Genomic DNA, 54,893 nt, shown 5'->3' with positions numbered 1-54,893 from the left:
TTCCGGCATGCGCGACGTCGACAAGCGGGTAGGGTTCCCCCGCCTGGACGGCTTCCTGGAGGCGGCCATCCGCGAGGTGAGCAGCCCCGGCCTGGCCGTACCGTGGTATTCCACCGTCGGCAATCACGACCAGCTCTTCGGCGGCGCCTATTCCACGGCCGGTGGCTTCTTCGCCGATCTGGCCACCGGCTCGCGCAAGCTGTTCGCCCTGCCCGCCTCCGAGGCCGGCGCCGTCTACCAGGCACTGCGCCGGGGCGACCCCACGGGCGCCCGCTTCCGCGCCGCGTGGAAGCGCTACAAGGGCAAGGCCCGCACGGTCACCGCCGACGAGCGCCGCGCCCCCCTGAGCCCGCACGCCTACATCGCCGCTCACCTCGACCCGGCCTACACCGGCTCGGGACCCGTCGGCCACGGCTACACCCGGGACAATCTCGACAGCGGCCGGCTGGACTACTCCTTCCGGATCGCCGACGGGGTCGTCGGCATCAGCCTGGACACCACCGATCGCGGCGGCGACTACCGCGGATCGGTCGGCACGCGGCAGCTGGCCTGGCTGGAGCGGACCCTGAAGACCCACGCCGACGACACCGCGCTGATCTTCAGTCATCACCCGAGCTGGGCCATGACCAACCTCGCCCCCCATCCGGCCCGCCCGCACGAGAAGCGCCACGGCGGGCAGGAGTTGCTGGCAGTGCTGAGCAAGCACGGCAACGTGGCCGCGTGGGTCAACGGTCACTCCCATCTCAACAAGATCGTCGCTCACCACGGCTTCTGGGAGGTCTCCACCGCCTCCCACGTCGACTACCCGCAGCTGGCGAGGGTCGTCGAGCTGGCTGACAACCATGATGGGACGCTGTCACTGTTCACCACGCTGGTGGAGTCGGCCGCGCCGCGCCGCACCGACTTCACCGATTTGTCCCAAAGCGGCCTGGCCGCGCTCTACCGGGAGCTCTCGTTCAACTCCCCAGGCATGCGGAGCGGGCTGGCGGGCCTGCCCGGCGACCGTAACACCGAGCTTCTGCTGAAGAGGCGCTGACGGCGCGCATTCCCGATTGCGGCCGCGCTGTGCTGCACGTGCTCGGCGCGGGGGTCGCCGGCCGCGACGGCGACTCGCTGGGCGCGGTGCGGGCGACCAGCCGGACGGCCCGCAGAGCACGTCAAGCGCATGCTGAGCGACCGGCCCGGCCAGGTCCGGGATTCGGGACGAAGGCGCTCACCTCAAGGTGCGGGTGAGGAAGGCGGCCAGCGTGCGGTCGTAGCGTTCGCGGTCGGTGCTCCAGATCTCGGAATGGCCGGCGCCGGGAAACTCCTCGTACTGGATCGGCCAGTCCATCGCGCTCGACGCCTTGGCCAGCTCACGCGCCGTCTCCACCGGGTGCTCCTTGTCGGCGTCGCCCATGAGCAGCAGCGTGGGCGGCTTCACCCGCGGCGGGTGGCCGAGCAGGTCGATCGTGGCGATGTCGAAGCCGCCGCGCCAGTCGATGACCCGCTCCATGATCGGCACCATGAACGACGGCATGTGCATCTGGGCGGCGGCGAACTCGCCGGTACGCCGGCTGCTGATCTCCGGGTTCTCCAGCACGGCGGCCGAGACCACGTCCGCCAGGGGGGAGCGAGTGAGCAGCCGGCCGACGATCGCGCCGCCCATCGAGCTGCCGTAGAGGACGATGTGCCTGGCTCCCATGGACCGTGCCTTACGTATCGCGGCCTCCAGGTCACGCCACTCCGACTCGCCCTGGTGCAGGAATCCGTCCGGGGACGCGGGCGCGCCGAGGTCGTTGCGGTAGGTGATGCCGAGCACCGGCATGCCGACCCGGTGCATGGTGGCGATGGCGTGCAGGCTGGAGTTGCGGTAAGCGTTGCCGCCGTGCACGGTGATCGCCCAGGTGTCGCCGCGTGCGGGCACGTACCATGCGGGCGCGTCGCCCAGCTCGGTCGGCACCATGATCTCCGTGAAGTCGAGGCCGAGCGCCGTCTTCGGGTCGCCGCTGTAGGTCATGTACATCGACGCGCGGACCCCGGTCGGCGGGGTCTGACCGCTGACGCGCACACGCTCCACCCGGCCGGACGACCTCGTGACGATGTCGCCGACCATGGCGGAGCCGCTGCTCCAGTTGAGCGACCACGTGCCGGGACGGATGGTGGCGGCGGACGCGGTGACGGTGATGGTCCTGTCCGTCACGCCCAGGACGACCTCGGGATAGGTGATCGTCTCCGGGTGCTTCGGCACCAGGGTGATGTCGCTGACATACCAGGCACCCGCTCCCATCCCTCCCACCAGCAGGGCCGCCAGCACGGAGGCGGCCACGAGCAGCTTTCGCTTCATGTCCTCAGGCTGGTCGTACGGCACGGGCCGGCGGATCGCCCGTGGGAGTGGGATCGCGCCTCACTCCTGAGAGCGGGGCGTGACCAGCCCCGACTCGTACGCGAGCACCACCGCCTGCACCCGGTCGCGCAGGCCCAACTTGGCCAGCACGCTGCTGACGTGCGTCTTCACCGTGTGCTCCGTGACGAACAGCTCGGCGGCGATCTCCGCGTTGGACAGGCCTCGCGCGACCTGGCGCAGCGTCTCGAGTTCCCTGGGGGTGAGCGCGGCCAGCCTGCGGTCGTCGGCCTGACGCGCGGTGGCAGGGCGTGCGGTGGCGGGGCGTGCGGTGGTGGGGCGTGCGGTGGTGGGGCGTGCGGTGGCGGGGCGTGAGCGGCCCACCATGTCGCAGATCAGCCGCCTGGTCACGGTCGGCGCGAGCAGCGACTCACCCGCTGAGACGACCCTGACCGCCTCCACCAGCTCGGCCCGCCGCATGTCCTTGAGCAGGAAACCGCTCGCGCCCGCGCGCAGCGCGTCGTAGACGTACTCGTCGAGGTCGAAGGTGGTCAGGACCAGCACCTTCGCGGCCGTGTCACGGCAGATCCCGGCGGTCGCCGCGATGCCGTCGACCCTCGGCATCCGTACGTCCATCAGCACCACGTGCGGCCGGAGTTCGCGGGCCGCGCTGATCGCCTCGGCGCCGTCGGCGGCCTCACCCACCACCTCGAGGTCGGGTTGCTCCGCCAGCATCATGGTCAGGCCGTCGCGGACGAGGGTGTGGTCGTCGGCGATGAGCACCCGGATGCTGTTCTGCGTCTGCACGCCTCAGTCTACGGGGCCCGCGAGTCCCTGGGAGTGCCCGTGTCTGTGAGGGCGCCGGCGAGCGGCAGGCTGGCGGTGACGCGGAAGCCCGTCCCGGCTGAGCCGGTGACGAGCCGGCCGCCGGCCACCGCCACCCGCTCGCGCATGCCGATCAGCCCATGCCCGCCCTGCCCGTGCTCTCCGCTCACGCCGCGCCCGTCGTCGTGGATCTCCAGGTCGAGGGCATCGTCCCGCCACGTGATGCGGACCCGCACCCGGGTCGCCTCAGCGTGCTTGATCGTGTTCGACAGTGCCTCCTGCACGATCCTGTACACCGTGACGGCGAGGTCGGAGCGACAGGGGCGGGGCTCGCCGCGCTCCTCGAAGGTGGCGTCGAGCCCGGCCTGCCGCACCCCCTCGACCAGGGAGGGGACGGACTCGAGGCCGGGCTGCGGGTGGCGCTCGGCCTCCTCCGGCCTGAGCGCGAGGAGCACCCTGCGAAGCTGGGACAGGGCGTCCCTGGCGGTCGTCGATATCGTGTCGAAGATCCGCTCGGCCCTGGCCGGGTCGGTACGCAGGGCCACGGGCCCGGCCTCCGCCTGCAGGATCACCAGGCTCATCGCATGGGCGACGATGTCGTGCATCTCCCGTGCGATCCGCTCCCGTTCGCGTACGGCGGAGACCTCCCGCTCCTCGGCGAGCCGCCGCGCGCGCTCTTCGAGGACGGCGATGCGGTCCCTGCGCGCTCGCGCGCCGGCGCCCAGGGCGTAGGCGACGACGAACGCCGCCGCCGTGGGACCGTAGCTGAGCGGCTGGTGATGCTGCAGCACCGCCGCGGAGGCGAACCCCGCGATGGTGCAGAGCACTCCGGCCAGCATCCGCGCGGGAGGGGACAGTGAGGCGAGGCCGTAGGTCGCGATCAGCGACGCGGCGGGGATCCCGCCCATCGAGCCGGTGAGGAAGAGGGCGCCGGTGCCGACCCCCGTCACGGCGCTCACGAGCAGGGGGAACCGCCGCCGCCACAGGAGCGGCAGCGTGTTCACCGCGGCCAGGGCCGCCACCCACCACTCCAGACGATGGTTGAGCACGGCCATGACCATGATGCTCAGGAAGCACCCGATCGCGAGTACCGCGTCGACCACCGTGGGAGGTACACGACGCATCCGGCCAGTGTCCCCGACACCCCGCGGCCGTGGCCTCACTCCTGAGAGTGAGACCGGCCGGCTCCCGTACGGAACGGTCATGACGGCCTCGCGCAGGGCGTACGGCCGGTCGGTCTCCAGGCGGGTCACCTCAGACGACCTCGCCGGTCTCCCTGACCTGCATGAACCGGCGCAGGTCGTCGCGCACCTCGAGCGCCAGGAGATCACTTCGTCCCGGCGATCCTCTGCCGTGTTTGCGCTGCTCACAAGGGGGTATTCGGCTGCGCGACCGGGAGGCGGGCCGCATGGATGATCGCCTGTTTTCGGATCGCCGGGACGCGGGCTCGGTGCTCGCGGGGCTCCTCGGGCACTACCGGGGACTGCCCGGCGTCGTCGTCCTCGGCCTGCCGCCCGGCGGCGTGCCCGTGGCGTACGAGGTGGCGACGAACCTGGGCCACCCGCTCGACGCGCTGCCGGTGCGCAAGCTCGGCACGCCCGGCCGCGAGGAGCTCGCGATGGGGGCGATCTCCGGCGGCGGAGTGATCGTGCTCGACGAGGACGTCGTCCGCGGGCTCGGCATCCAGTCCGACACCATCCGGCAGGTGGTGGAGCGGGAGGCCCGCGAGCTGGCGAGGCGGGAGCGGGCCTACCGGGGCGACGCGCCCGCGCCGGAGCTGTACGGCAAAATCGTGATCATCGTGGACGACGGACTGGCGACCGGCGCGGGCATGCGCGCCGCCGTCCGCGCGGTCCGGCAGCGGGAGCCCGCCAGGATCGTGGTCGCCGTGCCCGCCGCGCCGCGGTCGACCTGTCAGGAGCTGTCGGCTCTGGTGGACGAGATCGTCTGCGCGACCACGCCCACGCCCTTCTTCTCGGCGGGGGAGTCGTACTGGAACTTCAGCCGGATCACGGACGACGAGGTGCGCAAGCTGCTGCACGCCGCGGCCGCCCAGGTCTCGGCGCGGGCTCGGGCGGTGCCCGCCCGGACCGGCCTCGCGATCCTGCGCTCGCAGCTCGTTCCCACACAGGAGGGCGTTCCCCCGGACGAGGTGCTGTTCGGCCTCGTCGGCGACGCGCGGTTCGTGCTGATCGGCGAGGCGTCGCACGGCACCCACGAGTTCTACGCCGCGCGCGCCCGCATGACGCGGCGGCTCATCGAGAAGAAGGGCTTCGTCGCCGTGGCCGTGGAGGCCGACTGGCCCGACGCGTACCGGGTGAACCGGTACGTCCGGGGGCGCGGCGACGACGCGTCCGCCGAGGAGGCGCTGCGCGGCTTCCGGCGTTTCCCCACCTGGATGTGGCGGAACGCGGACGTGCTGGAGTTCTCCGGGTGGCTTCGCGAGCACAACGAGCGGCTGGACGAGCGGGCGCGGGCCGGTTTCTACGGGCTCGACCTCTACAGCCTGCACCACTCGGCCGACGAGGTCATCGCGTACCTGGAGAAGGTGGACCCCGGCGCGGCGGAACAGGCCCGCGACCGATACGCCTGCTTCGACCACAGCGACGGCGACGACGGGCAGGCGTACGGCTTCGCCGCCGCCTTCGGCGCGGGGGAGTCGTGCGAGCGGCGGGTGGTCGACCAGCTCGTCGACCTCCAGCGCAACGCGCTGCGCTACCAGCGGGCGCAGGGGCTGCTCGGCGAGGACGAGTTCTTCCACGCCGAGCGGAACGCCGCGGTGGTGGCGGCCGCCGAGCGGTACTACCGCACGATGTTCGGCGGCCGGGTGTCGTCGTGGAACCTGCGCGACCGGCACATGGCCGACACGCTGTTCGCGCTGGCCGAGCACCTCGGCTGGCAACGCGGCGAGCCGGCGAGGATTGTGGTGTGGGCGCACAACTCCCACCTCGGTGACGCGCGGGCGACGGAGATGGGCGCGCGCGGCGAGCTCAACCTCGGCCGGCTGGTCCGCGAGCACAACCCGGAGGACTGCCGGCTCATCGGCTTCACCACCTACACCGGCACCGTCACGGCGGCCGGCGACTGGGGTCACCCGGCCGAGCGGAAGAACGTGCGCCCGGCGCTGCCCGGCTCGGTCGAGGAGCTGTTCCACGAGGTCGGGCACGAGGAGTTCCTGGTCGATCTCGCCCGTCCGGCCGGCGCGGCGGACGCGCTGCGCGGGGCGCTGCTCGAACGGGCCATCGGGGTCGTCTACCGTCCGGGCACGGAACGGCGGAGCCACTACTTCCAGACCCGCCTGCCCGACCAGTTCGACGCGGTCGTCCACATCGACGAGACCGGCGCGGTGGAGCCCCTGGAGCGTACGGCGCGCTGGGAGCGCGGAGAGGTCCCGGAGACCTACCCGGTGGCGCTCTGAGACCGGACACGCGTCCGGGCCGGCCCGCGCGGGCCGGCCCGGACGGTCATGCCGGGATCAGATCAGGTCGAACCGGTCGAGGTTCATCACCTTGTCCCACGCCTTGACGAAGTCCTGCACGAACTTCTCCTTGGCGTCGTCGCTCGCGTAGACCTCCGCGACCGCGCGCAGCTCGGAGTTGGCCCCGAAGACGAGGTCGGCCCGGGTGCCGGTCCACTTGACCTCGCCCGTGGCGGCGTCGCGCGCCTCGAACGTGGTCTGGTCCTCCGAGGCCGGCTTCCACTCCGTGCCCAGGTCGAGCAGGTTGACGAAGAAGTCGTTGGTCAGGACCTCGGGGGTCTCGGTGAGGACACCGAGCTTCGACTGCTGGTGGTTGGCGCCCAGGACGCGCAGGCCGCCGACGAGGACCGTCATCTCGGGGGCGCTGAGGTTCAGCAGGTTCGCCCGGTCGATGAGCAGGTACTCGGCCGGCAGGCGGCTGCCCTTCCCGTAGTAGTTGCGGAACCCGTCGGCGGCAGGCTCGAGCGCGGCGAACGACTCCACGTCCGTCTGCTCCTGCGACGCGTCCACGCGACCCGGCGTGAAGGGGACCTCGACGTCGAAGCCGGCGTCCTTGGCGGCCTTCTCCACGGCGGCGCACCCGGCGAGCACGATCAGGTCGGCGAGGGAGACCTGCTTGCCGCCGGTCTGGGCGGAGTTGAACGACTGCTGCACGTTCTCCAGGGTGCCCAGCACGGCCGCGAGCTGGTCGGGGTCGTTGACCTCCCACCCGATCTGCGGCTGCAGGCGGACGCGCGCGCCGTTGGCGCCGCCGCGCTTGTCACTGCCGCGGAAGGACGCGGCCGACGCCCACGCGGTGGAGACGAGCTGGGACACCGACAGACCCGAGGCGAGGATCTGCTCCTTGAGTGCGGTGATGTCCGCGGCGTCGACGAGCTCGTACGTCCGCTCGGGCAGCGGGTCCTGCCACAGCAGCACCTCGCTCGGGACCTCCGGGCCGAGGTAGCGGGAGACCGGGCCCATGTCGCGGTGGGTCAGCTTGAACCACGCCCGGGCGAAGGCGTCCGCGAACTCGTCGGGGTTCTCCAGGAAGCGCCGCGAGATCTGCTCGTAGATCGGGTCGAACCGGAGCGAGAGGTCGGTCGTCAGCATCGTCGGGGCGTGACGCTTCGACGGGTCGTGGGCGTCGGGGACGGTGCCCGCCCCGGCGCCGTCCTTCGGCCGCCACTGGTTGGCGCCGGCGGGGCTCTTGAACAGCTCCCACTCGTAGCCGAAGAGGACCTCGAAGAAGGTGTTGTCCCACGTGGTCGGGGTGGGCGTCCAGATGACCTCGAGACCGCTGGTGATCGTGTCGCCGCCCTTGCCGGTGCCGTAGGCGTTCTTCCAGCCCAGGCCCTGCTGCTCGATCGGGGAGGCCTCGGGGTCGGGACCGACGTTGTCGGCCGGGCCCGCGCCGTGGGTCTTGCCGAAGGTGTGACCACCGGCGATGAGGGCGACGGTCTCCTCGTCGTTCATCGCCATGCGGCGGAACGTCTCACGGATGTCGCGGGCCGCGGCAAGCGGGTCCGGGTTGCCGTTCGGGCCCTCCGGGTTGACGTAGATGAGGCCCATCTGGACCGCGGCGAGCGGGTTCTCCAGCTCACGGTCGCCGCTGTAGCGCTCGTCGCCGAGCCAGGTGGTCTCGGGGCCCCAGTAGACGTCGTCGTCGGGCTCCCAGGCGTCCACGCGGCCGCCGGCGAAGCCGAAGGTCTCGAAGCCCATCGACTCCAGGGCGACGTTGCCGGTGAGGACCAGGAGGTCGGCCCACGAGATCTTCTTGCCGTACTTCTTCTTGACCGGCCACAGCAGGCGGCGGGCCTTGTCGAGGTTCCCGTTGTCGGGCCAGCTGTTGAGCGGGGCGAAGCGCTGCTGACCGGACCCGGCGCCGCCGCGGCCGTCGCTGATCCGGTAGGTGCCCGCGCTGTGCCACGCCATCCGGACCATGAGCGGGCCGTAGTGGCCGAAGTCGGCCGGCCACCAGTCCTGCGAGGTCGTCAGCACCTCGGCGATGTCCCGCTTGACCGCCGCGAGGTCGAGGGACTTGAACGCCTCACGGTAGTCGTAGTCCTCGCCGAGGGGGTTGGCCACGGCGGGGTTCTTGGCGAGGATCTTGAGGTTGAGCCGCTCCGGCCACCACTGGTGGTTGGCGTTGCCCTTGGTCGGGTGCGGGGCGCGCGTGTGCGCGACCGGGCAGCCGCCTTCACCCTCCGTCTTCGGGTCGACAACGATTGCGTCGTGGTTCTCGGTCAAGGGAATCCTTCTGGAACTAGTCGATCATGGGGCTCAGGAAGCGCGGGCGTTGGAACAGCCGGGGCACAGGCCCCAGTAGATGACGTCGGCCTCGTCGATCGTGAAGCCGTGGTCGTCGGACGCGGTCAGGCACGGCGCCTCACCGGCCGCGCAGTCGACGTCGGCGACGACACCGCACGACCGGCATACGACGTGGTGGTGGTTGTCGCCGACGCGGCCCTCGAACCGGGCCGGGCTGCCGGCCGGTTCGAGGCGGCGGACGAGTCCCGCTGCGGTCAGGGCATGGAGGGCTTCGTACACGGCTTGCAGAGAGACGTGGCCCACGCGATCGCGGACCCCGGAGGCGATCGCCTCGACGTCGAGGTGGTCACCGCTGCGGACGGTCTCGAGCAGTGCGACGCGGGCGGCCGTCACCCGCAGGCCGGCCCCGCGCAGTTCCTCGGCGGTCGTCGGAGTCCCGGGTGCGATCATGGCGCCTAACCTATCGTCATAAACACGAGGAGTTCAAGAGAAGGAACCACCCAAATTTTTTGTTCTCTCAGGTGTTGCCTGCTGTTAAGGGTTGCCAGGAGGGCTGGGGCTCCCGCCCTGTGCGCAGGCGCAGCCGCACGGGACGTGGGCGGCGGCGAGCACGGCGGGCATCATGCGCGACTGGTCGGTCCCCGGCGAGTACGCGGGCAGGTCGACGGGCACCGGGTAGACGATGGTCGACCGGCCCTCACCGCCCAGCTCCAGCAGCGTCTGCAGGTAACGCAGCTGGATGGCGGCCGGGTCGGCCGACAGGGTCAGCGCGGCGTCGCGCAGATTCTGCGCGGCCTGCATCTCGCCCTCGGCGTTGATCACCTTGGCCCGGCGTTCGCGTTCGGCCTCGGCCTGGCGCGCGATGGCGCGTTGCATGGCCTCGGGAATCTCGACGTCCTTGATCTCGACCAGGTCGACCTTCACGCCCCAGGGCTCGGTCTGCTCGTCGAGGACCTTCTGCAGGCTCTCGCCCAGCCGGTCACGATCGGCGAGCAGGGCGTCGAGGTCGTGGCGGCCGAGCACGGAGCGCAGGCTCGTCTGGGCCAGCTGGGAGGTGGCGACCGCGTGGTTTTCCACCTCGTTCACCGCGCGGACCGGGTCCACGACCTTGAAGTAGGCGACCGCGTTGACGCGGACGGGGACGTTGTCCCTGGTGATCGCCTCCTGCGGCGGGATGGTGAGGGCGATCGTCCGCAGGTCGACGCGGACCATCCGGTCGACCAGCGGAACCAGGAGCACGGGCCCGGGCCCTGCGACCGGCAGCAGCCGGCCGAGCCGGAAGACGACGGCCCGCTCGTATTCGCGTAGCACCCGCAACCCCGCCAGACCGCCCGCGAGGAGAAGGACCGCCGCGGCGACTGCCCAGATCACGATTCCGACCTCCAGACGGTGGTGTAGCGGTCGCCTTTCTTCGCCGCGCTTTCCGGTTCGGGGAAACCGGCGGGGGTGGCGCGGAGATGGCGGGTCAGCAGCCATCCGGTCAGGCCGGTGGCCGCGAGCGTGGCGGCGGCCAGCACGAGGTCGGGCCAGGCGGGGTGGCGTACCGCCTGGATGAGCGTCAGCGATGCGGCCAGGACGACCAGGACGAGGGCGAGGCCGCGGTGGAAGCGCCCCACCTCCGAGTGCGGCCAGGGCAGCAGCGCCCGGACGATCTCCCGGCCGTCGCGGGAGGGGGTGCAGCCGGCCTTGCCCGGGCAGGCATTGCAGACCGAGGGCTTGGCCCGGTAAAGCCGATGGTGCCGGTCCTGCCCGACCGGCCACAGCAGTTGGTCGGCCGGGCATACCCAGGCGTCGTGTTCCGGCCGATAGGTGAACCCTCCGGTGCGGTGGCGCTCGGATCGTACGGCGACGTGGCGGGCGAGGCGGTCCAGCCCGGCGGCGGTGGCGAGCAGCCCGGCCGCGTAGCCGTCCGCCAGGACCGCCTCCATGGTGAAGATCATGCTGTGTCCACCGGTTCCCGGATGTCCGACAGCCGGGGCGCGGGGGTGACCCCGGTGACCGGGTCGGCGGTTGCCTGCCGTCCCCGGTGGCGTACGCCGAGCCAGGCGATCCGGCAGAAGGGCAGGACGCCGCCGACGATGAACAGCGCGTCGCCGGGCAGGCGCAGCCACTCGAGCAGGGTGTTGCTGCGGCCGGTGAGGTAGCCCAGGGAGCGCGCCTCGAAGTAGCCGGAGGCCACGGACTCGTACAGCTGGAGGAGGCCGAGCGGCAGCAGGGTGGCGAAGCACATCCAGGCCAGGCCGATGTTGAGCGACCAGAAGGAGACTCTGGCCCACTTCTCCGGCCACCGGTCGGCGGGGATCAGGTAGCGCAGCACGAACAGGCCCATGGCCACGGCGAGCATGCCGTACACACCCATCATCGAGCCGTGCGCGTGGTTCGCGGTCAGGCCGGTGCCGATCTCGTAGTAGGAGACGATCGGGAGGTTGATCAGGAAGCCGAAGACGCCCGCGCCGAGGAAGTTCCAGAAGCCCACGGCGACCAGGAACATCACGGCCCAACGGTGTGGGAACGGGGTGCGTGACTCCATGTGCTGGCGCGCTCCGAGCTGCACGAACGACCAGGCCTCCACGGTCAGGAAGGTCAGCGGCACGACCTCCATCGCGGAGAAGAACGCGCCCAGCGCCAGGTGCTCCACGGGTTCGCCGCTGAAGTACAGGTGGTGCATGGTGCCGATCACCCCGCCGGCCGAGTACAGGATGATGTCCAGGTAGACCACCACCAGGGCGACCCGTTCCCGCACCACGCCGAGCTGGACGAACATGTAGGCGACCATGGCGGTGGTGAACAGTTCGAGGAAGTCCTCCACCCACAGGTGCACCACCCAGAACCGCCAGAAGTCGGTGACGGTGAAGGTGTCGCCGGGGCGGGCCAGCAGGCCGATCGCGTAGACGCCGGGGATCGCCAGGCCGGACAGGAAGAACATCCAGGGCAGGTTGCCGCGGCTGTCCCTCGTCAGCGTCCCGCGCAGCACCCGCCACATCATCACCGCCCACAGCGCCATGCCGCCTGCCAGCAGGATCTGCCAGACGCGGGGGAGGTCGAGCCATTCGAACTGCTGGCTGCCCCAGAAGTCGCCCGGCTGGATGAACCCGTGGATGCTCAGCCCTTCCGCGATCAGAGAGCCGAACGCCACGACGGCCAGGGCCGCCAGCAGCGTCCAGGCGAGCCTGTCATGCCCGCGCGGCTCTCCTCCGGCCATGAGCGGGGCCAGGAAGATGCCGGCCGCGAGGAAGGCGGCGACCACCCAGAACAGCGACAGCTGCAGATGCCAGGTGCGGGCGAGGTTGAAGGGCAGCAACTCGGCCAGGTTGAGACCGAAGAAGCTCGTGAGGTCGGCCCGGTAGTGCTCCGTCGCGCCGCCCAGCAGCACCTGGGCGAGGAAGAGCAGCGCGACGACGAGGAAGAAGAACGCGGTGACCCGCTGGGCGGGAGTGAGCGCCACGTGATCGGGCGAGTGGAAGTCGAGGGTCTCCGCCTGGCGTCCGCGCCAGCCCAGGTGACCGCCCCACCGGCCGACGGCGCCGAACAGCGCCCCGATGCCGATCAGCAGGGCGACCAGCGACACCACGCTCCACAGCACGGTGTCGGCGGTGGGCGTGTTGCCGACCAGCGGCTCGGCGGGCCAGTTGTTGGTGTAGGAGTAGCCCGCGCCGGGGCGTTCGGCCGAGGCGATCCAGGCCGTCCAGGACAGGAACGCGGTCAGCTGGCGGATCTGCCGCGGGTCGGTGATCGCGTGCGGACGCAGCCCCTTGTCCGTACGAGGGTCGGCGAAGTAGTCGCGATAGTGCCCGGTGAGCGCGGTGAACGCGTCCGCCTGCGCCCGCGTGTAGGTCAGCACCCCCTTACGGGGGTCGTAGCGATTGGTCCGGAACTCCTGTCTGACCCGCTCACGAGCCCGGTCGCCGCCGCCGTGGGCCCGTAGGGCGGCGGTGGCGGCGCGACGCAGGTAGTCGGCCGTGTAGTCCGGCCCGAGATAGCCCCCGTGCCCGAGCACCGACCCGTACTGCATCAGCCCGTTGGCCAGGAAGACCTTCTGCCCGTCGGCGACGTCGCGGCCGGTGTACAACTCCTGCCCGGATTCGCCGACCACCAGCCGCGGCACGGGCGGGCCCGCGGTGTACGTGCGGAACGCGAGCAAGCCCATGACGAAGAACCCGAACACGGCCACCAGCACCGCTGCCTGAATCCAGCGTCTGGAGACCAGAAGCTCTCTGCGCGTCCCCGTCCCCGGAACCATCGCTCACCGTTTCCGACAAAGGAAGGGGAGAGTGTTCCTACTCCTACCGGGCGCCGGTCGGCCCGGTCGAGAGGACACGCCCTCAGCGGGCGGACCCGTGGCACGCGCGAGCCGCCCGGCGAGGGAGAGCACGGGCCGCGACCGGCCCGGCAGGTGACGGGGGACCTGTACGGACAGGCCCAAGGTCCCTGCCCCGCCGGCCCGGCGGCCGGGCATCGTTGGACGAGTCCGGCGGTGATGTCCCGGACCGCGCCCAGAGCACCTGAGGATCGAGATGTGCGAGTACTGCGGCTGCCAGGCCGTGACCGTGATCGGCGAACTGACCCGTGAGCACGATCTGGTGGTCGACCTGATCGGGGACGCGCGCACGGCGCACGCCGCCGGCGACACGGACGCCATGACCGTGATCGCCAGGCGGATCGCCGAGGTGCTCGGCCCGCACACCGAGGTCGAGGAGCACGGCCTGTTCCCCGCGCTGGCGGGCGACTTCCCCGAGCACGTCGCGGTCCTGGAGGCGGAGCATCGGCGCATCGAGGCCGTCCTCGGCGAGGCGGCGGACGGCGCGCCCGGCGATCCCGGCTGGCCGCGCAGGCTGCTCGACGTCCTGAATCTGCTGCGCGCCCACATCCTCAAAGAGCAGGACGGGGTGTTCCCGGCGGCGTTGGCCGGCCTGTCCACCGAGGACTGGGAGGCCGTCGAGGCGGTCCGGGCCCGGGCCGGCACGCTGTTGCGGGCTCCGGGCGGTCAGCGCTGACGGAGCGGGAGGAGTCCCCGGGCCCCACGACCGCGACGGCCGGGTCGCCCAAAGCGACGGCCGGGTGCCCCAAACGGGAGTAGAGCCTCATGTCGGCTTGCGCAAAAGCGGCCGAAAGCGGTGCCTCCGGCGTACGCACGGGGGTACCAATGCGGCAGTCCGCGGTTTCCGGAGAGGGGAATCCCCCCATGACCACATCGACTGAGCATCATCCGCACACGCAACACGAGCACCGGCACGGCGCCGGGTGCGGCCATGTCGCGGTGCCGCACCGCGACCATGTGGACTACGTCCACGACGGCCACCTGCACCGGATGCACGAGAACCATGCCGACGAGTGCGAGGAGAGCACGCACGCCGTCCACGACGTGCACGACCACGAGCACGGGCCGGGGTGCGGGCACGTGGCCGTGCCGCACGGCGACCACGTCGACTACATCCACGATGGCCACCGCCACGTCCGCCACGACGGTCATTGGGACGACCACTGACCCTGCCCTGACACTGCCCCTGTCCCCGCGCCGCTCCGGCCGGGTGGTGGGGGCGGAGGGCGGCCCGTACCCTGGTCGGTCATGACGATCGTGCGAAGGGACGAGTCGCGTGAGCGCTGAGGAGGCGGCGGCCAGAATCCGGGAGATCTGCCTGGCCCTGCCGGAGGCCGTGGAGAAGCCGTTCGGGGGCCACACCGCGCCCACATACCGGGTGAGCGACAAGATGTTCGCGATGACGAGCGAGGACGGGCGGTCGCTGACGTTCAAGGCCGGGCCGGGGGTACAGGACGCCCTCGTGGCCTCGGATCCGGAGCGCTTCTTCGTCCCGCCGTACGTCGGCCGCAACGGCTGGGTGGGCGCACGCCTGGACGCCGACCAGGACTGGGACGAGATCGCCGGGCTGATCGAGGACAGCTACCGGCTGATCGCGCCGAAACGCCTGGTCCGGCTCCTCGGCGAACGGCCGGCGACCCCGTGACCGCGGGCGAACGTGTGACCACCCACGAACGGGAGATCACCGCGCCCGTCGACCTGTGCCTGCCCGGGGGGCGGCTCGACCCCGGCGCCGTCGGCTGGACCCGCCGTCCGCTCCACCGGGCGAACCTGCGTGGCTGGGGACGGCGCAAGCGCTGGGAATACTGGGGCGTCGTGACGCCCCGCCACATCGTCGGCCTGGTGGCGTCGTCGCTCGACTACGCGGGCGTGTACGGCCTCTACGTGCTGGACCGGGACACCGGCGAGGAGATCACCAAGGACGTGACGGTCCCGCTGGCCCGCGGCGCCGTGTTCCCCGAGCGCAGCGGGGCCGGGACGGCCGCGGTCCGCGGCGGCGGCCTGGAGATCCGCGTCGACCAGGACCCGGGCGGCGCCACGATCCGGGCCACAGCCCCCGGAGTCGAGGTGGACCTGCGGGCGGCGTCGCCGCAGGGGCACGAGTCGCTGGGCGTGGTGGTGCCCTGGGGGCCGAACCGATTCCAGTACACGGTGAAGGACGTGGGCCGGCCCGTACGCGGACGCCTCCGGCTGCCGTCGGGCGAGTACGCCGTCGGCGAGGCGGACTCCTTCGCCGTGCTGGACCACGGCCGCGGCAAGTGGCCGTACGCGGTCACCTGGAACTGGGCGGCCGGCAGCGGGCCCGGCAGGGCCATCCAGCTCGGCGGCAGATGGACCGACGGCACCGGCTCAACGGAGAACGCGTTGTTCCTCGACGGCCGCCTGCACAAGATCGGCGACGAGCTGACCTGGTCCTACGACCGGACGGGCTGGGAGCGTCCGTGGCGGATCACCGGCCCGCGCGTCGAGGTGGAGTTCCATCCGTTCCACGTGCGGGAGGCCCGCACCGAGCTCGGCGTCGTGGGCAGCGAGACGCACCAGTGCTTCGGCCACTTCAGCGGACGGGCGCGGGCCGACGACGGCGCCTGGGTGGACCTGGACGGCCTGGTCGGCTGGGCGGAGGAAGCGCGCAACCGCTGGTAGCGGGGCGAACCGGCGCCTCACAGCGGCGGGTAGGCGTTGGCCAGGAGCTGGAGGAACTGCGCGCCGAACCACTGTCCCGCCGGCGGGGCGCCCGGGAGCGCGCCGCTGGGCACGTACGCACCGGTCACGGGGGCGTACGCGGGGTCGCACATCGGGTCGTGCCGGGTGCCGTCGGGAGCGGTGACGTTCACGCTGGAGCCGTCCGAGACACCCGGCTGCTTGATCCAGGCGTACGCGTCGATGCCGGGGGCGGGAATGGCCCGGGGCCGCTCGCCGAGCCCCGCGCCGGCCTGGTTGCACCAGTTGCCGACGCTCTTGCGGCGGTCCACCCGGGATTCGTCGACGAACCGGTTCACGTCGGTGGAGGTGCTCCGGCGGACCGGGCGGTTCGGGCCGCCCCACCCGCTGCGCGAGGTGTCGATCACCATGCCGATGCCGGACGGGAACCCGGCCGCGACGAGCCGCTGCCGGAACGCCTGGGCGAAGGAGAGCTCGTCCACGTAGTCGTTCCACTCGACCCAGCGCGACATCTTCACCGGCTGCCCGTTGATCTTCATCTGGGCGTCGTAGTACGGCTCGGCCAGGGCGTTGTAGCCCCCGACGTTCACCGTGAAGCCGTGCACGGACGACGGCCCCCCGCCGGTCGTGCCCGCGATGCTCGCGAGCAGGCCGGCTGCCCGGCCGAAGTTGTCGGGGTAGCCGACGACGCCGTGGTGGGAGGCGTCGAGGTAGACGTACACGTTGGGGATGGCGTGCAGCCGGGTCACCGCGTACCGCACCGCCTCCGGGTAGGCGCCGCTCGCCTGGACGGCGGCGCAGCGGCCGGTGGGGGCGGGCAGGAGCAGCCCGGGCAGGAAGTCGGGCTCGACGATCGCCACGATGCGCAGCCGCTGATAGGCCGGGTCGGCCAGGATCTCGGCGATCGGGTCGACGTACTCGGTCCGGTAGCGGTTCAGGCCGTCGGCCGCGACGCTGAAGTCACCGTTGGAGACCAGGCGGGTGCAGTTGCGGTCCGGCAGGTCGTTCAGCACGACCTGGATCGTGAGCGGGCTCGACACACCGGCGTCCTGCAGGACCGCCTCGTTCAGATGCGCGCGCAGCCCGGGCGAGGAGGCGGTCCCCTCGACGCGGGCGACGCGGTCGAGCCAGACGGCGGTCGGACTGGCGGCGACCGCCGCGCCGCCGGGCTCCGCCGCGGCCGACGCGTACCACCAGGGGTCGACGTAGCCCTGGGCACCCACGTAGGGGTTGTCGACGCGGGTGTCGGCGGCGGCAGGGGCGCTCGTGAGGACCGCCATGACCGGCAGGAGGGCCAGCGCCGCGACCAACGCCTTGAGACGCGTTCCGAGACGCACCGCCATGCCGTGCCTCCTCGACCGATGGCGTGAGATCTTCCTGTTCAGCACGATCACTCACGCGGCGGGCGCGGACAACACCGGATCGGCACGCCGGCCGTCCGCGAAGCCCCGCCGCCCGGTCTGATCTCGGTGGATGCCCGCTCCCCGCGCTGCCCGCCGCCTGAAAGCTTCAAAGGACGCACGCCCCGGGCGGGGTCAGCGTGCCGGGGCGGCCGGCTCCGTGACGCGCGCGCCGGTCATGACGAGGCCGAGGCAGACCAGGGCCGTGGCGGCCACCGCCGCCAGCATGACGGGGTAGGAGAGCCACGCCGACAACGTGGCGAGCACGGTGGGGAGCAGGAAGCCTGCGTAGGCGAGCGTGTAGTAGACGCCGGTCAGGCCGGCGAGGTCGTCGGCGCCGGCCATGCGCTGTATCTCCAGCAGCCCGGAGACCACCGCGATGCCGTAGCCGGCCCCGAGGGCGGCCGCGGCGACGGCCGCGAGCCACGGCGACAGCAGCACCGCGTTGGCCGCGCACAGCGCCGCGCCGACGAGCGTCACCGTCATCGCCGCCACCGGAGCCCGTCCCGTCCGGGTTCCCCTCTCGCGGTGCAGTCTCCTGGCCACCGGCTGCACGGCCACGCCCGTGCCCAGGGTCAGCACGGTCAGCCCGGTCGCGTACGCGAGTCCCCAGTCGCCCACGCGGAAGCCGACGAGCTGGGGCATGACGGCGTACGCCAGCCCGGCCGTGCCGAACACCCACGGCGCCATCGGCAGGACCACGAGCCGGAACCGCCTGCGGGCCGGCGCGGGGACACGCAGGTCGTTCACCAGCGCGGCGAGGAGCCCTCGGGCCGAGCCCGCCGCGTGGGCCAGCTGCTGCCCACCGCCATGGCGATGCCAACCGCGAAACCGGTGATCAGCCGCCCCGCGTAGATGGGCCACGCGCTCTGCCCGCCTAATACTCCAGCCGTAGATCGTGATCTTGTTGCTGGAGTGCGGTGGAGAGGGGGCAGCGGTCAGTCGTCGACGAGATCGAGCTGGGCAGCACAGGCGTCCGCTACTCGAGTCCTTCGAGACGGCCGGCATCTTTGATCTCGCTGATCCTGGCAGCCGTCATCGGGGTCCACTCCCTCCTCTCTCCCGCGGCACGGAGGGCTTCTCCAACCTCGCTGAGCTTCACGGAGGACAACACGCCCGCCCGCTCGATCAGGTCGTCCCGGGCCACGGTGGTCAGCCATGTGCACGGAGTAAAGCCTTGACGCGGGAACGCGAACCGCAGCACGCCTTCGAAGGGCAGTCCTTCCGGGGCTCCTACGGCCACTTCAACGCCCAGGCCGCTGATGTCGACGCCCGCTGGCGCAACGACCTGCATCGCCTGAAACCTGGATGACTCCTCGTCCGAGAGCAGCACGACCGGGCGTCGCTCATCGAAGTCGACCCACCAGACTTCACCGCGTTGCATGTGTCCTCCTGGCACGAGACGGCGGGCGAACGCTGCGTGCCCCGTGCGGGACACGGAAGGGATGCGGCCCCGTCTTCGCACGTCGTGACCGAGGGGCGGTGAAGACGGGCGCGGCCACCGTTGATCATCGGTGTGTGAAGACTGAAGATCATGCGGTGGCCGCGAGTCACAGGGTAGACCCTGCCCGCTGGCAGGAGGCGTTCGAGGTCCTGATGTCCCGGATAGCGGGCCGGTTCGCGCGGGTTGAACCCCGGCGTCGGGTGCGGGACTTGGTGCTGGGGCTGCTGTCGGACCTGCCGCGCAAGAACTGCTGGAGCATCGCCGAGTGGGCCGGGCAGGCCAGTCCGTATGGAATGCAGCACCTGCTCGGCCGGGCTAAGTGGGATGCCGACACCGTGCGCGATGACGTGCGCGGGTACGTGCTGGAACATCTGCACGACGACGATGCGGTGCTGGTCGTCGATGAGACCGGGGACGTGAAGAAGGGCACGCAACCGTGGGTGTCCAGCGCCAGTACACCGGCACGGCCGGGAGGATCGAAAACGCTCAGGTCGCTGTCTACCTCGTCTATGCAGGCCGCCGCGGACACGCGGCGATCGACCGCGAGCTGTACGTCCCGCGCTCGTGGACGTGCGACCCGGACCGCTGCCGGGCGGCGGGACTGGGCGAGGACACCGTCTTCGCGACCAAGCCGGAGCTGGCCGCCCGCATGATCGGCCGGTTCCTTGACGCCGGGCACCGTGTGGGCTGGGTCGCGGGCGATGAGGTCTACGGCGGCAACCCCAAGCTGCGGGCCGCGCTGGAAGAGCGCCAGGTCGGCTACGTGCTCGCCGTTGCTTGCTACGGCCGAAGTCACCACGGGCGCGGGGAAGTTCCGCGCGGATGCCCTGGCCGTGAAGGTGCCGAAGTGGGCCTGGCTGAAGCTGTCGGCAGGGGCCGGCGGCAAGGGGCACCGCTTCTATGACTGGGCCGTCATCGACCTGGCCGAACCCCGCCTCGGCAGCCACCAACTGCTGATCCGCCGCAATTGCACCACCGGTGAACTGGCTTACTACCGTTGCTGGTCGCCGGCTGCGGTGCCTTTGGCCACGCTGGTGCGGGTCGCCGGGTCGAGATGGCGGGTGGAGGAGACCTTCCAGTCCGGAAAGGGCCTGGCCGGACTGGACGAGCACCAGGTCCGCCGTTTCACCTCGTGGTCTCGCTGGGTCACCCTGGTCAGGCTCGCCCACGCCTTTCTCGCCGTCGTCCGCGCTGACGAACACGCCCGCCATTCCGCCCCGGACGGGCTGATCCCGCTCATCTGCAACGAGATCCAGCGACTATTCACCACGCTCGTCGTTCGGCCCGTGCACCGTGCAGCCCACCGGCTCGGCTGGTCCGACTGGCGACGCCGCCATCAGGCCCGAGCCCAGGCCAGCCATTACCGCCGACAAGCCGCGAATCAGACCTGAAGATCACGATCTACGGCTGGAGTACTAAGCAGAGCACCAGGCTCGCGACGGCCGAGGCGACGGCGCCGGTCACCAGCACCGGGCGCCGCCCGCGCCGGTCCGACACGGGCCTGGCGAGCAGGAGCCCCGGCACGAGCCCGACGACGTACGCGCCGAGGAAGGCGTCGACGCTGAGCGTGGAGTAGCCGCCCAGGCGGCGGTACATGAGCAGCAGCGGGGTGAACTGGTTGCCGCCCCAGCCGCAGGCGAACATCGCCGCGGCGACGGCCCGCCAGGAGTTCGACGTGGGACGGTGGCAGGTGACGGGGCGGCCTGCGGGCTTTCGGGCATGGGAGGGTCAGACCTTCACGGTGTCAGTGCGTGTCTCAGTCGTCGTCGCGGCCGGCGGTGTGCGGCGAGCCGTGCGTCGCGGTGAGGTGACGGAGCAGGGCCGAGGCGAACGCGGCGGCGTCGCCGGCGAGGAGATGCTTCAGGAGGGCCTCGTGCTCGTCGACGAGGAGGGACAGCCGCTCCGGCCGCGGGAGCAGCGCGGAGATGCTCATCCGCCGCTGCCGGTCGCCCAGGGTGGCGTAGAACCGGCCGGCCAGCCGGTTCCCCGACGCTTCGACGACGCACCGGTGGAACGCCTCGTCCGCCTCGGCGAACCGGCCGACGTCCGCGGCCTCGGCGAGGGTCCGCTGACGCCGCAGCAGCTCGCGCATCCTCTCGTGGTGATCGCCGCCCAGGCCGGTCCGCGCGATGCGCTCCGCCGCGGACCGCTCGAGCGCCAGCCGCAGCTCCAGCACGTCCGCCGCCTCTCCCGGCGGCACCGGCACCACCACCGCGCCGCGCTTGGGGTGCAGCGCCAGCAGTTCCTCCGACTCCAGCCGGAGGAACGCCTCCCGGACGGGCGTGCGGCTCACGCGTACCCGTTCGGCGATCTCGCCCTCGCTGATCAGGCTTCCGCCGGGAAGCTCGCCGGAGAGGATCAGCTCCTTGGTCACCGCGTACGCGGTGTGGGCGGCGGAGGGTCGCTTCGCGGGATCGGCCATGCGAGGATCCTAGCAGTCATAAATACAAGCTTGTATCTATGGTTGAGGGTGCCTCGGAGGCGGCGGTCACGATTTCCGCTCGATCAAGTTAGGCTTGCCTAAGAAATCTGACGAAGGGAACCCCCATGGCGACGACCGAACCGGCGCGGCGCACACCCCGGATCACCACGGGCGTGGTGGTGCGCACCGAGCGGCTGACCCCGCACATGATCCGGGTGGTGCTCGGTGGGGAGGGACTCGCCGGGTTCGGCGCCGGTGAGTTCACCGACCACTACGTGAAGCTGCTGTTCCCGCTGCCGGGCGTGGACTACCCGGAGCCGTTCGACCCGGCGGTGATCCGCGCCGAGCTGCCCCGGGACCAGTGGCCGAAGACGCGGACCTACACCGTACGGGCCTGGGACCCGGAGGCGCGGGAGCTCACCATCGACTTCGTCTACCACGGCGACGAGGGACTGGCCGGGCCCTGGGCGCGGCAGGCCCGGCCGGGCGACGTGCTCCGCTTCGTGGGCCCCGGCGGGGCGTACGCGCCGAGTGCGGAGGCCGACTGGCACCTGCTGGCCGGGGACGAGAGCGCGCTCCCGGCGATCGGCGCCGCCCTGGAGCGTCTTCCGGCCGGCGCGCCCGCCCGGGTGTTCGTCGAGGTGGAGGGCCCGGAGGAGGAGCAGAAGCTGCCGACCGGAGGTGACGCGGAAATCGTGTGGCTGCACCGCCGTGGCGGGCAGGTGGGCGAGGCGCTGGTGCGGGCCGTGCGGGAGCTGGAGTTCCCCGAGGGCGTCGTGCACGCGTTCGTCCACGGGGAGGCGGCCTTCGTCAAGGAACTGCGGCGTTACCTGCGGGTGGAGCGCGGCCTGCCGCTGGAGAGGTTGTCGATCTCCGGCTACTGGCGGCGGGGCCGTGACGAGGACGGCTGGCAGTCCTCCAAGCGGGACTGGAACCGCCGGATCGAGGAAGAGGAGTCCGCCGCCCTCGGCGGCTGACCCGGCCGCCCGGGTGTTTTAGGCCCTCGTTATCCGCTCGTGGTTATGGTGACGCCCGACGACGTCTCGGGGAGCGGTCTCGGGAGTGCCCATGTCCCAGCGAAAGGTCAAGCGTGTGCGCGCCGCCATGCGGCGCGAGGAGGCCAGGCGGCGCGAGGAGCGCAGGCGGCTGGTGCGCAGGATCACCTACGCCGCCGCGGCCGTCGTGACGGTGGTGGCCGTGGCGACGGGGGTGCTGGTGTTCACCACCGCCGGCGCGACGAACACGGCCACGCCGGCGGCGGAGGCCTCGCCGGCGGCGGAGGCCTCGCCGCCTCCGTCGACGGCGGGACCCGTGAAACCGCCGGCCTCACCGTCGGATGCCGCCTCGCCCACGGGCGCCGCCTCACCGCCGGGCGCCGCATCGCCCGAGGCGGCGACGTCCGCCAAGTGAGGCACCGCCGTGACCCGGGCCACGGCCCGGGTCGTGGGGTCACGGCGTCCTGCGTCCGCCGGTCCCGCGGCGGCCAGGCCGCCCGGACCGCCGCCCGCCATGAGGACGGGGATGTTCACGGCCGCTGCTCCGGGCCGACGATGGGCGTGCGCAGCACGCCGAGCCTGTCGATCTCCACCTCGACCACGTCCCCCGGCCGCAGGAAGCGCGGCGGGTCGCGCACGTAGCCCACGCCCCCGGGCGTACCGGTGGCGAGCACGTCGCCCGGCTGGAGGGTGAACGCATGGCTGATCAGCGACAGCAGCTCGCCGACACCGAAGATCATGTCGCGCGTGTTCCCGTCCTGGACGGTCTCGCCGTTGACCCGGGTCCGCAGGCGCAGCCCGCCGGCCAGGTCGCCCACCTCGTCGGCGGTGACCAGCGGGCCCATGGGTCCGCTGCGGTCGGCGTTCTTGCCCAGCGTCCACTGCGCGGTGAGCTTCTGCGCGGCGCGGGCGGTGAGGTCGTTGAAGGCGGCGTAGCCGAGCACGGACGCCGCGGCGGTCGCCTCGTCGGCGTCGGTCAGCCGCCGCCCCACGACGGCGGCGACCTCGCCCTCCCAGTCCAGGCCGGGCTCGCCGGCCGGCACCGGGGCGGGGGTCCCGCTCGCCGTGAGGGTCGTGGCCCAGCGGCCGGAGACGGTCGGATACCGCGGCGGGGTGAAGCCGCCCTCGGCCGCGTGCGAGCGGTAGTTGAGCCCGACGCAGACCACCCGGGCCCACGGCGGCACCGGCGGGGCGAGCTCGGCCTCCGCGACCGGGTGCAGCCCGGTGTCCGTACGGCGGGCCTGCGGCAGCCAGCGGCCGAGATCGGCGTAGAAGTCGCCGACCTCGGCGATCGGGGTGACCCGGTCGCCGATCTGGACGGCGACGTCCACCCGCCGCCCGTCGCGAATGCCGACGAGCTTCACGCGATCCCCTCCAACGGACGAGCGCATGCTCCATCCACGCTGTACCCGCCGGCGAGCTCCGGCGGGTCACCGACAACGGGCGTCACGGGCGGTTCCTCCTCCAGGGCCGAACGTGCCTGGTCACCGGCCGGCTCACACGTGCAGCCGTTCCCGGAGGAACAACGGGACGCCCGGCAGGACGCGAGTGCCGTACGCGCCGGGGCGGGCGGGCGGCAACGGCGCCTCGTGGGCGGGCGCGGGGAGCCGAACGCTCACTCCCCGTCCTCCGGCCAGGCAAGGTCGGGCAGGAAGTCCATGTCGTGCGCCCGCGCCGCTGCCGGCATGCGCGGGAAGCCCGGCACGAACGGCGGCCGGTCCACCGTGGGGTGGTCGGCAGGCGTGCTCATCCGCTGGAAGAACGCCTCGAAACCGCCGGTCGCCACACCGAGCACACGGGCCTGCTCCTCGGCCTGACAGGCGTGCGCCGGTCCGGCCGGGACGACGCCGCGCCGGAGGTAGAACGCCTCGGGAGCGCCCGGCGGGATTCCCTTCCACTGCGGGCCGTGCTCGGGGCCGGCCAGATATCCGAAGCTCATCGCGTCTCCAACTCGGCGTGGGCGGACCGGCCGATGACGCGTCAGGTGCGCCTCCGGTCGCCGGGCGCCCTGCCGTTTGGACGGCAGGGCTTCTCACCATGGCGTACCCGCCGCCGGCCGCGTTGGCCCAGACCCGCGCGTCTGCCCTCGGCAGACATGGCGACGGGTCGCGGGCTACGGCGATTACAAAAGCCCCATGCGTGTCTCACCGAGCATGAGTTACCGGGATCGGATGAACGAGAAACTGTTCCAGCAACGGACCCTGATGTTGACCGGAGAGGTCGACGACGAGATGGCCGAGCGGGTGTGCGCCGAGATGGTGTTGCTGGCCTCGGCGGACTCCGAACGTGACATCGTCCTGTACATCAATTCGCCGGGAGGGTCGGTGCTGGCCGGGCTGGCGATCTACGACACGATGAAGCTGGTGCCGAACGACGTCGTCACCGTCGCGCTGGGGCTGGCGGCGAGCATGGGCCAGGTGCTGCTGGCGTCCGGCACGCACGGCAAGCGGATGAGCCTCCCGCACAGCCGCATCATGATGCACCAGCCGTCGGCCGGCATCGGCGGCACGGCGATCGACATCGCGATCCAGTCCGAGAACCTCAAGTACATGAAGCGGCAGTCCGAGGAGATCCTCGCCGCCGAGACGGGACGCACGGTCGGGGAGATCGCCGCCGACAGCGACCGCGACCGATGGTTCACCCCCGAGCAGGCCCGCGACTACGGGATGATCGACGAGATCGTCGGCTCCTTCCACAGCCTCGCGCCGTTCGCCGTTCCCAACCGGATGGGGTTCTCGTCATGAGCCAGTACACGATTCCGTACGTGGTCGAGAAGACCCCGGTGGGGGAGCGGTCGTTCGACATCTTCAGCCGGCTGCTCAACGAGCGGATCATCTTCCTCGGCACCGAGATCGACGACGGCGTCGCGAACGTCGTGATGGCGCAGTTGCTCCACCTGGAGGCGGAGAGCCCGGACCAGGAGATCAACCTGTACATCAACTCCCCGGGCGGCTCGTCGACCGCGATGCTCGCGATCTACGACACCATGCAGTTCATCCGTGCGAAGGTCGCGACGTACTGCATGGGCCAGGCGGCCTCTGCGGCTGCGGTGCTGTTCGCCGCCGGCGCCCCCGGACGGCGGTTCATGCTCGCCCACTCCCGCGTGCTGCTGCACCAGCCGTCCACGCAGGGGCAGGGCACCATCTCCGACCTCACCCTGCAGGCGGCCGAGGTGATGCGCGTACGCGCGCAGACCGAGGAGATCCTGAGCCGTCACACCGGGGTGGACGTCGCGCGGCTACGCGAGGACACCGACCGGGACCGGGTCTTCAACGCCCGGGAGGCCGTCGAGTACGGCCTGGCCGACGAGCTGCTCTTCACCCGCGAGACGTCGTAGCGCTCAGGCCGCCAGCAGCTCCACCCGTGGCGTGCCGGAGGGCCTGTGCGCCGCGAGCCGGCGCGACGCGCTGATCCGCCGGACGGCACGGGTGAGCAGCTGCTCGATCGGCAACCCGAGCGCGTCGCACACCGAATGCAGCATCTCCGACGACGGCTCCTTGCGGCCGCGCTCGACCTCCGACAGATACTGCTTGGACATGCCCACCGCGCGCGCCACGTCGTCGAGCGTGCGGTCCTGGTCGAGCCGCTCGTCGCGGAGGATCTCCCCGTACACCGTGCGCAGCAACGGGTCCGGGCCGTCGGGGATCCCCGGGGCGCGCTCCTTGGCGGCCCGCCGCGTCCGGATGTCGACGACCACTGATCGGTCCGAGGCTGCCATGCCTCGCAGTCTGGCACGTCCGGGTGCGCGGCGGACCGTCTGTTCGCGGACAGGTGAGCGGAAGTCGCCGTGCTCAGGGCCTGACGCCTCTGGTCGCCGGTCCCGATGAGGTGCCCGTCATCACCGACCCCCGCGAGGCGGCCGAAGACCTCGAACTGGCCGTGCTTTCGGCGATTCACCATGCCGCCACGCCGCAGGGTCCTGACGTCCTCAACGCGCTGTTCGCCGCGCTGCACGATCTCGACCTCACCAGGGGGGTATGTACGCTGACATGGTTCGTGCGGCAGTCCCCCGAGAGATCTGGGATCACTTGGAGAGGCACATGAAGGCAGATACCTACGAATACCTCAGCGACTGGGCCCGCGAGAACATCGCCAAGGGCAGAGCGGAGGGACAGGCCGAGGGCAAGGCAGAGGGCAAGGCCGAGGCGATCCTGGCGGTGCTCGCCGCACGTGACATCCAGGTGCCCGACGAGTTCAGAGACAAGATCCGCAAGTGTCATGACCTGGAGCGGCTGGACGGGTGGATCCGGGTCGCCGCCACGGTCGAGTCCGCGGAGGTCCTCATGGACGACGAGCTCTGATGCCCCGCCGGCACCGTACCCCGGCGGCCGGGCCGTTCCCTCGGCGGAGTCAGGCGAGCCGGTGGCCGCCCAGGGAGATCTGCGTCTCGGGCATGGGAGCGAAGAAGTCGAAGTTGGGCGGCGGGCCGACCCTCCGCTCCAGCGTCTTCACCACGTGCCGGGCGTCCTCGTTCGGGCCCGCGAGGTAGAAGGGCTTGCCGTCCTTGCCGAAGGCGATGGCCGACTTGTCCTCCCACGCCCCGAGGTGGCCGGCCGCCCCGGCCAAGTCCGTGGCCGGCTCGAAGCCGAGGTCGCGCGCGTAGTCGACCGCGCCGAAGACGAGGTGCCGGACCAGGTCGAGCGGCGCCTCCCGCCACCCGTGCGCGTAGATTCTGAACCACTTGGGGAGGAAGCGGTGCAGCTCCACCTCGCTCATCACGTCGGGGCCGAGGACGTGCTTGACGCCCAGGCAGTAGACGTCGACGAGGTAGGCGCAGACCGACAGCTTGTCCCACCCGTGCTTGCGGGCCACCACCACGCTGACCGTGCCCGCGGTCTCCTGGCCGTCCGGGACGTCGTCCGCCCAGCCGGTCGTGTCCGGCACGCCGAGTCCCTCGCTCCAGCCGGCGTTGATCCAGCACCCCGCGACTTCGGGCTCGCTGGCCTGCCCGCTCGTCTGCTCGGCCACCGCCCTGACGTACGGCGCGACCGCCGCCGGCGCCATGCCCAGCGCGCGGGCGATCTGCTTGGGGGAGCGGCCCTGTCCGCGGAGCTCGCGGACCTTCTCCAAGATCGAGCTGTCCATAGGGTCCGAAGCCTATCGGCTATCCCTCACGGGCCGGGGTGCGGAAGACCTGGCGGCCGTGCCATTCGATATGGCTCACGTCGACGGGGTCGAGACCGCTCTGGGGGTTCTTGGCGGGCCGGCCGGCGAGAGCGAGGACCATCCGCTCGGCCGCCGGGCTCCGGCCGACGAACTTGCGGGAGACGGTGATCGTCCGGTCCCGGGTCAGGCCCAGGACGCCCTTGTCGAACAGCTTGTGGTGGATCGCGCACAGGCACAGCCCGTTGGCGACGTCGTCCGGGCCCTGGAAGGCCCACCAGCGGACGTGCGCGGCGTCCAGCCCGACCGCGACGCCGTCCAGCCACCCTTCGTAGGCGCAGAAGGCGCAGCAGTACTCGTACGCCATGAGGACGTTCTGCCGGAAGGCCGGGTCGCGGCGGGCCACGAATGGCACGGCCCGCTCGGCGGGGGTGAACCGATCGGCCAGTTCGAGCCCGACGAAGCGGCAGATGTCAGGATGCAGGGACGGTTCGAAGTTGGCGTCCAGTAACTGCCGCGCGAGCCGTACGACCAGCTGGGAGTCGTCGGTCAGGGCGCGCAGGAGGTCGGGATGGAGCCGCCCGGCGGCCTGGGCTTCCCGGAGCCGGCCGAGCTCGGAGCCGGGACTGCCCGGCCCGTGCACGGTGTCGACGAGCCAGACGCCGTCACTGGTGAGGTGATGGAACGGGTATCCCGGACTGGTGTCACGCGGCGGCCCGAACTCCTTGAGCAGGAGCTTGAGGTCCGCCTCGGCGGAGCCGAACGGGATCGGCCGGCCGCCCTCGCGCTGGAAGCGGCCGAGGGCGTAGAGCAGCAGGAGCGGCTTGTGCGGCGCCCGTTCGCCCTGCCGCGTCCAGCGGCGGATCTTCGCGACACGCTCGACCCAGTCCATGACCGACACCATAGGGTGATCACAACGGCGAGGCGGCGGGGACTGGAGGAAGGTGATGGACGAACAGCGGTTCGTGCGGGTCTCGAAGTACCTCGCCAAGCATCTGCGCCACCAGCCCGAGGCCATCGGCGTCGAACTCGACGCGCACGGCTGGGTGGACGTCGGCGCGCTGCTGACGGCCGCGGCCTCGCACGGGTTCCCGATCTCGCGGGCGGAGTTGGAGCAGGTGGTCGCCGGCAACGACAAACGGCGATACGTGATCGACGGCGATCGGATCCGGGCCAGCCAGGGGCACTCGGTGCGCGTCGACCTCGACCTGCCGGTGGTCGAGCCGCCTCCGCTCCTCTACCACGGCACGGTCGCCCGCAATGTGGAGGCGATCCGCGCCGAGGGGCTGCGGCCGATGGCCCGCCACCACGTCCACCTGTCGCCGGACCGGGAGACCGCCACCCGCGTCGGCGCGCGCAGAGGGAAGCCGGTCGTGCTCGTGGTGGACGCGGCGGCGATGCACGCGGCCGGGCACGAGTTCCGGGTGAGCGCCAACGGCGTCTGGCTGGTGGACCATGTCCCGCCGGACTTCATCCAGGGATGAGGACCACGTTCGCCGGATCGGTCATCCGTGTTCGGCGTGCCGGCCGTGGTCGGAGACCTGGGCGTCGAACCAGGCGTGCAGCGCCTTCACCAGGGCGGTCTCGCCGGTGGTGTAGGTGATCCGGGCGCCGGCGGGCATCTGGGTGTAGCGGATGTCGATCCGGGTGTGCCCTTCCTGGAGGTCGTGCAGGCCGGGCATGTGGTCGCCGTGGATGGATGCGGGGTCGCCGAAGTCGCCCTCGCGGAAGGCGGTCACTTCCTCGGTGAGGTGCTGCCGGATGAGGGTGATCTGCCGTACGTCGGAGGGGTCGTCGGAGGGGTCGTCGGCGGTGACGGTCTGCACGCCGCCGGTCGCCGTCTTGGTGAATCGGTGTGTGGTGCGGTCCAGGTCGAAGGGCATCACCGCGCGGCCCTTGGCGGCGACCTCCGCCTGACGGCCGGCCGAGGTCTGGTGCTGCCCGTGGTCCTGGCCGGAGGGTGCGCAGCCGGCCGCGGCCAGCGCCAGAGCGGCCAGGAGCAGCCCAGTGCGCCGGTGCTCACGCTTCATCCATCGCCTCCGTGAGGATGCCGAGGGCGCGCAGCACCGCTGCGCGTTCATGTTCGGGGACGCGGCCGAGGACGGCGGAGAAGCGATCCGCTCTGGCCCGGGCGAGTCGTGCGGCCGCGTTGGCCCCATCGTGGGTGAGCCGGACCAGGACGCCGCGGCCGTCGTCGGGGGTCGGGGTGCGTTCGGCCCAGCCGCGCTTGATGAGCTGGGTGACCAGGCGGCTGGTGGTGCTCTTCTCCAGGCGGAGCCGATGGGCGAGGTCGTTCTGCCGTAGGGCGCCGTCCCTGGCCAGCTCACCCAGGGCATGCGCCTCCGAGACGGGGATGGGCTGCCCGCAGGGGGTCCGATCGGGCTGGTGCAGGCCGAAGGCGCGAACGAATCTCGTCACGGCCTCCTGCAGGCGCATCTCCTCCGACATGGTTCGACCATACAACCAAAGTCGTTGTATCGCACAACCAGATATTCGAGTGGCGAAGGGCCCGGGGACGCCCTATATCGTGCCTGCGTGGAGGATCTGATCATTGCCCGGCGCCTGCGCGTTCCCGTCGACAGCGCGGGGGACGAGACGTCCGATTGGGGCGGGGTAGCCGCCCGGCAGCTCGACGCGGCGCTGCTCAGTGTCGGGTTCACGTGCTCGCCCGCACTGCTCGACCGCCTGGCCCGGCTGCCCGGCGAGCAGGTGATCGACCTCGGCGTGCGCGTTCTGGCCGCGGTCCGCCGTCTGGTCGGCGATCACGTCGAACACAACGCCTACTTCGTCGACTTCCCGAACAACGTCCCGGACACCCTGGAGTTCTGGGCGGGGCTGCTGCGCGAGGCCATGCTCGACCCGGTCGCCGCCGCCCGGCTCCAGCCGGACGTCCTCAACCTGCTGGACCTGCCGCGATACGGGAGCTACCAGCACACGTACGCCGACCTGCTGGCCGCGCACGCCGAGCTGATCCCCCTGGCGAAGGACCGGGTCACCGTGCTGGAGCTGGGCGGGAGCCCGCGCGACGAAGCGCGGGAGCTCTACCTCTCGCTGGCCGGCTCCGAGGTGCCGCTCGCCGCCGAGGACCTGGCGGCTCTGCGCGCGCTGGCCGCCTTCTGTGCCGGCTTCTCTGCCGACTTCGGGGCCGACGACCAGCCCGAGCACATCCCCGTACGCGAGAACCGGGCGGTCGTCAACGAAGCGCGGCTGGCCGCCGGGCGGTCGCTGCTCGTCGACACCGTGACGGACGTTCTCCGGCTGGCCGCGGCCTGTTCCGGCGGCGACGTCACCCTGACCACCCCCACCCGCTTGCGCTCCTTCCGCCGCGCGGAACGCCGCATCCTGCTGGCCGCCCTGGACGCCGTCCCGGTCGCCAAGCACGGGGACGTGCTCCGCCACCGGGAGCAGTGGAAACGGCTCGGCGAGCGGCTGCACCCCCACGAGTATCCGCACTTCCCCCGGGCCGCCCAGGTCTTCGACGTGGCCAGGGGTGTGCGTAAGGCGTCGAGCCTCGGCAGTCGCGTCGAGGCCGCGCTGGCCGCGGGCCGTACGGAGGAAGCCGTCTCGCTGCTGGAGCACACGCCCGGCGTACTGCTGCGCCGCCTCGACCACCTGCTGCGCGCGGGCGGCGGCTCCGCCGTACTGGAGGCGGCGGAGAGGGCCGCCGCCCGCGCCTCCGGCCGCGTGCTGCTCTCCCTGCGGGAGCACCTGCAGAACCGGCTCGCCCCCGCGGACCGGGTCTTCACCAACCGGTACGGCAGAGCGTGGACGACGCCCGACACGCGCCCTCCACTCGACGAGGAGGCACTTCACCGGACGCTCGCCATCCTCGATGAGGAGATCGGCCGCCGCCTGCCCGACCTCGGCGAGCTGATCGTCGACGCCGCCGTACTCGATGTGGCGCTGCCCCTGTCGGGCAAGGCCGTCGCGCCCGGGCTCGGGATGCTGCCCCGTGGCTCGCTGTCGACCGTGGACGGGGAGCTGCTCCGATTCTTCGTCCACTGGCGGCAGCGCGAGCGGCGCACCGACTACGACCTGTCCGCGCTCATGCTCGGCGCCGCCTACGACGACCCGGTGCACATCTCGTGGACGTCCTACGCGAACGGCTTCGCGACCTACTCCGGCGACCTCACCGAGGCACCCGACGGCGCCTCGGAGTTCATCGACGTACGTCTCGCCGGTGCCACCAAGCCGATCATCATCCCGCAGGTCCACATCTATGCCGGGGAGCCGTTCGACGAGGCCGCCGAGGCGTTCTTCGGCTACATGACCAGGGACGCCGAACAGGAGGGCAGGCCGTTCGAGCCGCGTACGGTCCGGATGAAGTCCGACCTGCGCGGGTCCGGCCGCGTCGCGCTCCCGCTCGTCTTCCTGCGCGGGGACGACGGCGCGTGGCGGGTGAAGTGGTTGCACCTCTACCTGTCCGGCAGTCCGGGGTTCAACCAGGTGGAGGGCAACCGGGTGACCACGTCGCTGCTCGTGCGCTCGATCGTGGAGCGGGACTACCTCAGGGTCGGTTACCTGGCCGCCCTGCTCCGGGCCAGGTCCTCCGTGTCCGTCGAGGGCGGGCACGTCACGTACATCGGGCTCGAGGCGCCCGCCGATCTTCCCGAAGGGGCGCGGGTGTACACGCCCGCCACCCTGCACGAGCTGATCCCCGCCTGATATCTTGATGATCGCAAGGCCATGGAAGGGCTTCCTTCTCACCTTTTGGATCCGGTCTGCCCGTACGGGCGCCGGGCTGGTTCTAGCTCTTCCGCCTTCCTTGCGCTCCGGCGGGTGAGGCCATTCGGGGGGCTTCCTTCTCACCTGGTTCGATTCCAGGTGGGCCCGTGGGCCTGCTGATGACATGTTTCTGAGCTCTCCTCACCCGCCCGGTCGCGGCAGTCTTCGACGCGGGTTCCGCGGCGAGACGGAGAGTAACGAAAGAATCACAGAACGTTATAGTGAGCTCATCGTCCGTTTCGGCGTGGATACGGTCACGCAGTGGCACTAGCCGAACACGAAGCCCTCGTTCGCCTGTTCTGCGAACGACCTGACCTCGCCGCCGACCTGCTCACTCGGTCCCTGCGAGTCCAACTGCCCGACTACGACTACGCGGGCCTCGAATCGGCCGATCTCACCCAGGTCACCCCCACCGAACGTCGCGCCGACTCGGTCATCGTCTTCCGTCGTAAACGGCCGGAAGCCGATCCCCAGCCCGTTCTCGCCGTGATCGTGGAAGTTCAGCGTCGCCAGGACCCCGGCAAGATCTGGTCTTGGCCGATGTACCTCGTCAGCCTGCGTACCCGCCTCGAATGCCCGGTCATTCTGCTGGTTGTGTGCCCCGAAGCGTCGGTCGCCCGCTGGTGCGCCCGTCCGATCGAACTGGGCCATCCCGGTCTGGTGTTGAAACCGCTGGTCGCCGGCCCGAACGAGGTGCCCGTCATCACCGACCCCGGCCAGGCGGCCGAGGACATCGAACTCGCGGTGCTCTCGGCGATTCACCACGCCGCCACGCCGGAGGGCCCCGATATCCTCAACGCCCTGTTCGCCGCGCTGCACAATCTCGACCGAGACCTGGGGGGTATGTACGCTGACATGGTTCGTGCGGCGCTGCCTCGAGAGGTCTGGGATCACTTGGAGGAGCACTTGAAGACCGAAACCTACGAGTACCTCAGCGACTGGGCCCGCGAGAACATCGCCAAGGGCAAGGCCGAAGGCAGGGCGGAGGGCAAGGCGGAGGGCAAGGCCGAAGGACAGGCCGAGGCGATCCTGACGGTTCTGTCGGCCCGAGGCCTCGAGGTGCCCGAGGACATTTCCGAGAAGATCCGGAAATGTCATGACTTCGACCGGCTGGCCGCTTGGCTCCGAGCAGCCGCCACGGTCGACTCCTCTGACGCGCTGCTCGACGACATCTCGTGACGCCGTCCGGCGGTGACGTGGGACCCGCCGTGCCGGGCGCCCGGGGACACGGCAGGGCCTTCGATCACGCCGACGGCGATGGCGACACCCCGTGATGACCCGGCTGCGCTGCCGACGTCCGCCGGGCCGGGCAGGGGGCTTTGCGGTGAACGTCGTCCCCGGCGGCAATTCGCGTCAATGGCGGCGTTCACCTGTTAGTCCGCCCGGTAGGGCCTACGCGCGGAGGAAGACTTCGTCGAGATGCCACTCGAGGGCCTCCCGGTCCGGCCGGTCGCGCGGCCGGCCGGGGACGCCGATCTCCTGCGCGGCCCGCCGGCGAGATCCGCCGCATGAAGATCTGCACCGTCCGCCCCGGCCTGCCCTTCCCCACGCCGCCCAGGCGATCCAGGTCAAACACCGCCGCACCGACCACAAGACCGGCAAGACCACCGTCGTGACCATCTACGCCGTCACCAGCCTCCCGCCGGGCCGGATCACCCACGCGCAACTCGCCGCGCTGATCCGCGGCCACTGGAGCGTGGAGGCCCTGCACCATATCCGAGACGTGACCTACGCGAGGACGCCTGCAAGGTCAGGACCGGCGCCGCTCGCCAGAATCCTGGCGAGCATACGCAACCTGGTCATCGGCCTGGCCCGTCTGATCGGCTGGACCAACATCGCCGCCGCCACCGACCACTACTGCAGCCACCCCCGCCGATGCTCTTCAACTACTCGGTGTTACAGCATGAGAACTCCGGCCCTGCCACGCACCCCCAGAAGAAGCTCAACAAGGTCATAACCTGGCGGATAAATGATCGACAGGGGGGATGCTAGCGTCCGGCACATGACCGTTCGCCGTTCCGTACCCGACATCACGACCTCCGACCCGGCCGCGAGCAGCGCCTTCTATCAACTCCTCGGCTTCCGCGAGGAGATGAAGCTCGGCTGGGTCGTCAACCTGGTCTCGCCGTCCAACCCCACCGCCCAGGTCATCCTCATCACCAAGGATGCGGCGGCGTCTGTAAACCCAGACCTCAGCGTCGAGGTCGAGGACGTCGACGCCGTCCACGAGGCTGTACGCGCGACCGGCGCAGAGATCGTGCACCCGATCGCCGACGAGGACTGGGGCGTCCGGCGCTTCTTCGTCCGCGACCCCGACGGCAAGGTGGTCAACGTCGTCAGCCACCGCTGATCAACGTGGCCATCTCTAGTCCGCCTGATCAGCTGGACCAAAATCGCCGCCGCCACGACCACTACCCCAGCCACCCCGCCGACGGACTCCAGCCACTGGGTCTTACGACCTGAGAACGCTTCGGCCCTTACACGTCCCCAGGGCAGTTCCTTCCTCGACCACTGTGACTGGGCGGACCGGGCCTCCCAGCGGGCCGGACGTGGCGGAGTCGTGGATCTCCTACTGGACGGACGACGGGACGACCGGCAGCGTGATGTACGAGTCGGGGAAGACCTTCTGACGCTGGACGACCAGGTCGGCCTCGGTCGCATCCGTACGGCCGGTGCCGGTATTGCGGTCGAAGCGCGGGAAGTTCGAGCTGGAGACCTCCACCCGGATCCGGTGGCCGGCCTTGAAGACCTGGCTGGTGGCGACCAGATCGATGGTGGAGGTCCCGGACGGCTCGGCAACGCGGACGATGCCGTCGATCACGCTCATCGCCCGGCCGTCCGGATACACGTCCACGAGCTTGGCCGTCCAGTCGGTCGAGGCGGCGGAGGTCTCCGCGTGCAGGGTCACCGTCACCGGGCCGGTGACCTCGATGTCGGAGGCGAGCACCCCGGTCGAGTAGCAGAGCACGTCGGGCCGCCGCTCCACGTCGCGCTGGTCCTGGGGGCCGACGTTGGTGGGGTCGGGCAGCAAGGTCGGGCCGCCGACGGTCGGGACCGGGTCGCGCGGGTCGAAGGTGAAGGTCGCCGGCTCGTGCGTGGTGGGCGGCTCGGGGGAGAGCAGGCCGCCGGTGTGCAGAAAGTAAGGGGTGCCGACCGCGCGCTCCAGCGGCCAGGCCTCCTCGTCCCGCCAGACGTCGTCGCCCATCACGAAGATCTTCACCGCGGGGCCGGTGTCCTCGCCCTTCAGGAACGCGAGTTCCCGCTGCTCCAGCTGGATCGCCTGTGCGGAGGCGGCGCCGCCGAAGAACAGCCGCCCGGTGCCCGTGGCGCCGGGCGCGAGGTGGGACCAGGGGCCGATGACCAGAGGGCCGCCCAGACGGCGGTGGTTCTCCAGCGTCCCGCCGAGGAACAGGTCGAACCAGCCGGCCACGTGCATGACCGGCACCTCGACGCGGTCGTGGCGCAGGGTCTCGGCGAGGTCCTCCCAGTAGGCGTCGCGCTCCACGTGCGAGGTCCAGTCGCGCCACCAGGGGATGCCCGGGATGTCGCTCACCGGCAGCGTGCGCGCCACGGCGTCCTGGTCGCCCAGCACGGGAAGAACGGCGGCGAGCCCCGCGCCGGCGTCCTCGCCCGCCTCGGCGGCGTGCAGCAGGCCGAGCATCGTCTGAAAGGCGCCCCAGTTGAGGGCCGAGCCCAGCGCGAAGGCCCCGCCGTGATACTTGAGGCCGTCGTGGAAGTCGTGCGGCGTCATCGAGGCGACCACGGCCTTCAGCCCGAGCGGGCGCGTGGCCGCCGCCTGCAGCGCGCATCCGGCGAGGTAGGACATGCCGCTCATAACGACCTCGCCGTTCGACCAGGGCTGCGCGGTGATCCAGGCGATCGTGTCGTGGCCGTCGGCGCCCTCGTCCACCCACGGCCGGAACTCGCCGTCGCTGCTGCCGCGTCCCCGGCAGTGCTGCAGCACCACGGCGAACCCGGCCCGCAGCGCGGGCGTCACCGGCGCCGTCCGGAACGAGTCCTCGCCGTACGGCGTGCGCACGAGCAGGGCGGGGAACGGACCGCCCTCCGCCGGGCGGTGGACGGTGCCGCGCAGGACGGTGCCGTCCCGCATCGGCATGGGGGTGTCGTGCTCGACGGTGACCGGGAGTGGGGGGCGGTCGAGCTTCGGCATGAGGCTCCTCAGGGCGAGGTCAGGTCAGGGCGTAGGCGTCGTAGCGTACGGCGGCGGCCGCACGGGCCGCCGAGGCCACGGCGAGGGTGCGGTTGAGCCAGACATAGCGATCGTCGCCGGTCTCGAAGCGGCAGAACAGCCGGAAGTAGTACTCCGCCGGGTCCACGTCCTCGCCCCGCGCGAGACGGCCGAGCACCTCGGGGGTGCCGTGCCGGACTCCGCTGGTGGTGATGTAGACGTACGCGCCGTCGTGGGTGCGCAGCGTGTAGCGGGTGTCGATGCTGATCATCCCGTCGGCGTGCACGACCTGCCAGTCGGCCCCGCCGGGCAGCACCTCGCCCGACAGTCGGGGACCATCGAAGGTGCCGCCCACGATGTTGATCACACGGCGGTGCCCCCACTGCGAGTCGCCGAGGTCGAGCACGGGATCGAGTTCCACGTGGAAGGTGGCGAGCGGTTCCAGGTTCACGAGACGGCACTCCGATCGACGCTCCAGGAGGGGCGTTCGCTGAGCGAGGCGGGGTCGAAACCGGCCGTGCGCTTGTAGGACGCGGCGATCTCCGCCCGTTCGGCGTGGGGGATGACCTGCTCGATGTCGTCGAACCCGCCGGGCGCGCGCTCGTGCGCGAGCTTCATGACGACCTCCGGGCCCATCTCCCGGTTCGACAGTTGCAGCGCCGTCGTGGCCGGGCGGCGCGTCTCCTCGTACGCCGCCAGGTCGCCCCGCGCGAGGGCGTACGCCAGCACCCGGGCGTCGATGATCGCCTGCGAGGCGCCGTTGGAGCCGATCGGGTACATCGCGTGCGCGGCGTCGCCGAGCAGCGTGACGCCGTCGAAGGTCCAGCGGGGGAGCGGGTCGCGGTCCACCATCGGGTACTCGTACGCGGCCTCGGCCCCGGCGATGATCCCCGGCACGTCGAGCCAGTCGAAGCGCCAGTCGGCGAAGTGCCCGCCGATCTCGGCCAGGTCTGCGGGGCGGTTCCAGTTCCCCCGGTCCGGGGCCTCGCCGTCCAGCGGGCGTTCGGCGATCCAGTTGATCAGCGTGCGCTCGCCGGTCTCGATCGGGTAGGCGACGAACTTCTGCGTGCCGTCCCCGGCCATGATCATGGATCGGCCGGTCAGGAACGGATCGCCGTAGGTGACGCCCCGCCACAGGACCAGGCCGTTCCACGGCGGCGGGCTCTCGCCGGGGTACAGGTGGGCGCGCACGGCCGAGTGGATCCCGTCCGCGCCGATCAGCAGGTCCTCGTCGCCGGGGCCGGTGATCCGGCTGCCGGTCCGTACGGCGTCCGGGCCCAGCCGCTCGACCACGGCCTCCAGCAGGAGCATCTGCAGCGTCCCGCGGTGGACGGAGTACTGCGGCCAGGCGTAGCCCGCGGCCAGGCCCCGGGGCTCGGACCAGATCGGCGTGCCGTACCGGTTGAAGTAGGCGAGTTCGGCCGTGGCCACGCCGATCTCGGCCAGCCGGTCGGCCAGTCCCAGCTCGGTGAGCTCTCGCACGGCGTGGGGGAGGAGGTTGATCCCGACCCCCAGCGGCCGGATCTCGGGGGCGGCCTCGTGCACGGTCACGTCCTCGAACCCGGCCGCGTGCAGGCTCAGTGCGGCGGTCAGCCCGCCGATGCCCGCTCCGGCGATGACGATGTGCACGGGCGCCTCCGGGAGGACGAGAAGTTGTTACGGCCGTAACAATACTCACGGCCCCCGGTGCGGCTGCGCAAGACTTGACGCGTGAACAGCGAGCCCGACACCCGGCCCGACCTCGCCATGGACGTGCCGCCGGACCTGCGGTACGCCGCGTACGCGCGCGAGCGCCTGGCGGCCATGTCGCCTCCGGCCGACGCCGAGGCGTTCGCACTGGCCTACCACCTGCTCCAGCTCGCCTACCTGCTGGTCACCGACCTGGAGACCCGGATCCATCGCCCGCGCGGCCTGACGCTGCCCGGGTTCCGGCTGATGTTCAAGCTCTGGCTGCTCGGCCCCACCCAGCCCGTACGGCTCGCCGAGATCTCGGCCATGTCGCGGTCCGCGGTGACCAACGCCGTCAACACCCTGGAACGCGGCGGGCTGGTCGAACGCCGGCCGGTGCCGGAGGACGGCCGCGCGGTGGTGGTCGCGCTCACCACGGAGGGCGAGGCGGCCGTGCGTGCGGCCTTCGCCGAGCAGACCCGCAGGGAGCGGGAGTGGTTCACCTGCCTCGGTCCCGCCGAGCGCGAGCAGATGACGGCCCTGCTGTCGCGCATCCTCCGGGCCCGCCCGGCGGATCTCTGACGGTCAGTCGCCGCGCCGCCGGCCTGCGGCGTCGGTGAGCAGCCCGAGCCCGACGCCCAGCATCCACACGTCCTTGCTGACGCCGATGCCCGCCGGGCTCGGCCAGATGCTGCGGGGCTTGCGCAGGGCGGGCGTACGCAGGTAAAGCGCGAGCAGCCCGCCGGAGAACCCGGTGAGCGCGGCCCCGGCGACAGCGGCCGGCACGACCGGCGCCAGGAGCGCCACGCCCGTCGCGATCTCGGCCGCGGACAGCAGCCTGAGGAACCGGCGCGGCGGAACGGACTTCAGGAACGGGAAGGCGGCGGCGGCCATGCCGTGGAGTCCGGCGGCCTGCTCCTCGTCGCCGTTCCACTTCTCCACGCCGGAGTGCAGGACGTACGCGCCCGTGGCGACCCGGCCAGGCACCTCCCGTGCCCTCATGAGCTTCATCGGCGACTCCTGTCCGTTTCGGTCCATACCGTCCGTTCTGCGACGATACCCGCCCGCCTGACGGCGGCAGGCGGGGGGCTGTCAGAAAGGGCGCCGTCACAGGAAGTACAGACGGTTGAGCGAGACGGACCGCGCCGGAGGCGAGCTCAGCGGCTCACCGTCGAGGCTCACCTGCCCGGTGCCCGGGTCGACGCGCACCTCGCCCGTGCGGGCGTTGCGCACCATCGCGGCGGGGCCGATGCCCCGGGTGCCGCGTACGCCGACGCGGGCCCGGCGGGTGGGCAGGCCGTCGCCGGGCCGGTGCGCCGACCCGGTGTGCGCGGGCGTGGCCACGGCCGCCGCCGCGCCGGAGACGAAGGCCACCGACAGGTCGGCGGCGGTCCCGCCGTGGGCCCCGAACTGCGGGCCGAGGACCAGTGGCTCGCTGGAGCCGGTGGCGGCGTTGGGGTCGCCCACCACCCCGTACGCCGGGAACCCGGCCTTGAGCACGAGCTGCGGCTTGGCGCCGAAGAACTCCGGCCGCCACAGCACGATGTCCGCGAGCTTGCCGGGCTCGATCGAGCCGATCTCGTGCGCCAGGCCGTGCGCGATCGCCGGGTTGATCGTGAGCTTGGCGATGTACCGCAGCACCCGGGCGTTGTCGTGCCCGGCCGGGTCGCCGTCCAGCGGGCCGCGCTCGGCCTTCATCTTGGCCGCCATCGCGAACGTGCGCCGCACGGTCTCCCCGGCCCGGCCCATGCCCTGCGCGTCGGACGAGGTGATCCCGATGAGCCCGAGGTCGTGCAGCACGTCTTCGGCGCCCATCGTGCCGGCGCGGATGCGGTCGCGGGCCAGGGCGGCGTCGCCGGGCAGGTCCGTCTTCAGCCCGTGACAGGAGACGATCATGTCGAAGTGCTCGGCGAGCGCGTCCCTGCCGAAGGGCAGGGTGGGGTTCGTGGAGGAGCCGATCACGTTCGGAACGCCCGCCAGCCGCAGCACGTCCGGGACGTGCCCGCCGCCGCAGCCCTCGATGTGGAAGGCGTGGACGGTGCGCCCCTCCAGCACGGCGAGCGTGTCGTCGACCGACAGGCACTCGTTGAGGCCGTCGGTGTGCAGGGCGACCTGCACGTCGTGCTCCTCGGCGACCCGCAGCGCGGTGTCGAGCGCGCGGGCGTGCGCGCCCATGTCCTCGTGGACCTTGAAGCCGCAGGCCCCGCCCTCGGCCAGCGCCTCGGTCAGCGGGCCGTCGCCCGAGGAGGAGCCGCGGGCGAGGAAGCCGATGTTGACGGGCCAGGCGTCGAACGCGTTGAAGGCGTGCCGCAGGGCCCAGGGGGAGTTCACGCCGACGCCCCACACCGGCCCGAACTCCTGGCCGATGATCGTGGTGACGCCGGAGGCGAGCGATGCCTCCATGATCCGCGGCGACAGGAGGTGGACGTGCGTGTCCACGGCCCCGGCGGTCGCGATGAGCCCCTCACCGGAGACGATGGCGGTGCCGGTGCCCACCACGACGTCCACGCCGTCGAGGGTGTCGGGGTTGCCGGCCCGGCCCACCGCCGCGATCCGCCCGGCACGGATGCCGATCGAGACCTTGCGCACGCCCAGCACCGCGTCGATGACGACGACGTTGCTGATCACCACGTCGCAGGTCTCGCGGACCGGCGCGGCCTTCAGGTGCAGGCCGTCGCGGGCCGTCTTGCCGAAGCCCGCGAGGAACTCGTCGCCGGGCCGCTGCGCGTCGCCCTCGACCTCGACCACGAGGCCGGAGTCGCCGAGCCGGACGCGGTCGCCCGCCCGCGGACCGTGCGCGGCGACGTATCCCCGGGCGAATCCGTGGTGGCTCATGGCGTCTCCGTGAGGTAGCCGCACGCCCGGGCCTTCGCGAGGGCGGCCTCCTTGGCGCCGGGCGCGTCCAGCGGGCCGTCGACCAGCCCCGCGAACCCGACCGCCACCCGGGCGCCGCCGATCGGCACCAGCTCGACCTCCCGGGTCGTTCCCGGGTCGAAGCGTACGGACGACCCGGCGGCCACGGCCAGGCGGGTGCCGTACGCCGCGGCCCGGTCGAACGCCAGGCGCGGGTTGACCTCGAAGAAGTGGAAGTGCGAGGTCACCGAGATCGGCACGGGCGCGGTGTTGCGCACGCGCAGCCGTACGGAGGCGGCGGGCGGGTCGTAGCCGTCGCCGGGTCCGAGCACGACCGCTCCGGGAGCGTCGTCGCCGAGGGAGCCGCCGCCGAAGGGGTCGGTGACCACCGCGAGCCGGGTGCCGTCGTCGAAGACGGCCTCCACCTGCACCTCGGTGACCACGTCGGGCACCCCCGGCAGCACGTCGCCGGGGCCGAGCACCTCCCGGGCGGCCCGGATCGCCTCGGCCAGCCGCCTGCCGTCGCGGGCCGCCTCGCAGACCGTGTCGGCGATGATCGCGGTCGCCTCGGGGACGTTCAGCCGCAGGCCGCGGGCGCGGCGGGCACGGGCCAGCTCGGCCGTGGTGAAGATCAGCAGCCGGTCCCGTTCCGAGGGGGTCAGGCGCACCGGGGCCCGCCCGTCGTCGGAGCCTTTCGGTCACCTTTGAGGTGGCTCGTGCTGGAATGTCCCCGCATGGAGGGTCAAGCTACCGCTGGGAAGAGCCGGGTGTCCACGCGTCCCCACCCGTGACCTGGTCGAGCAGCTCCAGCAGGTGGCGGTAGGTCTCGCCGGTGGCGCGGGTCATGCCGATCTCGCACGTGCGGTTGACCGACGCGTGCGCGGCGAAGCCGCCCTTGGCCACGGAGGCGGCCTCGGCGCGGGTGGCGGAGGCGGTCAGCTCCGGGTGCAGCATGCCCCGGTCGCCGGCGAAGGCACAGCACTGCCAGCCCTCGGGGACGACGACCTCCTTCGCCACCGCCCCGGCGACCTCGGCGATGGCGGCGTCGAGGCCGAGCCGGGTGGACGAGCAGGTCGGATGCAGGGCCAGCGAGGCCACCTTGCGGCCCTCCGCCGGCTGCGGCAGCCGCGGCAGGACGTGCTCGGCCACGAAGGTCACCGCGTCGAGCACCCGTACGGCGGGGGAGGCGGCGGCCACGAGTCGCTCGAACCCCTCCGTGCAGGAGGCGGCGTCGCTGACCACCGGAAGCCGGCCGCCGCCGGTCGCGCTCAGCAGCGTCTCCCGCACCCGGCGGCCCATCACCTCGTAGCCCTCGCCGAAACCCTTGGAGGACCACGGCGTGCCGCAGCACAGGCTCTCCACGCCCTCGGGCACGTGCAGCCGCACGCCTGCCCGCCCGGCGAGCCGCCGCACGGCGGCCATGACGCCGGGACCGCCGTCGGCGGGGGCGAACAGGGTGTTCAGGCACGACGGCACGTAGACCGCGTCGGCGTCCCGCGTCGGCGCGGCGCGCCGGGGCGTGCCGCCGCGCGGCAGGTCGCGGCTCCACTGGGGGACGGTGTCGGGGTCGCCCACCGCGCGGGCCGCCCGGCTCGCCCCCTCCACGAGCCCGGCCGGGGCCGCGGCGGCCGCGTCCATGGCGAGGTCCATGGCCCGGGTCACCGCGCCCCAGTGCCTGGCGGCGGTCTTCCAGCCCGCCCGCGCCGCACTCCCGTGACGTTCGCCGCGCAGGCGCTTGGTGAGGTCGCCGGTGTTGATCAGCACGGGACAGGCCGTGGCGCACATGCCGTCCACGGCGCAGGTGTCGACGGCGTCGTAGTCGTACTCCTCCTCCAGCCGCCGCGCGAGCGCGTGGTCGCCCGCGGCCCGGGCCGCGGCGATCTCGCGGCGCAGCACGATGCGCTGGCGCGGGGTCGTGGTGAGGTCCCGGCTCGGGCACACCGGCTCGCAGTAGCCGCACTCCACGCACCGGTCGACCTCGGGCTCGACGCTGAGGACGATCTTGAGGTCGCGCAGGTGCGCCCGCGGGTCGTCGGTGAGCACGACGCCGGGGTTGAGGGTGCCCGCGGGGTCGCACAGCCGCTTGACCTCGCGCATGACGTCGTACAGCTCGTCGCCGTACTGGCGGCGCACGAAGGGCGCCATGACCCGTCCGGTGCCGTGCTCGGCCTTGAGGGTGCCGCCGCGGCCGAGCACGGCGGCGACCATCTCCTCGGTGAACTCCTCGTAGCGGTCGAGGTCGGTGTCGAACCGCTCGTTGAGCATGAAGTGCAGGTTGCCGTCCTTGGCGTGCCCGAAGATCACGCTGCGCTCGTAGCCGTGCGCGGCGAACAGCTCCGCGAGGTCGTCGCAGAGATCGGCCAGGGCGGGCACCGGGACCGCCACGTCCTCCAGCAACGCCGTCGTGCCGCTGGGCCGGGCGCCGGCGACCGCGGCGTACAGGTTCTTGCGGATGCGCCACAGGGCCGCCCGCCCGGCGGTGTCCCCGCTGAGGCGTGCGGGCGCGGCGAGGTCCAGCCGGGCGAAGACCCGCGCGGCCTCCCGCTCGCGTACGGCGAGCGGCTCGGGCTCGGACTCCTGCCACTCCACCAGCAGCGCCGCGTGATCGCGCACCTCCAGCGTGCGCAGGACGTCGTCGGCGTACGGGTCGGTCGCGGCCACCCGCAGCGACTCCGCGTCGAGCAGTTCGACGGCGGCCGGCCCCGCGGCGACGATCTCCGGCACCGCCGCCATCGCCTCCCGCAGGGCCGGGAAGACGACCAGGCCGGTCGCGGCGAGGCGGTGCGCCGGCACGGTCCGCAGGACGGCCTCCGCGACGAACGCGAGCGTGCCCTCGCTGCCCACCACGAGATGGGCGAGGATCTGGGCCGGCGAGTCGTGGTCGAGGAAGCTGTTGAGGCCGTAGCCCATCGTGTTCTTGAGGGAGAACTGCGCCTCGATCCGGCGTACCGAGTCCGGGTTGCCGCGGACGCGGTCGCGCAGCCGCACCAGGCCCTCGGCCAGGGCGGGTTCGAGGGCACGCAGGCGCGCGTCCGCGTCGGGCGCGCCGGTGTCGACGACGGTCCCGCTGGGCAGCACGAGGACCAGCGACTCCAGCGTCCGGTAGGTGTTGGCGTGGGTGCCGCAGGTCATCCCGCTGGAGTTGTTGGCGACGACCCCGCCGATCGTGCACGCCGACTCACTGGCCGGGTCGGGGCCGAGCTTGCGGCCGTACGCGGCGAGCCGGGCGTTGACCTGCCGCAGCACGGCGCCGGGCTGCACCCGGACGCGGGCGCCGCCGTCGAGCACCTCGACGCCCCTGAAGTGCCTGCGGGTGTCGACGAGCAGGTGCTCGCTCACGCCCTGCCCGCTCAGGCTGGTGCCGCCGGACCGGAAGGTCAGCGGCAGGCCGGTCCGCATCAGCGCCGCCACCTGCGTGGCGCTCTCCGGCACGAGAACGGCCTGCGGGGTCAGCAGGTAGTGCGAGGCGTCGTGCGCCATGCCGAGCCGGTCACTGGCCCGGGCCCGGACGATCCCCGGGACGGCGGCCTCCACCGCCGCGAGAACGGCGGGGTCGGACGGCCGCGGCCGTCGCGGCCGGGCCTGGGCCTCGGCATCGGTAAGGCTCATGATCTCAACGCTTCCGTCCAGGAGGCGCCGGTGCGCCTCTATCGCCGGGGGTCGATGTGGATCTTCGGGCCCGGACCCGCGCCGGCCGGGCGGCGCCCCGCCAGTACGCCGGCGACGTCGTCCAGGCCCACGGTGGCGGCCACGAGCGGGCGGGCGTCGACCGATCCGTCCGCGTACGCCTCGATCGTCCCGGCCAGACCGGCCGAGCCGGCGAGCACGCCCACGGCGGTGACGTCCCTGAACACGAGGTCGCGGGTGTCGATGCGGCTGGGGGACCCCGCGAGACCGATACAGACTACCCGGCCCCCCGGCCTGACCAGGTCGAGCGCGAGCGCCGGGAGGTCCGCCGCGTTGGACGCGTCGACCACGGAGTGCCACGGCAGGGACGGGAGCGACGCGCGGGTCCAGGCGCCCGCGAAGCCGAGATCGCGGGCCAGCCGCAGCGTGGCCTCGTCGCGGCCCAGCAGGTGCACCTCGGTGCCCCGCGCCCGCGCGAGCAGCGCGACGAGCAGGCCGATCGTGCCCGTGCCCAGCACCAGCAGCCGGTCGCCGGGTTCGGCGGCGGCGCCGCGCACCGCGCGCAGGGCGTTGCCGCCGGGCTCGACGAGCGCGCCCGTCGTCGCGTCGATCGTCTCCGGCAGCGCGTGCAGGGCCCAGGCCGGTACGGCCAGCCGCTCGGCCAGCGCCCCGGGGAAGCCCTTGCGGATGCCGATCTCGGCCCGGTCGGGGCAGACGTGGTGGAGGCCGTCGCGGCAGAGGCCGCAGTGACGGCAGCCGAGCTGGGTGTCGCCGGTGACGCGGCGGCCCAGCCAGCCGGGGTCGACGCCCTCGCCGAGCGCCGTGACGACGCCGCACCACTCGTGTCCGGGACGCAGCGGATACCGGGCGTGGCCGGTGTGCAGGTAGCTCATCGCGCCGGTGAACAGCTCCACGTCGGTGCCGCAGACGCCGACCCGCTCGACGTCCACGACCACCTGCCCCGGCGCGGCGACCGGCGGCTCGACGTCCCTGACCTCGGCCCTGCCGGGGCCGGTGATGACCAGTGCGCGCACGTGCCGCCCCTACCGCGGGCGCGGGACGACGGGAGCGGCGGGCAGGCGGGCGAGGAGCACGGCGCGGTCTCTCCGGCGGGTGTCGAGGCTCATGATCGGGGCGGCACCCAATAGGGCGTGGCCAGGCCGCGTACGCCCACCCGGGCGGTGAACAGGTGCCCGGACCCCGGGTGTTCGGCCACATCGACGCCACTGGCGGACGTGGTGATGACGAGGACGTCGAGGTCCGGCCCCGCGAAGGCGGGGCAGGTGACGTTGGGCGCGCCGACCTCGACGACGGCGAGCAGGCGCCCGCCGGGATCGCGGCACTCGACCCGGCCGCCGCCGAAGACGGCGATCCACAGGTTGCCCTCGGCGTCGGCGCACATCCCGTCGGGCATGCCGCCGGCGAGTTCGAACAGCTCCCGCCGCGGCCCCGTCCGGCCGGTGACCGGGTCGTAGTCGCGCTCCCACACCACGTGCGGGACGCTGTCGATGCTGTACAGGCGGTCGCCCGAGGGGCTCCAGGCCAGGCCGTTCGACAGGGTCAGGTCCTCGTCGAGACGGACGCAGGTCGTGCCGTCGAGGCGGGCCAGCACGTCCTGGCCCTCCCGGTCGTCCAGCGCCATGCTGCCGATCAGGAAGCGCCCGGCCGGGTCCACGGCTCCGTCGTTGAGCCTGCTCCGTACGCCGGGCGGCAGCACGCGGGCGAGCTCGGTGCGGCGGCTGGCGGTGTCGACCCGGGTGAGGACCTCGCGCTCGGCGACGACGAACTCACCGTCGGCCGAGACCGCGACCGCGCCCACGGTGCCGCCGAAGGTGTGCGCGGTGGTGGCGGTGACGGCGCCGGTCGCGGGGTCGAGCCGTCCCTCGTGCACCGCTCCCGCGTCGATGTCCACCCACAGCAGGCGTTCCCTGGCGGGGTCCCACACGGGTCCCTCGGCGAGGGCGTACACCTCGCCGGACGCCCGGGCGGCGGTGAACTGCCGGGTCATGCGACCTCCCGTCCGGCGGCGATCGCGCGGATGGACGGCGGGCCGCCGGGAACCACCCGCGGCGGAGCGAGCGGAAGCGCGGTCATATCCCGGATACTAGAGCCGATTTCGGGCGGAGGAAAAGGTCCTCACCGGGATCTTCCGTGCACAGTGCAGGGTTACTCGGCCTCACAAGCGCGCCACGGCATCGGTTTCAGGGGTCACGGGCGCGGAGGTACGCGTCCAGGTCGGCGGCGCCCGCGAGCATGGCGCGGCCCCGGGCGGACAGGCGGGCCTGCCAGTCGCGCAGGGTCGACTCCAGCGGGGCGACGCCTCCGGCGGAGCGGACCTGGGCGATCAGCGGGGCGATCTGCTCCAGCAGGTAGCCGCCCCTCCTGAGCTGGTGGGCCAGCCGGACGTCGCGCACGTCGGCCGCGCTGTAGACGCGATAGCCCGTCCGCGGATCGCGGCGCGGCCGGACCAGCCCGGCGTTCTCCCATTTGCGCAGGGTGGCGGGGCGGAGGCCGAGCCGTCTGGCCAGGGGGCCGATGAACGTGTCGCCGCGTTCCTGCGGCACGTGGTCGTCGGCCTTGGGCGCCAGATCGCGGAGCGCGGACTCGACGGCCTGGAGGGTGCGGCGGTCGTCGAGGAGCTGGCCATGACTCTGGTCGATGAGCCGCAGCGCGTCCTCGGTGGCGCCCCGGTTGACCGCCTGCATGATCGCCGTGGCCGTCTGGTGACCGTGCCCGGGCACGAGGCCGATGAACGCGCGCAGGGCTCGCGCGTGCAGCGGCGTGTAGGTGCGGTAGCCGTGGACGGTGCGTTCGGCGGCGGGCAGGATGCCGGCGTCCTCGTAGTTCCTGATCGCCTGGGTGGACAGGCCGTGCTCGCGCGCCAGGTCCACCGGCCTCATGGCTGCATCATCGATTGAAGGTCCATCGCGATCAGATAGGGGCGTTGCGGCCAAAAGTTTACACCGAGTGTTCAACGATACCGTCAAAGGTATGGAAATCAAGGACACGGCCCGGCCGCTCGACGGCGCGGGAGTCTCGGCGTTCCTGCGGTCGCTTCCCGTCAGGCCCCTGCTGCTCGGCCTGGGCGAGGCCAGGCACTTCGTGGGGGAGCTGGGCGAGGTGCGCAACGAGATCTTCCGGCATCTGGTCGAGCATGAGGGCTACCGGTCGTTCGCCATCGAAAGCGACTGCCTCATGGGCCTGGTGGTGGACGACTACATCACGACGGGCGTGGGCACGCTCGACGACGTCATGGAACGCGGCTTCAGCCACGGCTTCGGCGCGTCGCCGGCCAACCGCGAGCTCGTGCGCTGGATGCGGGCGTACAACGAGGAGCATGACGAGAAGCTCCGGTTCTTCGGGTTCGACGGCCCTCTGGAGTACTGGGCGGCGAGCCCGCGCCAGGCGCTCACCGCCCTCCACACCCTCCTCGACGGCCCACTTACCGGCGCCGTGGTGACCGGGGAGACTCTCGACACTCTGCTGGGCCCCGACGACCGGTGGTCGAACGAGGCCACGGCCATGGATCCGTCCCAGTCCATCGGCCGGTCCGCCGACGCCCGGCGGCTGCGGCTGATCGCCGACGACCTGGCGGCCCTGCTCGAGACGCAGGCGCCGCAGCTGAGCGCTGAGGACAGGGAGCGGGCGGAACTGTACGCGCGCACCGCCACCGGCCTGCTCCGCTACCACTACTGGATGGCCGACGCGTCCCCGGCCCGGTGGACCCGGCTGTCGGCCCTGCGGGACGCGATGATGGCCGCCAACCTGCGCGCCGTCGCCGAGCACGGCCCGGCCCTGGTCTTCTCCAGCAACCTCCACCTGCAGCGGAACAAGAGCCTGATGCCGTTCGGCGACCGGCAACTGGAGTGGTGGAGCGCGGGGGCGATCACCGCGACGCACCTGGGCGACCGGTACGCCTTCCTTGCCTCGGCCTTCGGCACGGCCGGCGACGACACCCCGCCCCCGGACACCGTCGAGGGCATCCTGTCCACGCTCCCGTGGGACCGCTGTCTCGTCGACGCCCGCCGCCTGGCCGAGGCCGTCACGAAGCCCGCCCCGCGCGTCTCGCGCGACTTCGCCTATTTCCCGCTGGACCCGGCCCAGCTCGGCATGATCGACGGCGTCGTCTTCCTCAAGCGGGTGGTCACGCCGGCGTGACAGGGCCGCGTGCGTGTCAGGCGTGCCCGGCACGCACGCGCGTCGATCCGGGACCTCTGTGCCGCGGGGACGTCACCTGCCCGCCGTCACGGCCTTCAGCTCGTCGAACGACTCCCGGACGATCTGCGCCAGGTCCGGCTCGCCGGGGCCGCTGATCCAGCGTTCGAATGCGATCTTGAAGGCGGCGACGCCCGCCTCGGCGGCCAGGCTCGCGGCCGGATCCGCGACGCCGCGCCGCCGAAGCGTGTCGGCGAGGGCCGCGGACCACCATGCGAGCTTGATCAGCTCGCGCTCCCGCAGTTCGGCGTTGGCGGCGATGACGGCCTGCCGCCGCAGGGAGCGCTCGCGGCCTTCCTGGAACAGGACGCCGACGTTCTCGAAGGCCGCGGCCACCGCGTCGATCGGCGCCGCGGAGTCCGGGGCGCCGGCGACCGCGTTCACGAGGTGCTCCCGCAGCGCGTCCGAGCCCGAGAACAGAACCTCCCGCTTGTCCGCGAAGTGCCGGAAGAAGGTGCGCTCGGTCAGTCCCGCCCGCTTGGCGATCTCCGCCGTCGTTCCCGAGCTCATCGGCGCGGGGCACGAGGTCGTCGGCCTGGCACGGTCCGACGCCTCGGCCGCCGCCCTCACCAGGGCCGGGGCGCAGGCATGCCGCGGCACCATCGACGACCTCGACACCCTGAGGAGCGCGGCCGCCGCGTCGGACGGTGTGATCCACCTCGCGTTCAAGCACGACATCGCCTTCACCGGCGACTTCCGGGGCGCCGCCGAGGCGGATCGCCGCGCGGTCGAGACGTTCGGCGAGGTGCTGGCGGGCTCCGATCGCCCGTTCGTCCTCGCCTCCGGGCTCCTCGGGCTCACGCCGGGGCGGGTGGCGACCGAACGGGACGGGCGTGATTCCGGCTCCGGCGCGGCGCACGGCGACGGCCCGGCAGCCCGGCAGGCCACCGCGCTGCGGACGCTCGACCTGGCGGCCCACGGCGTACGCTCGTCGGTGCTGCGCCTGCCCCCGACGGTGTACGGCGAGGGAGACCACGGCTTCATGGCGGCCCTGGTCGGCATCGCCCGCGACAGGGGCGTCTCCGGTTACGTCGGCGACGGCTCCAACCGCTGGCCCGGGGTGCACCGGCTCGATGCCGCGCACCTGTTCCGCCTCACGCTGGAGAAGGCCCCGGCGGGATCGGTGCTGCACGCGGTCACCGACGAGGGCGTGCCGATCCGCGCCGTCGCCGAGGTGATCGGCCGCCACCTCGGCCTGCCGGCGGTCTCGATCCCCCGCGAGGAGGCGGGCGAGCACTTCTCCTGGCTGGGCGGCATGATCGGGGCCGACGCCCCGGCGTCGAGCGCGCTGACCAGCGAGCTGCTGGGGTGGCGGCCGGTTCAGCCGGGGCTGCTCGACGATCTCGGCAAGGGGCACTACTTCCGCGCCGGCTGATCGGCGACCGGCGGGCACGCGGGTGCGGGATCGTCAGGGCCGGGGGAGCGCGATCGAGGTCGCGATGTGCCCGTCGCTCACCACCCACCGGCCGGACAGGGCGCGGGTTCCCATGGCCGGGTCGTCGACCAGGAGCCGCGCGCTGAACGAGCCGGAGGCGTCGATGTCCACGACCGCCTCGGAGAAGTCGAGCCATCGACCGGTGAGCGGGAACCAGACCTTGTAGACCGACTCCTTGGCGCTGAACAGGATCCTGTCCCAGCAGATCTTGCCGTCCGCGGCGTCCAGCGCCCGGAGGGCGTCGATCTCCCCGGGAGAGGCGATCGTGGGAAGGACGTCCGCGGGAAGGGGCGCGTGCGTCTCCGCGTCGATGCCGACGGCGCGCGCCACGCCGGTGGAGGCGGCGGCCGCCGCGCGATACCCCGAGCAGTGGGTGATGCTGCCGACCGTCCCCGCCGGCCAGACCGGGGCGCCCCGCTCGCCGCGCGGGATCGGCCCCGGCGTCACGCCGATCTGGGCCAGCGCGAGCCGGGCGCAGTGGCGTCCGGTGACGAACTCACGGCGGCGCCGGTCGACGGCCCGCGCGATGAGCGGTCGCTCCTCCGGGAACAGCGTCTCCTCCGGCGCGTCGCCGAACCTCTCGGCCGACGCCACCCATGAGGGCAGGATCTCGCCGATCATGCGGCCGTCCCGGGCACCGCGAACATCCGCTCCACTGTGTGGAGGGTACAGATCCACACGCCGCGGCGGAAGATCGATTGGCGGGCGGGCGGCGCTACCGCTGCTGCTCTCCGGCGGTCAGATGTGTCCCGTCGCGCGCCTCGCGGCGGTTCCTGTACTGGCTCGCGCCCACGGCGATCGCGAGGCAGGCGCAGATGACCACGAGCGACAGCCAGACGGGGATCTTGTACACGTCGGCCAGGAGCATCTTCGCGCCGACGAACACGAGAATGGCCGCCAGGCCGTACCGCAGATACCCGAACCGGTGCATGGCCCCGGCCAGCAGGAAGTACATCGCCCGCAGTCCCAGGATCGCGAACGCGTTGGAGGTGAAGACGAGGAACGGCTCGGAGGTGACGGCGAAGATCGCCGGGATCGAGTCGACGGCGAAGACGATGTCGCTGGTCTCCACCGCGACCAGGACGGCCAGCAGCGGCGTCGCGGCCCACCGGCCGCGCCCGTCCTGCCGGTCGCCGTCCCGCCGTACGAGGAACCGCTGGCCCTGGTAGGAGTCGGTGACGGGGATGAGCCGGCGCATCAGGCGCAGCACCGGGTTGCGGTCGGGGTGCACCTCGATCGCCGAATGCCTGGCCATCTTCACGCCGGTGTAGAGCAGGAACGCGCCGAAGACGTACAGGATCCAGTGGAAGCGGTCGAGCAGCACGGCGCCCGCGCCGATGAACACCGCGCGGAAGACCAGCGCGCCGAGCACGCCGAGGAACAGCACGCGATGCTGCAGCTCGCGGGGGACCGCGAAGAACGAGAACAGCAGCGCGATCACGAAGACGTTGTCGACGGCCAGGGACTTCTCGATGAGATAGCCGGCCAGGTACTCCCCGCCCGCCTCGGGCCCCCACACCAGCCAGACCACGGCCCCGAAGCCGAGCCCGAGCGCGATCCACAGCCCCGACCAGGTGAGCGCCTCACGGGTGCCCACCACGTGGGCCCGGCGATGGGCGAACAGGTCCACGGCGAGCATGGCGAGGATGACCGCCAGAACCGCGGCCCAGATCCACAGGGGCACCGACATCGTCAACCTCCATCACCGCCGCGTACGGCGGGCTCGGCAGGCCGACGGTCTCCCCGTGCCACCAGCAATGGTGACCCTCGCGCCGGGACGCCCTGCGACGGCGGCCGTGATGACGACGCTGAGGAAGCCGGGTACTCCCCCTCGAACTGTGCTCAAGTATTCACGAAATCAGTTTCGTGCGTCAACCGGCGCCCCGAACAGCTCGAGAAACTCGCCGATGTGCCGGTGCCGCTCGATCGGGTGCCGGAACGGGGCGAGCGGGTTGATCGTGTAGTGGTTGCGCCGGCCCACGCGTTCGCGGCGCAGGTAGCCGGCCGCCTCCAGGTCGGAGACGATCGCCTGGGCCGCCCGTTCGGTGATGCCGACGGACTCAGAGACGTCCCGCAGTCGCGCGTCGGGATCGCGGGACAGCGCCAGCAGGACGTGCGCGTGGTTGGTGAGGAACGTCCAGCCGCCCGCGGGGGAGGAGGTGCTCATACCTCATTATGCGATGAGCGATTCACGAAACCAGGGTCGGGGGCACCCCGCCGGTGCACGGCGACACCGTGATCGTGAACGCGGCGGCAGAATGAGGGCTTCCGCGGATCTTCTGGGAGGCTCACGTGACCATCGACGTCGGACGGGTGCGGGCGGACACGCCGGGGTGTGAGCACGTCGTCCACTTCAACAACGCCGGCTCGTCGCTGCCGCCGCGTCAGGTGACCGACGCCGTGGTGGACCACCTGCGCCTGGAGGAGCGTACCGGCGGCTACGAGGCGGCGGCCGCCGCCCTCGACCGGTCCGAGCGGGCCTATGACGCGCTGGCCGCTCTCGTCGGCGCGGATCGTGACGAGATCGCCCTCGTCGAGAACGCGACCCGCGCCTGGGACATGGCCTTCTACTCCCTGTCCTGGAAGCCGGGCGACCGCATCCTCACGTCGCGCGCCGAGTACGCCAGCAACGCGATCGCCTTCCTGCAGACCGCCCGCAGGCACGGCGTCCACGTGGACGTGGTGCCCGACGACGAGACCGGCGCCCTGTCCGTCGACGCGCTGCGGGACATGATCGACGAGCGGGTCAAGCTGATCGCGGTCACCCACGTGCCGACCCAGGGCGGCCTGGTCAACCCCGCGGCGGGTATCGGCGCCGTGGCGCGGGAGGCCGGGGTGACGTACCTGCTGGACGCCTGCCAGTCGATCGGGCAGATGCGCGTCGACGTCCGCGAGATCGGCTGCGACCTGTTGTCGGCGACCGGGCGCAAGTTCCTGCGCGGGCCGCGCGGCACCGGGTTCCTGTACTGCTCGCGGCGCGTGCTCGACCGCCTGGAGCCGCCGTTCCTCGACCTGCACGCCGCCACCTGGACCTCCGCGGACTCCTACGAGGTGCGCGGCGACGCCCGGCGGTTCGAGAACTGGGAGGGCTACGTGGCCGGCAAGATCGGCCTCGGCGTGGCGGCCGACTACGCGCTGGGCCTCGGGATCGACGCCGTCGAGGAGCGGGTGACCGGCCTCGCGGAGGCGCTGCGCGGGCGGCTGGCCGCCCTCCCCGGAGTGACCGTGCACGACCGCGGCGCACGGCGGTGCGGCATCGTGACGTTCACCGTGGACGGGCACGACAGCCGGGACGTGGCCGCCCGGCTGTCGGCCGCGAAGATCAACCTCTCGGTGTCGGCCGCGTCCTCCGCCCGGTGGGACTTCGAGGCCCGCGGACTGCCCTCGCTGGTGCGGTCCTCGGTGCACTACTACAACACCGAGGACGAACTGGACCGGCTGTGCGAGGCGCTGCCCGGTCCCGTGACCACAGGCGCGTGACTACAGACTCCAGTCGATGACCGGCCCCGCGGGCACGATGCGCAGCGGGTTGATCTTCGGGTGGGTGCCGTAGTAGTGCCGCTTGATGTGGTCGAAGTCCGTCGTACCGCCGAAGGCCGGGTTCGCGTACAGGTCGCGGGCGTAACGCCAGAGGCTGGGATAGTCGGCGAGGCGGCGGAGGTTCGCCTTGAAGTGGGTCACGTACACCGTGTCGAACCGGGCCAGCGTGACCCACAGGCGGACGTCCGCCTCGGTGAGCCGGTCGCCGAACAGGTAGCGGCTGCCGCCGAGGCGCTCCTCCAGCTCGTCGAGGGCCGTGAACAGCGTCGTCACCGCCGCCTCGTACGCCTCCTGGCTCTCGGCGAAGCCGCACTTGTACACGCCGTTGTTGACGTCGGCGTACACGCGCTCGTTGAGCGCGTCGATGTCGGCCCGCAGGTCCTCCGGGTAGAGGTCGACGCCCGGCCCGGCCCACCGCGCGAACGCCTGGCCGAGGTCGAGGCTGATGTCGGGGAAGTTGTTGCTGACGATCCGGCGGGTGTGGCGGTCCCACAGCACGGGCACCGACACGTGGCCGTCGTAGCCGGGCTCGGTCGCCTCGTACGCCTCCCGCAGCAGGGTGAAGCCGTTGAGCTCGTCGGGGCCGTGGCCGGGGCCCTCGCGGAACGCCCAGCCGCGCCCGTCGCGCACGGGGTCGACGACGGACATCGACACGACGTCCTGCAGGCCGAGCAGTGCCCGCACGATGACCGAGCGGTGGGCCCACGGGCAGGCCAGCGACACGTACAGGTGGTAACGGCCGGGCTCGGCCGCGTATCCGCTGCTCCCGTCGGCCGTCACGCGGTCGCGGAAGCGGTACAGGGGCCGCTCGAAGGACCCGTCCGGCCGGGTGGCCGCCTTCACCGTGTAGTCGCCGTAGGCCGCGAAGTCCACCGGACTCGCGACGGGGGCCGTTGTCGTCACGCCGCCACCGTCCTCTCGTCTCCTGCACGACGAGACTAACGGGAGCCGGCGACGGCGCCGGCTACGGCATCCCGGGGGCGGCGGTACCGCGCCCGCGTCGCGTGCCGGCGCGGGGCGAGGCGGTGCGCCGCCCGCCGTTCGGCCGGGGTCCGGTCAGTGGGCCGGTCCCATGTGCGGCGTCCCGGTGCGGAACCCGCCGGGCTGTACGCGCTGCATCATGGCGAACCGCATCGTCGCCAGGCCGAGAAGCAGGATGAGCGCGCCGACGACCACGTTGCTGATGATCGTCGCAGTGGTCGCCATGCCTCCCCGGATCACCCAGGGGGCGATGATGGTCCAGATACCGAGCAGCGGGGCGACCCAGGAGAGTCCGTAGGTGCGCCCGAACGCCGAGCTGTACGCCATCGCCAGGAGCGCCACGGCGAGGCCCGTTACCAGGTTGTTCACCGCGAGCGGAGTCCGCGTGCCGCTGAATCCGATAATCCACGGCGAGAGCGCTAGATACAGGCCGCTCAGGAG

At 72.1% G+C, this 54,893-nt stretch carries 57 protein-coding genes and 1 pseudogene (2 of these 58 running past the window's edge); 21 read left to right on the top strand and 37 right to left on the bottom strand.

What is annotated here, in order from left to right:
• Positions 1-1,036, top strand: partial view of a TIGR03767 family metallophosphoesterase gene (locus HHX30_RS25605; RefSeq protein WP_211592484.1) — the 3' portion only. The gene continues 647 nt to the left of window position 1, outside the view; only the last 1,036 of its 1,683 coding nucleotides appear in the window; the start codon falls outside the window, past its left edge; its stop codon occupies positions 1,034-1,036.
• A gap of 177 nt (positions 1,037-1,213) precedes the next feature.
• Here the strand turns inward: HHX30_RS25605 and HHX30_RS25600 are convergent, their stop codons facing one another.
• The 3 genes from HHX30_RS25600 to HHX30_RS25590 all read right to left on the bottom strand — a co-directional run bounded on the left by HHX30_RS25600 (position 1,214) and on the right by HHX30_RS25590 (position 4,272).
• Entirely contained in the window at positions 1,214-2,326 is a 1,113-nt protein-coding gene (locus tag HHX30_RS25600; RefSeq protein ID WP_169984517.1) for a S9 family peptidase, read from the bottom strand.
• A 60-nt stretch (positions 2,327-2,386) separates the two neighbouring features.
• A complete protein-coding gene (locus HHX30_RS25595; protein ID WP_169984562.1) occupies positions 2,387-3,061 on the bottom strand; it encodes a response regulator transcription factor in 675 nt (224 codons plus the stop codon).
• A gap of 77 nt (positions 3,062-3,138) precedes the next feature.
• Entirely contained in the window at positions 3,139-4,272 is a 1,134-nt protein-coding gene (locus tag HHX30_RS25590; RefSeq protein ID WP_169984516.1) for a sensor histidine kinase, read from the bottom strand.
• Positions 4,273-4,556: 284 nt separating this feature from the next.
• Between HHX30_RS25590 and HHX30_RS25585 the strand changes: the two genes are divergently transcribed.
• On the top strand, positions 4,557-6,566 hold the full coding sequence (locus HHX30_RS25585) for an erythromycin esterase family protein (protein WP_169984515.1): 2,010 nt from the start codon (positions 4,557-4,559) through the stop codon (positions 6,564-6,566).
• Positions 6,567-6,623: 57 nt separating this feature from the next.
• Here the strand turns inward: HHX30_RS25585 and katG are convergent, their stop codons facing one another.
• The 5 genes from katG to HHX30_RS25560 form a co-directional block, all read right to left on the bottom strand.
• Complete coding sequence (gene katG / locus HHX30_RS25580; protein ID WP_169984514.1) at positions 6,624-8,855, bottom strand: catalase/peroxidase HPI; 2,232 nt, start codon at positions 8,853-8,855, stop codon at positions 6,624-6,626.
• Positions 8,856-8,888: 33 nt separating this feature from the next.
• Positions 8,889-9,326, bottom strand: coding sequence for a Fur family transcriptional regulator (locus tag HHX30_RS25575; protein ID WP_169984513.1), 438 nt, complete (start codon positions 9,324-9,326; stop codon positions 8,889-8,891).
• Positions 9,327-9,410: 84 nt separating this feature from the next.
• Entirely contained in the window at positions 9,411-10,247 is an 837-nt protein-coding gene (locus tag HHX30_RS25570) for a slipin family protein (RefSeq protein ID WP_211592483.1), read from the bottom strand.
• Positions 10,244-10,816 carry a hypothetical protein gene (locus HHX30_RS25565; RefSeq protein WP_169984511.1) on the bottom strand — a complete coding sequence of 191 codons (573 nt, stop codon included), beginning with the start codon at positions 10,814-10,816 and terminating at the stop codon, positions 10,244-10,246. Before HHX30_RS25565 ends, HHX30_RS25570 begins: the two co-directional genes overlap by 4 nt.
• The gene (locus HHX30_RS25560) at positions 10,813-13,116 is read right to left on the bottom strand and encodes a nitric-oxide reductase large subunit (protein WP_169984510.1); all 2,304 of its coding nucleotides are present in this window, start codon (positions 13,114-13,116) and stop codon (positions 10,813-10,815) included. Before HHX30_RS25560 ends, HHX30_RS25565 begins: the two co-directional genes overlap by 4 nt.
• Positions 13,117-13,390: 274 nt before the next feature.
• Here HHX30_RS25560 and HHX30_RS25555 point away from each other — a divergent pair, with 274 nt between their 5' ends.
• The 4 genes from HHX30_RS25555 (at position 13,391) to HHX30_RS25540 (ending at position 15,837) form a co-directional block, all read left to right on the top strand.
• On the top strand, positions 13,391-13,870 hold the full coding sequence (locus tag HHX30_RS25555) for a hemerythrin domain-containing protein (RefSeq protein WP_169984509.1): 480 nt from the start codon (positions 13,391-13,393) through the stop codon (positions 13,868-13,870).
• Between the two features lie 188 nt (positions 13,871-14,058).
• Entirely contained in the window at positions 14,059-14,361 is a 303-nt protein-coding gene (locus tag HHX30_RS25550; protein ID WP_169984508.1) for a hypothetical protein, read from the top strand.
• Positions 14,362-14,470: 109 nt separating this feature from the next.
• Positions 14,471-14,839 carry an MmcQ/YjbR family DNA-binding protein gene (locus tag HHX30_RS25545; protein ID WP_169984507.1) on the top strand — a complete coding sequence of 123 codons (369 nt, stop codon included), beginning with the start codon at positions 14,471-14,473 and terminating at the stop codon, positions 14,837-14,839.
• Positions 14,840-14,853: 14 nt separating this feature from the next.
• On the top strand, positions 14,854-15,837 hold the full coding sequence (locus HHX30_RS25540) for a DUF2804 domain-containing protein (protein WP_169984506.1): 984 nt from the start codon (positions 14,854-14,856) through the stop codon (positions 15,835-15,837).
• A 17-nt stretch (positions 15,838-15,854) separates the two neighbouring features.
• Here the strand turns inward: HHX30_RS25540 and HHX30_RS25535 are convergent, their stop codons facing one another.
• The 3 genes from HHX30_RS25535 to HHX30_RS25525 all read right to left on the bottom strand — a co-directional run bounded on the left by HHX30_RS25535 (position 15,855) and on the right by HHX30_RS25525 (position 18,639).
• The gene (locus HHX30_RS25535; RefSeq protein ID WP_169984505.1) at positions 15,855-17,198 is read right to left on the bottom strand and encodes a glycoside hydrolase family 6 protein; all 1,344 of its coding nucleotides are present in this window, start codon (positions 17,196-17,198) and stop codon (positions 15,855-15,857) included.
• Positions 17,199-17,390: 192 nt separating this feature from the next.
• A complete protein-coding gene (locus HHX30_RS25530) occupies positions 17,391-18,005 on the bottom strand; it encodes a hypothetical protein (protein WP_169984504.1) in 615 nt (204 codons plus the stop codon).
• Between the two features lie 229 nt (positions 18,006-18,234).
• Entirely contained in the window at positions 18,235-18,639 is a 405-nt protein-coding gene (locus HHX30_RS25525; protein WP_169984503.1) for a type II toxin-antitoxin system PemK/MazF family toxin, read from the bottom strand.
• A gap of 212 nt (positions 18,640-18,851) precedes the next feature.
• On the opposite strand from HHX30_RS25525, the pseudogene HHX30_RS25520 reads away from it, so the two are divergent.
• Positions 18,852-20,090 (top strand): annotated as a pseudogene (locus HHX30_RS25520) (IS701 family transposase).
• Positions 20,091-20,100: 10 nt separating this feature from the next.
• Here HHX30_RS25520 and HHX30_RS25515 read toward each other — a convergent pair.
• Complete coding sequence (locus HHX30_RS25515) at positions 20,101-20,343, bottom strand: hypothetical protein (RefSeq protein WP_211592482.1); 243 nt, start codon at positions 20,341-20,343, stop codon at positions 20,101-20,103.
• Between the two features lie 112 nt (positions 20,344-20,455).
• Positions 20,456-21,121, bottom strand: a complete 666-nt coding sequence (locus HHX30_RS25510) for a GntR family transcriptional regulator (protein WP_169984502.1) — start codon at positions 21,119-21,121, stop codon at positions 20,456-20,458.
• A gap of 125 nt (positions 21,122-21,246) precedes the next feature.
• Between HHX30_RS25510 and HHX30_RS25505 the strand changes: the two genes are divergently transcribed.
• Positions 21,247-22,098, top strand: a complete 852-nt coding sequence (locus HHX30_RS25505) for a siderophore-interacting protein (RefSeq protein ID WP_169984501.1) — start codon at positions 21,247-21,249, stop codon at positions 22,096-22,098.
• 91 nt (positions 22,099-22,189) lie between these two features.
• Entirely contained in the window at positions 22,190-22,531 is a 342-nt protein-coding gene (locus tag HHX30_RS25500; RefSeq protein ID WP_169984500.1) for a hypothetical protein, read from the top strand.
• Between the two features lie 115 nt (positions 22,532-22,646).
• Here HHX30_RS25500 and HHX30_RS25495 read toward each other — a convergent pair whose 3' ends face one another.
• From HHX30_RS25495 to HHX30_RS25490, 3 genes are all read right to left on the bottom strand, one after another.
• The gene (locus HHX30_RS25495) at positions 22,647-23,480 is read right to left on the bottom strand and encodes a fumarylacetoacetate hydrolase family protein (protein ID WP_311922860.1); all 834 of its coding nucleotides are present in this window, start codon (positions 23,478-23,480) and stop codon (positions 22,647-22,649) included.
• Positions 23,481-23,612: 132 nt separating this feature from the next.
• Positions 23,613-23,735, bottom strand: a complete 123-nt coding sequence (locus HHX30_RS42820; RefSeq protein WP_283246864.1) for a hypothetical protein — start codon at positions 23,733-23,735, stop codon at positions 23,613-23,615.
• Positions 23,732-24,055: a hypothetical protein gene (locus HHX30_RS25490; RefSeq protein ID WP_169984498.1), complete on the bottom strand. Its 324-nt coding sequence runs from the start codon at positions 24,053-24,055 to the stop codon at positions 23,732-23,734. The genes HHX30_RS42820 and HHX30_RS25490 overlap by 4 nt, the downstream gene beginning before the upstream one ends.
• 232 nt (positions 24,056-24,287) lie before the next feature.
• On the opposite strand from HHX30_RS25490, the gene HHX30_RS25485 reads away from it, so the two are divergent.
• Together HHX30_RS25485 and HHX30_RS25480 are read left to right on the top strand one after the other, a co-directional pair.
• Positions 24,288-24,860, top strand: a complete 573-nt coding sequence (locus HHX30_RS25485) for an ATP-dependent Clp protease proteolytic subunit (RefSeq protein ID WP_249350418.1) — start codon at positions 24,288-24,290, stop codon at positions 24,858-24,860.
• Positions 24,857-25,453, top strand: coding sequence for a ClpP family protease (locus HHX30_RS25480; protein WP_169984496.1), 597 nt, complete (start codon positions 24,857-24,859; stop codon positions 25,451-25,453). Before HHX30_RS25485 ends, HHX30_RS25480 begins: the two co-directional genes overlap by 4 nt.
• Before the next feature lie 3 nt (positions 25,454-25,456).
• On the opposite strand, the gene HHX30_RS25475 is transcribed toward HHX30_RS25480, so the two are convergent.
• Positions 25,457-25,834, bottom strand: coding sequence for a helix-turn-helix domain-containing protein (locus HHX30_RS25475; RefSeq protein ID WP_169984495.1), 378 nt, complete (start codon positions 25,832-25,834; stop codon positions 25,457-25,459).
• Positions 25,835-25,944: 110 nt separating this feature from the next.
• Between HHX30_RS25475 and HHX30_RS25470 the strand changes: the two genes are divergently transcribed.
• Positions 25,945-26,160, top strand: a complete 216-nt coding sequence (locus tag HHX30_RS25470; RefSeq protein WP_169984494.1) for a hypothetical protein — start codon at positions 25,945-25,947, stop codon at positions 26,158-26,160.
• Complete coding sequence (locus HHX30_RS25465; RefSeq protein ID WP_169984493.1) at positions 26,157-26,417, top strand: hypothetical protein; 261 nt, start codon at positions 26,157-26,159, stop codon at positions 26,415-26,417. Before HHX30_RS25470 ends, HHX30_RS25465 begins: the two co-directional genes overlap by 4 nt.
• A gap of 49 nt (positions 26,418-26,466) precedes the next feature.
• Here HHX30_RS25465 and HHX30_RS25460 read toward each other — a convergent pair whose 3' ends face one another.
• A complete protein-coding gene (locus HHX30_RS25460) occupies positions 26,467-27,201 on the bottom strand; it encodes a helix-turn-helix domain-containing protein (RefSeq protein ID WP_169984492.1) in 735 nt (244 codons plus the stop codon).
• A gap of 19 nt (positions 27,202-27,220) precedes the next feature.
• Positions 27,221-28,111 carry a phosphorothioated DNA-binding restriction endonuclease gene (locus HHX30_RS25455; protein ID WP_169984491.1) on the bottom strand — a complete coding sequence of 297 codons (891 nt, stop codon included), beginning with the start codon at positions 28,109-28,111 and terminating at the stop codon, positions 27,221-27,223.
• 55 nt (positions 28,112-28,166) lie between these two features.
• On the opposite strand from HHX30_RS25455, the gene HHX30_RS25450 reads away from it, so the two are divergent.
• The gene (locus HHX30_RS25450) at positions 28,167-28,703 is read left to right on the top strand and encodes an RNA 2'-phosphotransferase (protein WP_169984490.1); all 537 of its coding nucleotides are present in this window, start codon (positions 28,167-28,169) and stop codon (positions 28,701-28,703) included.
• 21 nt (positions 28,704-28,724) lie between these two features.
• On the opposite strand, the gene HHX30_RS25445 is transcribed toward HHX30_RS25450, so the two are convergent.
• Both HHX30_RS25445 and HHX30_RS25440 read right to left on the bottom strand, forming a co-directional pair.
• Positions 28,725-29,249, bottom strand: a complete 525-nt coding sequence (locus HHX30_RS25445) for an aspartate carbamoyltransferase (protein WP_169984489.1) — start codon at positions 29,247-29,249, stop codon at positions 28,725-28,727.
• Positions 29,239-29,667, bottom strand: coding sequence for a MarR family winged helix-turn-helix transcriptional regulator (locus tag HHX30_RS25440; protein WP_169984488.1), 429 nt, complete (start codon positions 29,665-29,667; stop codon positions 29,239-29,241). Before HHX30_RS25440 ends, HHX30_RS25445 begins: the two co-directional genes overlap by 11 nt.
• 87 nt (positions 29,668-29,754) lie before the next feature.
• Here HHX30_RS25440 and HHX30_RS25435 point away from each other — a divergent pair, with 87 nt between their 5' ends.
• The 3 genes from HHX30_RS25435 to HHX30_RS25425 all read left to right on the top strand — a co-directional run bounded on the left by HHX30_RS25435 (position 29,755) and on the right by HHX30_RS25425 (position 34,294).
• Positions 29,755-31,884 (top strand): TerD family protein, encoded by a 2,130-nt coding sequence (locus tag HHX30_RS25435; protein WP_169984487.1) that lies wholly within the window; start codon positions 29,755-29,757, stop codon positions 31,882-31,884.
• Between the two features lie 321 nt (positions 31,885-32,205).
• Entirely contained in the window at positions 32,206-33,123 is a 918-nt protein-coding gene (locus tag HHX30_RS25430) for a hypothetical protein (protein WP_169984486.1), read from the top strand.
• Between the two features lie 823 nt (positions 33,124-33,946).
• Positions 33,947-34,294, top strand: coding sequence for a VOC family protein (locus HHX30_RS25425; RefSeq protein ID WP_169984485.1), 348 nt, complete (start codon positions 33,947-33,949; stop codon positions 34,292-34,294).
• Between the two features lie 219 nt (positions 34,295-34,513).
• Here HHX30_RS25425 and HHX30_RS25420 read toward each other — a convergent pair whose 3' ends face one another.
• Genes HHX30_RS25420 through HHX30_RS25410 form a run of 3 tightly spaced genes read right to left on the bottom strand, consistent with a single transcriptional unit; the run spans position 34,514 to position 37,762 of the window.
• Positions 34,514-36,115, bottom strand: coding sequence for a CocE/NonD family hydrolase (locus HHX30_RS25420; protein ID WP_169984484.1), 1,602 nt, complete (start codon positions 36,113-36,115; stop codon positions 34,514-34,516).
• 19 nt (positions 36,116-36,134) lie between these two features.
• A complete protein-coding gene (locus HHX30_RS25415; RefSeq protein WP_310742044.1) occupies positions 36,135-36,584 on the bottom strand; it encodes a DUF3237 domain-containing protein in 450 nt (149 codons plus the stop codon).
• Positions 36,581-37,762, bottom strand: coding sequence for a flavin-dependent oxidoreductase (locus HHX30_RS25410; protein WP_169984483.1), 1,182 nt, complete (start codon positions 37,760-37,762; stop codon positions 36,581-36,583). The genes HHX30_RS25415 and HHX30_RS25410 overlap by 4 nt, the downstream gene beginning before the upstream one ends.
• Before the next feature lie 81 nt (positions 37,763-37,843).
• On the opposite strand from HHX30_RS25410, the gene HHX30_RS25405 reads away from it, so the two are divergent.
• Entirely contained in the window at positions 37,844-38,383 is a 540-nt protein-coding gene (locus HHX30_RS25405) for a MarR family transcriptional regulator (protein WP_311922859.1), read from the top strand.
• 3 nt (positions 38,384-38,386) lie between these two features.
• Here HHX30_RS25405 and HHX30_RS25400 read toward each other — a convergent pair whose 3' ends face one another.
• From HHX30_RS25400 to HHX30_RS25370, 7 genes are all read right to left on the bottom strand, one after another.
• Positions 38,387-38,812: a hypothetical protein gene (locus HHX30_RS25400; RefSeq protein WP_211592481.1), complete on the bottom strand. Its 426-nt coding sequence runs from the start codon at positions 38,810-38,812 to the stop codon at positions 38,387-38,389.
• A gap of 96 nt (positions 38,813-38,908) precedes the next feature.
• Positions 38,909-40,636, bottom strand: a complete 1,728-nt coding sequence (locus HHX30_RS25395) for an urease subunit alpha (RefSeq protein WP_169984482.1) — start codon at positions 40,634-40,636, stop codon at positions 38,909-38,911.
• Entirely contained in the window at positions 40,633-41,322 is a 690-nt protein-coding gene (ureA, locus tag HHX30_RS25390; RefSeq protein ID WP_169984481.1) for an urease subunit gamma, read from the bottom strand. The genes HHX30_RS25395 and ureA overlap by 4 nt, the downstream gene beginning before the upstream one ends.
• Before the next feature lie 79 nt (positions 41,323-41,401).
• Positions 41,402-44,263 (bottom strand): FAD-binding and (Fe-S)-binding domain-containing protein, encoded by a 2,862-nt coding sequence (locus HHX30_RS25385; protein WP_169984480.1) that lies wholly within the window; start codon positions 44,261-44,263, stop codon positions 41,402-41,404.
• A 38-nt stretch (positions 44,264-44,301) separates the two neighbouring features.
• Complete coding sequence (locus HHX30_RS25380) at positions 44,302-45,315, bottom strand: alcohol dehydrogenase catalytic domain-containing protein (RefSeq protein ID WP_169984479.1); 1,014 nt, start codon at positions 45,313-45,315, stop codon at positions 44,302-44,304.
• Positions 45,316-45,404: 89 nt separating this feature from the next.
• On the bottom strand, positions 45,405-46,289 hold the full coding sequence (locus HHX30_RS25375; protein WP_169984478.1) for an SMP-30/gluconolactonase/LRE family protein: 885 nt from the start codon (positions 46,287-46,289) through the stop codon (positions 45,405-45,407).
• Positions 46,290-46,482: 193 nt separating this feature from the next.
• Positions 46,483-47,181 (bottom strand): TioE family transcriptional regulator, encoded by a 699-nt coding sequence (locus HHX30_RS25370; protein ID WP_169984477.1) that lies wholly within the window; start codon positions 47,179-47,181, stop codon positions 46,483-46,485.
• Between the two features lie 91 nt (positions 47,182-47,272).
• Between HHX30_RS25370 and HHX30_RS25365 the strand changes: the two genes are divergently transcribed.
• On the top strand, positions 47,273-48,439 hold the full coding sequence (locus HHX30_RS25365) for an erythromycin esterase family protein (RefSeq protein WP_169984476.1): 1,167 nt from the start codon (positions 47,273-47,275) through the stop codon (positions 48,437-48,439).
• 72 nt (positions 48,440-48,511) lie between these two features.
• Here HHX30_RS25365 and HHX30_RS25360 read toward each other — a convergent pair whose 3' ends face one another.
• Positions 48,512-49,006, bottom strand: coding sequence for a TetR/AcrR family transcriptional regulator (locus tag HHX30_RS25360; RefSeq protein WP_169984475.1), 495 nt, complete (start codon positions 49,004-49,006; stop codon positions 48,512-48,514).
• Between HHX30_RS25360 and HHX30_RS25355 the strand changes: the two genes are divergently transcribed.
• Positions 48,975-49,871, top strand: coding sequence for an SDR family oxidoreductase (locus HHX30_RS25355; RefSeq protein WP_211592480.1), 897 nt, complete (start codon positions 48,975-48,977; stop codon positions 49,869-49,871). The genes HHX30_RS25360 and HHX30_RS25355 overlap by 32 nt on opposite strands.
• Before the next feature lie 33 nt (positions 49,872-49,904).
• Here the strand turns inward: HHX30_RS25355 and HHX30_RS25350 are convergent, their stop codons facing one another.
• The 3 genes from HHX30_RS25350 to HHX30_RS25340 all read right to left on the bottom strand — a co-directional run bounded on the left by HHX30_RS25350 (position 49,905) and on the right by HHX30_RS25340 (position 52,098).
• Entirely contained in the window at positions 49,905-50,552 is a 648-nt protein-coding gene (locus HHX30_RS25350) for a 4'-phosphopantetheinyl transferase (protein WP_169984473.1), read from the bottom strand.
• Positions 50,553-50,646: 94 nt separating this feature from the next.
• The gene (locus HHX30_RS25345) at positions 50,647-51,621 is read right to left on the bottom strand and encodes a TerC family protein (RefSeq protein ID WP_169984472.1); all 975 of its coding nucleotides are present in this window, start codon (positions 51,619-51,621) and stop codon (positions 50,647-50,649) included.
• 168 nt (positions 51,622-51,789) lie between these two features.
• The gene (locus tag HHX30_RS25340; RefSeq protein ID WP_169984471.1) at positions 51,790-52,098 is read right to left on the bottom strand and encodes a winged helix-turn-helix domain-containing protein; all 309 of its coding nucleotides are present in this window, start codon (positions 52,096-52,098) and stop codon (positions 51,790-51,792) included.
• Positions 52,099-52,223: 125 nt separating this feature from the next.
• Between HHX30_RS25340 and HHX30_RS25335 the strand changes: the two genes are divergently transcribed.
• Positions 52,224-53,411, top strand: a complete 1,188-nt coding sequence (locus tag HHX30_RS25335; protein WP_169984470.1) for an aminotransferase class V-fold PLP-dependent enzyme — start codon at positions 52,224-52,226, stop codon at positions 53,409-53,411.
• Here HHX30_RS25335 and HHX30_RS25330 read toward each other — a convergent pair whose 3' ends face one another.
• Together HHX30_RS25330 and HHX30_RS25325 are read right to left on the bottom strand one after the other, a co-directional pair.
• Entirely contained in the window at positions 53,412-54,374 is a 963-nt protein-coding gene (locus tag HHX30_RS25330; RefSeq protein WP_169984469.1) for a glutathione S-transferase family protein, read from the bottom strand.
• A 153-nt stretch (positions 54,375-54,527) separates the two neighbouring features.
• A protein-coding gene (locus HHX30_RS25325) for an SPW repeat protein (RefSeq protein ID WP_169984468.1) crosses the window boundary here: on the bottom strand, positions 54,528-54,893 show its 3' portion. Its footprint extends 108 nt past the window's final position; 366 of the gene's 474 nt are visible here — the last part of the coding sequence; its start codon lies off the right edge, out of view; its stop codon occupies positions 54,528-54,530.

The sequence above is a fragment of the Microbispora sp. H10836 genome (assembly GCF_012999525.1).
Taxonomy (GTDB): domain Bacteria; phylum Actinomycetota; class Actinomycetes; order Streptosporangiales; family Streptosporangiaceae; genus Microbispora.
The sequence above is the reverse complement of the archived record's forward strand: the minus strand, read 5'-3'. Positions and strand labels throughout refer to the sequence as shown.

Excerpts from the sequence above, each read along its gene's own strand:
- HHX30_RS25600 (WP_169984517.1), bottom strand. The coding sequence starts at position 2,326 with ATGAAGCGAAAGCTGCTCGTGGCCGCCTCCGTGCTGGCGGCCCTGCTG.
- HHX30_RS25595 (WP_169984562.1), bottom strand. The coding sequence starts at position 3,061 with ATGATGCTGGCGGAGCAACCCGACCTCGAGGTGGTGGGTGAGGCCGCC.
- HHX30_RS25590 (WP_169984516.1), bottom strand. The coding sequence starts at position 4,272 with ATGCGTCGTGTACCTCCCACGGTGGTCGACGCGGTACTCGCGATCGGG.
- HHX30_RS25585 (WP_169984515.1), top strand. The coding sequence starts at position 4,557 with ATGGATGATCGCCTGTTTTCGGATCGCCGGGACGCGGGCTCGGTGCTC.
- HHX30_RS25575 (WP_169984513.1), bottom strand. The coding sequence starts at position 9,326 with ATGATCGCACCCGGGACTCCGACGACCGCCGAGGAACTGCGCGGGGCC.
- HHX30_RS25565 (WP_169984511.1), bottom strand. The coding sequence starts at position 10,816 with ATGATCTTCACCATGGAGGCGGTCCTGGCGGACGGCTACGCGGCCGGG.
- HHX30_RS25560 (WP_169984510.1), bottom strand. The coding sequence starts at position 13,116 with ATGGTTCCGGGGACGGGGACGCGCAGAGAGCTTCTGGTCTCCAGACGC.
- HHX30_RS25555 (WP_169984509.1), top strand. The coding sequence starts at position 13,391 with ATGTGCGAGTACTGCGGCTGCCAGGCCGTGACCGTGATCGGCGAACTG.
- HHX30_RS25550 (WP_169984508.1), top strand. The coding sequence starts at position 14,059 with ATGACCACATCGACTGAGCATCATCCGCACACGCAACACGAGCACCGG.
- HHX30_RS25535 (WP_169984505.1), bottom strand. The coding sequence starts at position 17,198 with ATGGCGGTGCGTCTCGGAACGCGTCTCAAGGCGTTGGTCGCGGCGCTG.
- HHX30_RS25525 (WP_169984503.1), bottom strand. The coding sequence starts at position 18,639 with ATGCAACGCGGTGAAGTCTGGTGGGTCGACTTCGATGAGCGACGCCCG.
- HHX30_RS25515 (WP_211592482.1), bottom strand. The coding sequence starts at position 20,343 with ATGTTCGCCTGCGGCTGGGGCGGCAACCAGTTCACCCCGCTGCTGCTC.
- HHX30_RS25510 (WP_169984502.1), bottom strand. The coding sequence starts at position 21,121 with ATGGCCGATCCCGCGAAGCGACCCTCCGCCGCCCACACCGCGTACGCG.
- HHX30_RS25505 (WP_169984501.1), top strand. The coding sequence starts at position 21,247 with ATGGCGACGACCGAACCGGCGCGGCGCACACCCCGGATCACCACGGGC.
- HHX30_RS25500 (WP_169984500.1), top strand. The coding sequence starts at position 22,190 with ATGTCCCAGCGAAAGGTCAAGCGTGTGCGCGCCGCCATGCGGCGCGAG.
- HHX30_RS25490 (WP_169984498.1), bottom strand. The coding sequence starts at position 24,055 with ATGAGCTTCGGATATCTGGCCGGCCCCGAGCACGGCCCGCAGTGGAAG.
- HHX30_RS25485 (WP_249350418.1), top strand. The coding sequence starts at position 24,288 with ATGAACGAGAAACTGTTCCAGCAACGGACCCTGATGTTGACCGGAGAG.
- HHX30_RS25480 (WP_169984496.1), top strand. The coding sequence starts at position 24,857 with ATGAGCCAGTACACGATTCCGTACGTGGTCGAGAAGACCCCGGTGGGG.
- HHX30_RS25475 (WP_169984495.1), bottom strand. The coding sequence starts at position 25,834 with ATGGCAGCCTCGGACCGATCAGTGGTCGTCGACATCCGGACGCGGCGG.
- HHX30_RS25465 (WP_169984493.1), top strand. The coding sequence starts at position 26,157 with ATGAAGGCAGATACCTACGAATACCTCAGCGACTGGGCCCGCGAGAAC.
- HHX30_RS25460 (WP_169984492.1), bottom strand. The coding sequence starts at position 27,201 with ATGGACAGCTCGATCTTGGAGAAGGTCCGCGAGCTCCGCGGACAGGGC.
- HHX30_RS25455 (WP_169984491.1), bottom strand. The coding sequence starts at position 28,111 with ATGGACTGGGTCGAGCGTGTCGCGAAGATCCGCCGCTGGACGCGGCAG.
- HHX30_RS25450 (WP_169984490.1), top strand. The coding sequence starts at position 28,167 with ATGGACGAACAGCGGTTCGTGCGGGTCTCGAAGTACCTCGCCAAGCAT.
- HHX30_RS25445 (WP_169984489.1), bottom strand. The coding sequence starts at position 29,249 with ATGAAGCGTGAGCACCGGCGCACTGGGCTGCTCCTGGCCGCTCTGGCG.
- HHX30_RS25440 (WP_169984488.1), bottom strand. The coding sequence starts at position 29,667 with ATGTCGGAGGAGATGCGCCTGCAGGAGGCCGTGACGAGATTCGTTCGC.
- HHX30_RS25425 (WP_169984485.1), top strand. The coding sequence starts at position 33,947 with ATGACCGTTCGCCGTTCCGTACCCGACATCACGACCTCCGACCCGGCC.
- HHX30_RS25420 (WP_169984484.1), bottom strand. The coding sequence starts at position 36,115 with ATGCCGAAGCTCGACCGCCCCCCACTCCCGGTCACCGTCGAGCACGAC.
- HHX30_RS25400 (WP_211592481.1), bottom strand. The coding sequence starts at position 38,812 with ATGAAGCTCATGAGGGCACGGGAGGTGCCTGGCCGGGTCGCCACGGGC.
- HHX30_RS25395 (WP_169984482.1), bottom strand. The coding sequence starts at position 40,636 with ATGAGCCACCACGGATTCGCCCGGGGATACGTCGCCGCGCACGGTCCG.
- HHX30_RS25385 (WP_169984480.1), bottom strand. The coding sequence starts at position 44,263 with ATGAGCCTTACCGATGCCGAGGCCCAGGCCCGGCCGCGACGGCCGCGG.
- HHX30_RS25375 (WP_169984478.1), bottom strand. The coding sequence starts at position 46,289 with ATGACCCGGCAGTTCACCGCCGCCCGGGCGTCCGGCGAGGTGTACGCC.
- HHX30_RS25370 (WP_169984477.1), bottom strand. The coding sequence starts at position 47,181 with ATGAGGCCGGTGGACCTGGCGCGCGAGCACGGCCTGTCCACCCAGGCG.
- HHX30_RS25365 (WP_169984476.1), top strand. The coding sequence starts at position 47,273 with ATGGAAATCAAGGACACGGCCCGGCCGCTCGACGGCGCGGGAGTCTCG.
- HHX30_RS25360 (WP_169984475.1), bottom strand. The coding sequence starts at position 49,006 with ATGAGCTCGGGAACGACGGCGGAGATCGCCAAGCGGGCGGGACTGACC.
- HHX30_RS25350 (WP_169984473.1), bottom strand. The coding sequence starts at position 50,552 with ATGATCGGCGAGATCCTGCCCTCATGGGTGGCGTCGGCCGAGAGGTTC.
- HHX30_RS25345 (WP_169984472.1), bottom strand. The coding sequence starts at position 51,621 with ATGTCGGTGCCCCTGTGGATCTGGGCCGCGGTTCTGGCGGTCATCCTC.
- HHX30_RS25340 (WP_169984471.1), bottom strand. The coding sequence starts at position 52,098 with ATGAGCACCTCCTCCCCCGCGGGCGGCTGGACGTTCCTCACCAACCAC.